Below are 55948 nucleotides of genomic sequence, written 5' to 3'. Positions count from 1 at the left end.
TCTATGGCGCGAACACCGCGCTGATGATGGTGATGAAAGGCCTGCCGCTGGCCTATTCCAAGGACATGCAGGAAGACAAAGAGCAGGTCTTTGACGCCGCCGACAACTGGATGCTGGCTCTGGCGGCGATGGAGGGCATGGTCAAGGACATGACTGCCAACCGCGACAGCCTTGCCGCAGCGGCTGGGTCGGGTTTCTCAACCGCGACCGATTTGGCCGATTGGCTTGTACGGGTTCTGGGTCTGCCGTTCCGCGATGCCCATCATGTCACCGGTTCGCTGGTGGCGATGGCTGAAAACAAGGGCTGCGACCTGCCTGATCTGACCTTGGAAGACATGCAGTCGCTCCATGCGGATATCACCGATGACGTCTATTCTGTTCTTACTGTCCAAAACTCGGTAAACTCGCGCCAATCCTATGGTGGCACCGCCCCCGATCAGGTGCGGGCGCAGGTTGAGCGATGGAAGGCGCTGGTGTGATGACAGTTCTACGCATAGCGGTGATTGTAGCGGCTGGGTTCGCGCTGGCCGGATGTGGCGCGGATGGTGAGCCGGTTCAGCCAACGGCAAGCGTGGGTGTTGGCGTCGGCTCGAGCGGAACGCATGTGGGCGGAGGTATCGGCTTCCGCCGCGGGGGCTTTGGCCTCTATCTGGGCGTTTAATCGCTGATCTCGTTGTAATTCCGGGCAAAACACCCAAGTAGGGTCTGGCACGCCAAGGCGCGGCCCTTCTTTCTAGTACTCAGAGACTGATCTCATGCGAATTTTCGGATTTCTTCTGGCGCTCGTCGCGCTTGCGGCTTGCGAGCCGACCTCCAGCCAACGGCCGGCGCCGCAAAAAGAGCCCAATTCAACCGGAGTCTCAGTGTCCGGCTACGCGCGTGTCGGCGTGTCGAACGATTTTTGAACGCCCTGCAGCGTATCGTTTCAGTGCGAATCCATTGATCCATAGGGCGGTTTTGGTCTAATCGCGCTTCTATGGATCACTTTCTCTACCGCGACGGCGCGCTTTTCGCCGAGGATGTCCCAATCTCCGAAATCGCAGCCGCGGTCGGAACCCCGTTCTATGTCTATTCGACTGCGACCCTATTGCGGCATTTCAAGCTGTTCGATGACGCGCTTGAAGGCACTGATCACCTTGTCTGCTATGCGATGAAGGCCGCCAGCAATCAGGCGATCCTGAAGACGCTGGCGCAAGCGGGCGCCGGGATGGATGTGGTCTCGGGCGGGGAATACCTTCGGGCCAAGGCCGCCGGTGTACCGGGCGACAAGATCGTTTTTTCGGGTGTTGGCAAGACGGCGGATGAGATTCGCACAGCGCTGACCGGTGGTCTCCGCCAGTTCAACGTCGAATCCGAGCCCGAGATGGAAGTGATCAACGCGGTAGCGACGGAGCTGGGCGTGGTTGCGCCGATCACCGTTCGAGTGAACCCGGATGTGGACGCCAAGACCCATGCCAAAATCGCAACCGGCAAGTCCGAGAACAAGTTCGGCATCCCGATCTCGCGCGCGTCGGAGGTCTATGCCCACGCGGCCGCTCTGCCGGGGTTGGAGGTGATCGGCATCGACGTCCATATCGGCTCGCAACTGACCGAGCTTGAGCCGTTTGAGCTGGCCTATACCAAGGTCGCCGAACTGACCGAGCAGTTGCGCGCAGAGGGCCACAACATTCGCCGCCTCGATCTGGGCGGTGGGCTTGGCATTCCTTACACCCGCTCGAACGACGCGCCGCCTTTACCGTTGGAATATGGCGCGCTGATCAAGAAGACTTTGGGCCATCTGGGCTGTGAGATAGAAATCGAACCCGGTCGCCTGATTGCGGGCAATGCCGGTCTGATGGTCAGCAAGGTGATCTATGTGAAATCCGGCGAAGGGCGAGATTTTCTCATCCTTGACGGAGCGATGAACGATCTGATCCGCCCGGCCATGTATGAGGCGCATCACGATATCGTTGCGGTACAGGAACCAACAGCGGGGGTCGAACAACAGCCCTATGACATCGTGGGCCCGGTTTGCGAATCCGGCGATACCTTTGCCAAGCAACGCTACATGCCACCGCTTGCACCGGGTGATCTGATCGCTTTCCGCAGCGCCGGTGCCTATGGCGCGGTGATGGCCAGCGAATACAACACGCGCCCGCTGATCCCCGAGGTTTTGGTGCATGGGGATCAATTTGCCGTAATTCGTGAACGCCCAAGCTTTGACGAAATCATAAACCGCGATACCATACCTGAGTGGCTCTGACGCGGTAGGCGCGCGGGCCAATCCTGGAGGCCCGCTTTGAGCGACAAACCAAACCTGCCCGTACCCCGCCTGTCCGTGTGGATGACACATGCCGGATTGCTGGCCGAGCAGGTGTTGCGCGCGTTTTGGCCGTTTTTCTCGGTTTTAATGGCTGTTTTGGCCGCGTTGATGCTGGGTCTGCACGATCTTGTGCGGGTCGAGATCGTTTGGGGCGCAGCGGTCGTCGTAACTATTGCGCTGCTGGTCAGCGCGATCTGGGGGATTCGGCAAATCCACCTGCCATCACGAGCCGAAGCGCTGGCCCGATTGGATGAAACCCTGCCCGGGCGTCCGATTCAGGCATTGATGGATGATCAGGCGATTGGCGCAGGGGATGCGGATTCGGTTGCCCTCTGGCAGGCGCACAAGGCGCGGATGGCGGACCGCGCGGCGCAGGCGCGCGTTGCCAAACCCGACCTCCGGCTGGCCTCGCGCGATCCTTATGCCTTGCGCTACGCGGCTTTGCTGGCGCTGGTGGTCGCGGCCCTGTTCGGATCGTTCTGGCGGATCGGTTCGGTGGCCGAGATGGCCCCTGGAACTGCGGTGGCAGGACAAGGGCCAACATGGGAAGGCTGGGTTGAGCCTCCGCGTTATACCGGACTGCCGACGCTCTATCTGGCCGATCAGACCGGCCCCACGCTGTCGATCCCGCAAGGCAGTCGCGTTACTCTGCGTTTTTATGGCGAGGTCGGTGCGCATAGCCTGACCGAAACGAGCTCTCCCCTAGGTGCCGAGGCCGCGACCGAAACAGAGCAGGATTTCACCGTCTCCCGCTCAGGCCAGATGCGTATTGACGGCCCTGCCGGGCGGGATTGGATGTTGGATGTCATCCCCGACACCCCGCCCAGCATTGCGGTTGCCGACAAGGCCGAGGCCGAGGCAGGTGGTCAGATGAAGCTGCCCTTTGCGGCCTCGGATGACTACGGGATCGTCTCTGGCTCGGCGGTGATCGAATTGGACATGGCCTCGGTTGATCGTCGCTATGGTCTGACGGCGGACCCGGAACCACGCGAGGTGATCGAGGTTGAATTGCCGATGCCGATCACCGGAGACCGCGCGGATTTCACCGAGGATCTGATCGAGGATTTCTCGCAGCACCCATGGGCGCATCTGCCGGTTCGTATTACGTTGATGGCGCGCGACGCCTCGGATCAGGAAAGCACCTCCGAACCATATTTTACGGATCTGCCAGCGCGCCGGTTCTTTGATCCTCTGGCGGCTGCGGTGATCGAACAGCGCCGAGATCTGCTCTGGTCGCGGACCAATGCGCCGCGTGTGGCGCAGGTGCTGCGGGCAGTGTCGCATCGGCCCGAGGAACTGTTTCGCTCCGATACCGCCTATCTGCGCCTGCGGGTCACTCTGCGGCGGTTGGAGGCCTTCAACGACTACGGTTTGAAAGACAAACAACAGGCCGAGATCGCGCAGGCCCTTTGGGATCTGGCGGTTTTGATCGAAGAGGGCACTCTGGCAGATGCGCTGGAGCGGATGCGCCGGGCGCAGGAGCGCCTCACTGAGGCGATGCAAAATGGTGCCAGCGATGAGGAAATCGCCGAGCTGATGCAAGAACTGCGCGAGGCCACGCAGGACTACCTGAACCAGTTGCAGCGTCTTGCACAGGAAAACGGCGACAGTGATGAGCGCCAGTCCGGTCAGAACGGCGAAAGCATGCAGATGACGCAGGACGATCTGCAGGCCATGATGGATCGCATTCAGGAATTGATGGAACAGGGCCGCATGGCTGAGGCGCAGCAGGCGCTGGAAGAGTTCCAGCAGATGATGGAGAACATGCGCGTCACACAAGGCCAAGGGCAGGGTGGTCAATCCGAAGGGCAACAGGCCATGGAAGGCTTGGCCGAGACCCTGCGCGAACAGCAAGGTTTAAGTGATCAGGCGTTCCGCGATTTGCAGGAACAGTTCAACCCCGGCGCTCAGGCCGGAGAAAATCAGGGTAATGAAGGCCGCAATGGCGGTCAGGGCCGTGGTGAAAGCCACGAGGGTCAGGGCGGCCAGGGTCAGGGTTCGGATCAGGCGGGCGAAGGCCAACCGGGTGAGGGGTCTTTGGCGGATCGGCAGCAGGCCCTGCGGCAGGAACTGAATCGACAGCAACAGGGTTTGCCCGGTGCAGGCACCCCCGAAGGCGACGCGGCGCGCGATGCGTTGGGCCGCGCAGAAGGTGCCATGGAAGAGGCGGAGGAGGCGCTGCGCGGCAATGATCTGGCCGAAGCGATCGACCGTCAGTCCGAAGCTATGGAGGCCCTACGCGAAGGCATGCGGTCCTTGGGTGAGGCCATGGCGCAGAACCAACAGAACCAATCCGGACAAGGCACCGAGGAAGGTGAGGCGCAAGCCAACAGCCGCGACCCGCTGGGCCGAAATCCCGGTGCGGCCGGGTCGATCTCCACCGATGACAACCTGTTGCAGGGTGAAGACGTTTACCGCCGCGCGCGTGAGTTGCTGGACGAAATCCGCCGTCGGACCGGAGAAACCGACCGGCCCGAGATCGAGCTGGAATACCTCAAGCGTCTGTTGGAACGGTTCTGAGCCGCTATATCGTTTCGGCTTAAACCTGAGACACAAATACCCTGCCACGCTTTCAGCGTTATCGGGACATTCGTGTCACTTTATGACTAAGGTAAAACCCGAACGCATTATTCCTGCGGCGCGCCTGCCCCGGCCTGCGTCTCAAGCCAGATACGGGCCTGATCAATCAAAGAGACGTAGGAGTCCAGCACCGGATCTGCTTGCGGCACGGCCTCGCTGATTTGTTGCGCATTGCCGTAGATCAAATAGAGGATCACGCCGATGATCAGCATCACGGCAAAACCGCGCACGAAGCCACGGGATTGTTTGGCCGGGGGCGTGTCGTTGCCCTCATCGCTCATCATGCCTGAATTGATGGTCTCAACGTCAGGAAGCTCATCCTTTTGACCCGCATCCTCGGCGGTCTCGGTCGCAGTTGGGTGCTTGATCTGAAACTCGGGTTCGACAGAATCCTCCAGCGCCAGATCTGGTTGCGTCTCAAGGCTGCTGCCTTCTTGAGAGCGCAGCTCCGCCTCACGCGCGGCCTCTTCCTTCAGAATGCTCGCAACGGCCGGGTCGACATTGCCGGTTTTGCCAGTATCGGACGGCGGTTCATCAACAACCTCAACTTTTGTGTCGGGTTCAGGGGTCGGCTCTGGCTTAGCGTCCGGCTCGGCGGTGGCTTCAGGCGCGTCGGTAGTGGGTGCTGCGTCTTCGGGGTGCTTGGGCTGAAACCACGTCTGGTCACAGGCGGAGCACTGCACATCGCGCCCCTCTTCGGGGATAACCTCGTCCGGCACTTCGTACTGAGCGCCGCAATTCGGACATGTAAGTCTCATACTGCCTCCCCGGCCTGACGTTCGGCCCGATAGTAGTTTTTTCAGGGATGATATTCCGTTAAGACCCAACAGCAAAGGGCGTTTTCGGTTTCACGGGGCAAGTGTCGCCAATTGGACTCGGTGCAGGCATTGAAACCGCAGGCAAGCTCGGGCAAGAAGATCGGCAAAAGAACTGGGGACACCTGTGATCGAGCTGGAAAATGTCAGCTATACCTATGGCGACGGCGCATTGCTGAGCGATGTCTCGGTTAAATTGCAGCCCGGCTCGTTCCATTTCCTAACCGGACCTTCCGGCGCGGGTAAAACCACGTTGCTGAAGCTGTGCTATGGCGCGTTGTTGCCGACCTCGGGTCGGTTGAGCGTGTTTGACGAAGATATCGCGCGTCTGGATCGGGATCAGATGGCCCTACTGCGGCGTCGGGTCGGGGTTGTGCATCAGGATTGCCAGTTTCTGGATCACATGACGCTGGCTGAAAACGTTGCCCTGCCATTGATGGTGTCGGGCCGCGCCGAGTCGGAAGAGCAGGACAACCTGACCGAGCTTTTGTCCTGGGTTGGGCTAGGGGCCCGGCTTGACGCCCATCCGCCTGAACTGTCGGGCGGCGAACGTCAACGCGCGGCTCTGGCGCGGGCCGTGATCCTGTCGCCCGACGTGGTGCTGGCGGATGAGCCGACCGGCAATGTCGATTGGGAGATGTCGCAACGGCTGCTGCGCCTGCTGATCGAGCTGAACCGCATGGGCAAGACCGTCCTGATTGCCACCCACGACCTGAGTTTGATCCGCGCGGCCAAAAGCCAAGTTCAGGCTCGTGTGTTGCGCATCTCGCAGCGCAAACTGCATCTGGCCGGAGCGGACCTATGAGCAATAGCGACATCCGCAACCTGCTGCGCCGGGATACGCGCGCGGATCGCGTTGTCCCTCCGACCGGGTATACCGCGCATCTGACCCTGTTTGTTTCGGGTGCAATGGCGTTTCTGGCGGTGTTTGCCCTGGCGCTGTCACTGGCCTCGGGCCGGATTGCAGACCGTTGGGCCTCGGAGCTGGCGGGGGCTGCCACCTTGCGTATCAACGCCCCGGCCGAGCAGATGGCGGCGCAGACGGAAACTGCGCTGACCGTTCTTGGCCAGACACCCGGCGTCGCCTCGGCCCGCGCGCTGACGGCCGAGGAACAGGCCGCGCTGCTTTCACCATGGTTTGGGCCGGACCTGCCGATTGAGACACTACCCATCCCGCAACTGATTGAAATCGTTGAAGGTGAGCCGGGTCTGGACACGGCGGGTCTCCGTCTGCGATTGGGCGCCGAAGTGCCCGGAGCGGTTCTGGATGACCACACCCGTTGGCGTGAACCCTTGGTGGATGCGGCGATGTCCCTGCGACGGCTGGGCTGGGTCTCGATCCTGCTGATCGGAGGCGCGACAGCAGCCATGATTACGCTGGCGGCCAACGCCTCGCTTGCTGCGAATGCCAGCATCATCGCAGTGCTGCGGCAGGTGGGCGCGCGGGATCGGTTCATCGCAGGCGCATTTGTCCGCCGCTTTACCTACCGCGCCTTCTTTGGCGCATTTGTCGGAACGATGTTGGGGATGACGGGCGTTCTGCTCTTGCCCGACCCCACGGACGAGGGCGGATTTCTGACCGGAGTAGGGTTTCAGGGGCTTGGCTGGGTGCTGCCTTTGCTGATCCCCGTTCTGGGCGCTGTGGTTGCCTTCTTCGCCACCTGGACCGCCGCCCGCCGCAAGTTGAAGGAGCTTTCCTGATGTCACAGAGCTTTCAATGGATCCGTTCCCTGATCTTCATGATTGTGATCTACGTTTGGATGCTGATCCTTGGAATCGTCTATCTGCCATATGCGATCTTCACGAAACAGGGCGCATTGCGGGCTTGCAAAACTTACGCGCGCAGCACGATGTGGTTGGCGCGATGGATGGTTGGCATAAGGTGCGAGGTGCGTGGCACGGTGCCCACTGGCGAGGTTGTCATCGGGGCCAAGCACCAGTCTTTCCTTGATATCATCATGATCTTCGACGCCATCCCGCATGGTAAATTTATCATGAAACGAGAGCTTCTCTGGACCCCGGTCATCGGAATGTATGCGCGTCGTTTGGGCTGCATCCCGGTCAATCGCGGCAAGAAGGGTGCGGCAGTGGCCAAAATGGTCAAAGACGTCGCCAAAGAGTTCGCCGAACCCGGCCAGCTGGTGATTTACCCTCAGGGCACCCGTGTCGCGCCCGGTGTTTCCAAGCCCTACAAGGTCGGTACGGCGATCCTGTACAGCGGGCTGGGCTTTCCGTGTGTGCCGGTTGCGACCAATGCCGGCGTATTCTGGCCGCGCACTGGTATCTTGCGCAAACCGGGGCTGGCGATTGTCGATTTCCTCGACCCGATTGAACCGGGCGTCGAACGGGACGCGTTTCTGAGCCGTTTGGAAGATGTGATCGAGACACGCTCAGACGCTTTGATGAAAGAAGTGGGGTTTGATCCGGATGGAGTTCATTGAAGACATCCCGAGCCTAGAGGCACTCTATCGCACGCCCGCTGCGCCGTCATTGCGTAAGGTCGCGCACAGCCTGACGCCGCTCTACAGGCAATGGATCATGGCCTCGCGCCTATGTATTCTAAGTACCGTTGGCCCCGAAGGCGTCGATGGCAGCCCGCGTGGAGATGATGGGCCCGTTGTTTTGGAGCTTGATCCCAATACGCTGGCCATGCCGGATTGGCGGGGGAACAACCGTCTGGATTCGTTGCGCAATATCGTGCGCGATCCGAGGGTTTCGGTGTTGTTTATCGTGCCCGGCTCCAACACTGTGGTTCGCCTGAACGGGACGGCACGGGTATCTGCGGATCAAGGGTTGAGGGCGCAGTTCGACAAGCAAGGCAAGCAACCGGCCACCGTGATTGTTATCCAGATTGCCGAGATCTACACCCAATGCGCCCGGGCCTTGATGCGGGCTGGTACATGGACCAGCGGCGATCAAAGCGAAGGATTGCCCACGGTTGGCGAGATCCTTGCAGAAGCCTCATCCGGTGAGGAAGGCGGCGCGCAATACGACTCCCAATGGCGCGCGCGCGCCGCAAAGACGATGTGGTAGGCACGGCTCCTAGATAGCCTCTGCGCCAATTCTGGCGACCTTTGATATCCAGCGATCGACGCTTCCCGGCTTTGGCTCACTGGCCCCTGCGAAATATGTAAACCGCGTTGGCTTGAAGCCGACAAAGCCGAGTATCTGATCGCGGACTTGCCGGATCAGTGCTTGACGGTAGATCAGGCGCATGAACCAGCCAGGTGTGTCCGAAGTCAGAATGACGCGCGCGGTGCGACCGGTCAGCATCGGGGCGGGAAAGCCCAGCTTGGTGGTGTTTCGCGTATCAAACGTTCGCCCTGGGATGAACATGCGATCGATCAGGCCCTTCAGCTTTGCGGGCAGGCCACCCCACCACATGGGCGCTGTCATGACCAGATGATCGCTCCATTCGAAATCCTGCAACAGCTGCTCTAGCTCGGGTTCGAGGGGTTTGAACTCGTGATAGTTGCCCTGTCCAAAATCGAGATCGAACTGAAGGTCGCTCAGATGGATCAGGCGGACGTCATGACCGTTCTGGCTCGCAGCGTCGCCGTAGGTTTTCGCAAAAGTACGGGACAGGCTGCTTTCGGCAGGGTGTCCGTCGAGAATCAGGATTTTCTTGGCGTGCATGGGATATCTCCTAAAAAATGACCGTGGTCAGTTTATAGGAGATAAAAATGACCACGGTCAATATAAAATTTGACCACGGTCAAAAAACATGCAATCTGACCTCATGCAAAAGACAGTTCAGAAACGCACGTTGAAAACCCGCGCCCGCCTGATGGCGGTATCGGAAGAGTTGATTCAGAAAAGCGGGTATGAGGGCCTTCGGGTGGAAGAGGTGGTGCAAACGGCCGGTGTCGCTAAGGGCACCTTCTTTGCGCATTTCCGCGACAAGGACGCGTTAATGGAGATCCTGATCGCGGACAGATTGAATGCGTGTCTGGATCAGGCCGAGGCAGAGCCACAACCCAAAACCGTAAAGCAGCTTATCGCTGCCTTGGAACCCGTCCACAGCTTCATGATGTCCGAACGGTATGTATTTGATCTGCTGATCCGGTATTCCGGCGCAACCGCCATCGCGGATGTTGGGCCGATCGCCTATTGCTTTGAGCGGTATTTCAGGGTGGTGATGATGTGGTTGGACGCCGTCGAGATGCGCAAGGATGTGCCGTCCGAGCTTTTGGCCGAAGGCGTGCAGGCCTTTGCGATTCAGGCCATGTCTCTCAGGTTCTGCGCGTTGCATTCGGCAACAACCTTCACCGACAGGCTGGAAACCTATCTGGATGCCTGGTTGACCCCGACAGGCTGATCGCCGCCGGGGTCAGAGACCTTTAGCTGTGAATTGGGCCGTCACCACAGGCCAGAGCGGCCTCACGCACGGCTTCCGAATAGGTCGGGTGGGCGTGACAGGTCAGCGCCAGATCTTCGGCTGAGGCACCGAATTCCATCGCAACGCAAACCTCGTGGATCAGATCGCCTGCAGCGGGGCCGATGATATGCGCACCCAGAATCCGGTCGGTTTCCTTGTCGGCCAGAATCTTGACGAATCCGTCAGAGGCAAAGTTGGCCTTGGCCCGGCCATTGCCCATGAACATGAATTTGCCGACTTTGTAGGCGCGGCCCTGTTCTTTCAGTGTCGCCTCGGTTTCACCCACATTGGCAACTTCGGGCCAGGTGTAGATCACGCCGGGGATGACGCCGTAGTTTACGTGGCCGTGCTTGCCTGCGACCTGCTCGGCGGCGGCCATGCCTTCGTCTTCGGCCTTATGGGCCAGCATCGGGCCTTCGGTGACGTCGCCGATCGCGTAGATGCCCGGCACGTTGGTCTGCCAGTCCGAGCCGACCTTGATCTGACCGCGCGGCGTCATCTCGACACCCAGCGCATCCAGCCCCAATCCGTCCGAGTATGGCTTGCGACCGGTGGCGACCAGGACGGTATCGGCTTCAATCACATGTTCACTGTCATCCTTGAGTAGCTTGTAGGTGACTTTCGCTTTGGTTTTCGACGCTTCGGTCTTTTGTACCGCCGCACCCATAACAAAGTTCAGGCCCTGTTTCTTGAGGATCCGCTGGAAGGTCTTCTGCACCTCGGGGTCCATGCCCGGGGTGATCTCCTTGAGGAATTCGATCACCGTCACTTCAGCACCCAGACGGCTGTAGACCGAGCCCAGTTCCAGACCGATCACACCGGCACCAATCACCACCATCTTTTTCGGTATCTTGCCCAGCGACAGCGCCCCGGTTGAGGTCACAACGACCTTCTCGTCAACCTCGACACCTGGCAGGGCCGACGGCTCGGAGCCTGATGCGATGATGATGTTCTTGGTGTCATGAACCTCATCACCCACTTTGACCTTGCCGGCAGCGGGGATCGACCCCCAGCCTTTCAGCCAGTCGATCTTGTTCTTCTTGAAGAGGAACTCGATGCCCTTTGTGTTGCCCTCGATCACCTCATCCTTATAGGCCTGCATCTGTTTCCAGTCGACGGACGGAGATTTTCCCTTCAGGCCCATCTTGGCAAAGTTATGCTCTGCCTCGTGCAGTTGGTGAGAGGCATGTAACAGCGCCTTGGACGGGATGCAGCCAACGTTCAGGCAAGTACCGCCCAGCGTCTCACGCCCTTCGACAACGGCGGTTTTCAGACCCAGCTGGGCGCAGCGGATGGCACAGACATAGCCGCCGGGACCGGCTCCGATTACGATGACGTCATAGCTGGACATTGAGGGCACTCCTTGGTGTGTCTTGGCCGCATCCTGGTGCGGCGTACTAAGCTATAGGGCTAGCAGGTAAAGATAGATCGTCGCAAGAAACCCAGCCATCCACACGATCGTGCGCAGGAAGGGAACCGGGATTGCGAAGGCGTAGATCGGAACGAAAACCACACGCGCGATCAGAAAAATCTGCGCGGCCAGCAGCGATCCGGAGGTGAAGGCGTCCTTGGCGGACAGGATCAGAACGGCGGGGGCAAACAGGGCCATGGCGACGACCGAATTGGTCAGAGCCCGTTCGACCCGGCCCGCAACACCGGTCAGGGCGGGCATGTCGTCCCGCGCGCCACCCAATGTCATCAATCCGACCTGCGACATGGCTGTCAGCACATTCAGCAAAACCACTACGACGATCAGAAGGCCGTACAGAGCAAGAATGGAAAGTTCGGAAGACATGACGAGTATCCTTTTTCAACCAGAGTCCGTTTGTCGGTTAGCATTCTCTGACATCAATAGCAGGCGCGCTTCACGTGTATTTGCGGGGCTGTGTGCAGGGCGGTCCCGCACACAGCAGAGTTTTTAAGGCAAGACCGGGTCCAGAAGTTTCACCTGAATATGGGCGACCCCACCGCGTTCGAGATGCATGGCCAGCTCTTCCGAGTCGAAGAAAGCGCGGGCTTTTTGTATGTCATCCACTTCGAACATGGCGATGGCGTGATCCTTTTGATCGGGGTCACGCCAGACATGTAGGTCGTGGATACCAGCGGCCTGGCGCATCGCGATGTCTTCTCGAAACACCTTCAGCCAGGCATCAAAGTCGGCAACATCGGCTTGCCACAGAACATGCGTTGCCATGATTACAGATCCATCAGCAGGCGGCGCGGGTCTTCCAGCGCCTCTTTCACGCGGACAAGGAAGGTCACCGCGCCTTTACCGTCAACGATCCGGTGGTCATAAGACAGCGCCAGATACATCATCGGACGGATCACAACCTGACCGTTGATCGCCATCGGGCGGTCCTGGATCTTGTGCATGCCCAGAATACCCGATTGCGGGGGGTTCAGGATCGGCGAGGACATCAGCGAGCCGTATACACCACCGTTCGAGATGGTGAAGGTGCCGCCTTGCATTTCGGCCATGCTCAGTTTGCCGTCACGGGCGCGTTTGCCTTTCTCGGCGATGGCCTTTTCGATCGCTGCAAAAGACATCGAGTCCGCATCACGGATGACCGGCACCACCAGACCTGTGGGTGTACCAGCGGCGACACCCATATGGACGAAGTTCTTGTAGACGATGTCGGTGCCGTCGATCTCGGCGTTCACCTCGGGCACTTCTTTCAGCGCGTGGCAGCAGGCCTTGGTGAAGAAAGACATAAAGCCCAGACGGACGCCGTGTTTCTTCTCAAACTGATCCTTATACTGGCTGCGCAGGGCCATCACCTCGGTCATGTCCACCTCGTTATAGGTGGTCAGCATGGCCGCGGTGTTCTGGCTGTCTTTCAGGCGCTTGGCGATGGTCTGGCGCAGGCGGGTCATCTTGACCCGTTCCTCGCGCGCGGCGTCATCGGCGGCCACAGGCGCGCGTGGCGCAGGGGCCGGAGCCGGAGCGGCAGCAGGCGCGGGTGCAGCAGCCGTTGCCACGGCGCGGGCCACGTCTTCCTTCATGATGCGTCCATCGCGACCGGTGCCAGAGACCTGAGCGGCGGACAGACCGGCCTCGGCCATGGCTTTCTCAGCCGACGGAGCGTTGGCGACATCCTTACCGGTTGCTGCTGCAGGGGCTGCCGCGGCGGCAGGGGCGGGTGCAGGGGCAGCGCCTGCACCTGAGCCCGAGATCACGGCCAGTTTGGCCGAGGCATCCACGGTTGTGCCTTCGGGCGCAACGATTTCCGCCAGAACACCAGCAGCAGGGGCGGGAACTTCGACCGAGACCTTGTCGGTCTCTAGCTCACACAGCATCTCGTCCTGCGCGACCGCGTCACCAACCTGTTTGAACCAGGTCGAGACGGTGGCTTCGGTGACCGATTCACCCAGCGTGGGCACCATCACATCAACACTGCCACCCGACGCTGCCGGAGCGGCCGCAGGGGCGGGCGCTGCTGCGGCCGGAGCAGGGGCTGCGCCTTCGCCTGCGGCGATGGTCGCCAGCAGGGCGTCAACGCCCACGGTCTCACCTTCGGCGGCAACAATCTCGCCCATGACGCCAGCGGCGGGGGCGGGGACTTCGACCGTCACCTTGTCGGTTTCAAGCTCACAGAGCATCTCATCCACGGCGACGGCATCACCAGGTTTCTTGAACCAGGTCGCAACCGTGGCTTCGGTAACAGACTCGCCTAGCGTGGGAACACGAACTTCAATGGTCATCGTTTACTTTCCTTCGAGGCTCAGCGCTTCGTTCACGAGCGCTTCTTGTTGAGCTTTGTGTTGGCTGGCCAGACCCGTCGCAGGCGAGGCCGAGGTTGCGCGGCCGACATAGAGCGGCCGTGTATGTTTGGCGCCGATACGGGTCAGCACCCATTCGATATTTGGCTCAATGAAGGTCCAGGCACCTTGGTTTTTAGGTTCTTCCTGGCACCAGACGATTTCGGCCCCTTTGAAACGCTCAAGCTCGTTGATCAGCGAATGCGCTGGGAACGGGTAATATTGCTCGATCCGCATCAGGTAGACGTCGTCGATACCACGGGCGTCGCGTTCCTCCAGCAGGTCGTAGTAGACCTTGCCGGAACACAGAACCACGCGTTTGATCTTGTCGTCCGCGGCCAGCTTGGTGTCCGAGTTGCCCTGTTGCGCATCGTCCCACAGCACCCGGTGGAAGCTGGAGCCAGTGGTGAAATCCTCGGCCGTGCTGACCGCCAGCTTGTGGCGCAGCAACGATTTCGGGGTCACCAGGATCAGCGGTTTACGGAAGGTGCGGTGCAGCTGGCGGCGCAGGATGTGGAAATAGTTCGCCGGTGTCGTGCAGTTCGCCACGATCCAGTTGTCCTGACCACACATCTGCAGGAACCGCTCCAACCGCGCCGAGCTGTGTTCGGGGCCTTGCCCCTCGAACCCGTGCGGCAGCAGCGTCACCAGGCCCGACATCCGCAACCATTTGCTTTCGCCCGAGCTGATGAACTGGTCGAACATGATCTGCGCCCCGTTGGCAAAGTCACCAAACTGCGCCTCCCACAGGACTAGAGCGTTCGGCTCAGCCAACGAGTAGCCGTATTCAAAACCCAGAACCGCATATTCAGACAGCATCGAGTCGATCACTTCGTAATGCGACTGACCCTCGCGGATGTTGTTCAGCGGATAAAACCGCTCTTCCGTTTCCTGATGGACAAAGCCCGAGTGACGTTGACTGAATGTCCCGCGCGTCGCGTCCTGACCGGACAGTCGAACCGGAAAGCCCTCGGTCAGCAACGAGCCAAAGGCCAGCGCTTCACCTGTGGCCCAGTCAAAGCCCTTGCCACTGTCGAACATCTGTTTCTTGTGGTCCAGCAGACGCGCAACGGTTTTGTGTACCGCAATATCCGCAGGGGCGTGGGTCAGCGCGTTGCCGATCTCGGCCAGAGTCGCCGGGGCGATGGCGGTTTCACCGCGCACATAGTCCTCTTTGTTTTTGTCCAGATGCGACCAGCGCCCGTCCAGCCAGTCGGCCTTGTTGGGTTTATAGTCTTTGCCGGCCTCGAACTCATCATTCAGATGGGCCTGGAAGGCGGCCTTCATATCCTCGATCTCACCTTCGGGGATCAGGCCGTCTTTGACCAGACGTTCGGTGTAGAGCGACAGAGTGGTCTTATGCGTCTTGATCTTCTTGTACATGATCGGGTTGGTGAACATGGGCTCGTCGCCCTCGTTGTGACCAAAGCGACGATAGCAGAAGATATCGATGACCACGTCCTTGTGGAACTTCTGCCGAAACTCGGTCGCGACCTTGGCGGCGTGAACAACCGCCTCGGGGTCGTCGCCGTTGACGTGGAAGATCGGCGCTTCGACCATCAGCGCGATATCCGTGGGATACGGGCTGGAGCGCGAGAAGTGTGGCGCGGTGGTAAAGCCGATCTGGTTGTTCACGACGATATGCATAGTGCCGCCGGTTTTGTGGCCCTTGAGGCCGGACAGGCCAAACCCTTCGGCGACCACACCCTGACCGGCAAAGGCCGCATCCCCGTGCAGCAGGATGCCCATCACCTTTGTGCGGTCGGTGTCGTTCAACTGATCCTGCTTGGCGCGGACCTTGCCCAGAACCACCGGGTTCACCGCCTCAAGGTGTGAGGGGTTGGCAGTAAGCGACAGGTGGACGCTGTTGCCGTCAAACTCACGGTCGCTGGAGGCACCGAGATGATATTTCACGTCGCCAGAGCCATCCACATCTTCAGGCTTAAAGCTGCCGCCCTGGAACTCATTGAAAATCGCGCGGTAGGGCTTGCCCATAACGTTGGCTAGAATATTCAGGCGGCCTCTGTGCGGCATGCCGATGACAATGTCGCTGACGCCCAGAGCACCACCGCGTTTGATAATCTGCTCCATCGCCGGGATCAGGCTTTCACCACCATCCAGACCGAACCGTTTGGTCCCCATGTATTTGACATGCAGGAATTTCTCGAAACCCTCGGCCTCGACCATCTTGTTCAGGATCGCCTTACGGCCTTCCTTGGTAAAGGCGATTTCCTTGCCGTAACCTTCGATCCGCTCCTTCAGCCAGGCGGCTTGTTCCGGGTCTGAGATATGCATGTATTGCAGCGCGAAGGTGCCGCAGTAGGTCCGCTTCACGATCTCGACGATCTGCCGCATCGACGCCATCTGCAGGCCCAGAACATTGTCGATAAAGATCGGCCGGTCCATGTCGGCCTCGGTAAAGCCATAGGTCTTCGGATCGAGTTCCGGGTGTGTGCTGGCCGCGCGCATGCCCAGCGGATCCAGATCTGCGGCCAGGTGGCCCCGGATTCGGTAGGCCCGGATCAGCATCAGCGCCCGCAAGCTGTCCAGCACGGCGCGCTTGATCTGGTCATCGCTGACCTCTACGCCCTTGTCTGCCGCTTTTTCCTTGATCTTCTTGCCCGCAGCCTTGGCATCGATCTCGGCCCACTCACCGGTCAGCGCCCCAGTCAGATCATCCGCAGGCATCGGCGGCCAGTCGGTTCGCGCCCAAGATGGCCCCTCGGCCTCACGCTGAACGTCCGGAGAAGCGTCGCCCATCGCCTTGAAGAACTCGGCCCAGGCGGCATCCACCGCCCCGGGGTTCTTCGTGTATTGGGCATAGAGCTGCTCCAGATATTCGGCATTGTGGCCTTGCATAAAGCTTGAGGCATGGAACGCGGAATTGGGCGTGTGTTCGGTCATTGGGCTACCTCATATGGGTTGGGACCGTATTGGTTGGTGCCTGGTTGAGACGGGCGGGTCAGCCACCACAGAACCAGGAGGGGCGACACAAACAAAACAAGCAGTGTCGGAATGACGATCAGCAGAGTGGCACGTGTGAACAGAATGTCCAGATTGCCGCCATGCTGGAAACTTGAGGCGAGGCCGATGCCGAAAATCAGAACCGCGAAGGCCCCGAGGATCAGCAGGATCGGCAACAGAGCGTAAAGCCCACTGCGCCCGGAATCGTGCATCCGCCGCCACGCGACGGCCAGATGCGGGAAGAACACAATCAGGCTGACGATGCTTTGCACCGGTTGACGGGATGTGGCGGTGACGGATTTTACGCCGTCCCCCTCAGTCACCGAGACCTGAGTGAAGAACTGCGCATCAATGATCCCGGCAAGAATGCTCCAGATCACGATGAACAGGAAAAAGAACCAGTATTCGGTCCGCGAGGCACGACCCGAGAAAGTGAAGAACTTCGTGAAACAAGTGCGGATGGCGTCGGAGAAGGTCATTGCGGTCAATTCACCCCCTTGCGTCGTCACATGAAAAAGAAACGATCAGAGCACGCTCCCTTCCGCGATTGGCTGAGAAAACGGCCCTTTCGCTGCCTATCAAATCGCAAACATAACCAACGCGTTGCACTATTTCATCCTTGGTGGATTCTTTGTTTGCGCGAAAGCGGAACTGGTATTTTTTGCTCCCCGATAGCTCGAGGTCAAAAAAACCTTTTGCCTTGGCAACGTTGTGTATGCCGCAAGCCTCGTCCTGAATAAACTGACCCTCGCTGGACCAGCCAATTCGAACTTCACATTCCATTGCTTTGGCTTGCCCAGCGGTAGAAAATGCGAACACCGCAGTCGCGAACAAAGACCACAGCCAAGCTAAAGATGAGAAGGATGGACGCAACGCGCCCACCCTTTTTTCGGGCGCCGCCCTTAGAGCGTATGCCCGGCAGTTGATCATTTACCCAATCGCTTCCAGCACAGCCTCACCCAGCGTTGCCGGGCTTTCTGCCACAACGATACCGGCCGAGCGCATGGCTTCGATCTTGTCTTCGGCGCCGCCTTTGCCGCCGGCGACAATCGCGCCCGCGTGGCCCATGCGGCGGCCCGGAGGGGCCGTGCGGCCTGCGATGAAACCGGCAACCGGCTTTTTGCGGCCCTTCTTGGCCTCATCCGCCAGGAACTGCGCGGCTTCTTCCTCGGCTGAGCCACCGATCTCACCGATCATGATGATCGAGTGGGTTTCGTCATCGGCCAGGAACCATTCCAGCACGTCAATATGCTCAGTCCCTTTGATCGGGTCGCCGCCGATGCCGACGCAGGTGGACTGGCCCAGACCCACATCGGTGGTCTGTTTGACGGCCTCATAAGTCAGGGTGCCCGAGCGCGACACAACGCCGACCGAGCCGCGCTTGTGGATGTGACCGGGCATGATGCCGATCTTGCAGGCGTCGGGCGTGATGACACCGGGGCAGTTCGGGCCGATCAGGCGCGATTTGCTACCTTCCAGCGCGCGCTTCACCTTCATCATGTCCAGAACCGGGATGCCTTCGGTGATGCAGACGATCACTTCCATCTCGGCGTCAATTGCTTCGAGGATCGAGTCAGCCGCGAAGGGCGGTGGAACATAGATCACCGAGGCATTGGCTTCGGTCACGTGCTTGGCTTCGTGGACCGAGTTGAATACGGGAAGGCCCAGATGCTCCATGCCGCCTTTGCCGGGGGTTACGCCGCCGACCATCTTGGTGCCATAAGCAATGGCCTGTTCAGAGTGGAATGTGCCCTGCGAGCCGGTAAAGCCCTGACAGATCACTTTGGTATTTTCGTCGATGAGGACTGCCATTTGGCGTTCTCCTATTTTAGGCGGGCCAAGGCCTGCCAGAATTCTTCGGAAAAGTGGGGCGAAACCCACTCCACGGAATTGGGCTTAGCCTTTCACGGCTTTCACGATCTTCTCGGCGCCGTCTTTCAGGTTGTCCGCCGCGATCACGTCCAGGCCAGAGGAATTGATGATCTCTTTGCCCTTTTCGACATTCGTGCCTTCCAGACGTACGACCAGCGGAACCTGCAGGCCGACCTCTTTCACCGCGGCGACAACGCCCTCGGCGATGACGTCACAGCGCATGATGCCGCCGAAGATGTTGACCAGAATGCCTTTGACGTTCGGGTCCGAGGTGATGATCTTGAACGCCTCTGTTACTTTCTCTTTGGTCGCACCGCCGCCCACGTCGAGGAAGTTGGCAGGCTCGGCACCGTAGAGCTTGATGATGTCCATCGTCGCCATCGCCAGACCGGCACCGTTGACCATGCAGCCGATCTCACCATCCAGGGCGATGTAGTTCAGGTCGTACTTGGAGGCTTCGAGTTCCTTGGGATCTTCCTCGGTCTCGTCGCGCAACTCGGCGATGTCGGGGTGGCGGTAAACCGCGTTGCCGTCAAAGCCCAGCTTGGCGTCCAGCACCTTGAGCTCGCCGCTGTCCGAGACGATCAGCGGGTTGATCTCCAGCATCTCCATGTCCTTCTCGACGAAGGCTTTGTAGAGGATGCCCATCAGGCGCACACATTGTTTGACCTGCGCGCCTTCCAGACCCAGCGAGAACGCGATGCGGCGGCCATGATAGGCCTGATAGCCGGTCACAGGGTCCACCGAGAAGGACAGGATTTTTTCGGGCGTGGACGCGGCCACTTCTTCGATATCCATGCCACCTTCGGTCGAGCAGACAAAAGAGATGCGGCTGGTCTGGCGATCCACCAAAAGCGCCAGGTACAATTCACGCTCGATGCCGGAACCGGCTTCGATATAGATGCGGTTGACCTGCTTGCCTGCAGGGCCGGTCTGGTGGGTGACCAGAGTGCGACCCAGCATCTTCTTTGCTTCCTCGGCCGCTTCTTCCACCGACTTGGTCAGACGGACACCGCCCTTTTCACCTGCGTCGGCCTCTTTGAAGCTGCCTTTGCCGCGTCCACCTGCGTGGATCTGCGCCTTCACAACCCACAAAGGGCCGTCCAGTTCACCGGCTGCGGTTTTGGCTTCCTCGGCGCGCAGAACCGCGCGACCGTCGGAGACCGGAGCGCCATAGCTGCGAAGAAGCGCCTTGGCTTGGTATTCGTGAATGTTCATCGAAATTGTCCCGTCTGACTACGATTAAACCGATATAGAGGTGTCTAGGGCGCAATTATAAAGGCTTTTTTGAACTCGGAGTGGTTTTTAGCGAAGATTTTCCATATTTGTGATCACAGTATTTTAAGGTGTGATCACAAATATTCAGACTGATTCTTTCAATATTTTGTTCCTTCGCAGCTTTGGCGCAAAATCACTTTCTTGGCCAGTTGGCATTGCCTATAGAGGATATGCTAATAGTGTACCTGATTTTGGAGTGATCAATGCTTGAGGCGGAACGGCTTTGGAGTCTTAAGCGACGTTACCTGCCCGAGGTATTCAGGTTCCAATATGTTCTGGACAAAACCGGACTTAGTGTCGGCTTTTTGAAGAGCTTGAAATTTGGTGCGTCACAACTGCATGTCGGGCAGGATCTTCCAGTTTGCGAACTAGAGGATTCGGATGGGCTCGTGGTTGGCTATTTGCTGGGGGTCGCTGTTGGTCCGGAAGGTTTGATCGATGGAGATGAAATGCTGCCGTTTTCGACCCGAGACGGCGATGCATGGAGAAAATTCGAGCGATACTTGAACGAGTGTGCAGGCCGGTTCGCCTTTTTCCTGCAGATCGGCGGTGAAGAGCGCCTGTATACCGATCCAGTTGGAATGATTGGCGCGGTTTACGAACGCGACGCGCAGCGCGTCGCAAGTTCACCGCTGCTCGCGATTGACCGAGAGGTTGTTCCAAACATTCGATATCAAGCGGACTGTTTAGCCGAACTTCCCACACGGTATTCGCTATTTCACACTTGTGATGAAAAGGTGAAGCGGTTGAACCCAAATTTCTACCTGAACCTAAACACATTTGACGTTGAAAGGTTCTGGCCTAGAGATGAGGTGTTCTCGCTTGAAAATTCGAACCATGCCGAAACCTATGACGAAATCACCAAGCGACTGGCTTTCAACATTGATAAGATCACCGAACGCCACAAGTGCGCAATGCCGATTACGGGAGGAAGAGATAGTCGAATTTTGGCGGCAGTTGGCCGCGAAAGTTTGCACAAAATTCCTTTTTTCTACACGCATGTGAAAAACTACAATTCCAAAGTAGACGCCCATGTCGGTGCTGCGGTTGCCAAAAGCCTAAACACTCCGCATGTCGTTTTGGGAACGCGTTTTGGGAAGGAAACTAAGCGCTGGGAGCAGAGATTTCTGGCGCAAGCTTATCAGATTTCGCACGGGTCCGATACCGCCCCTCCAAAAGAGTATGTGACCGGAGCAACCAACGCTATTCCGTCCGATCACCTTATCTTGAGGGGGCATCAAACCGACCTTTTGCGTGCTGTCTATGTGTTTAAGCCCAAGGCCATGTGGAGTGACGCGGAATGGCAGATTGAACGGATGCTCATTGTGCCTCGGCGATCGTACAATTCAGATATCTGTAAGCATTTCGAAGGAGATTTTTTTGCATGGCAAGCTACCCTTCCAGCCAATGCGATGGAAAAAGCAGCCGACTTTATGTTTTTAGAAGTCTACTATAATTCGACAGTCGGAGCATCTTTTCCCGCCTTGTGGCAGCACTTCTATCTTTCACCTTTCAACAGTCGACGGCTTGTAGAATTGTCTTTGCGGTTTGACGAGGCCGAACGCAGAGGTTGCCTGCCTGTTTTTGACATTGTCCAAAAGGCATCGGCTGATTGCGCAAGGGTGCCATTTTTAGGGGAAGGCGGCACACATTTTTTCGAAATGAACCGACCATCAGACTATGAGCCGCTTTCACAGCAGCGTGTCATAAGCACCGAGCAAAGACTTGCCGCGCACTATGGTGGGTTGCCCCTAGTCGAAGCAAACGCGAGTGAGAGCAGGTAGCATCGAACAAATTCGGGTGGACCAAAAAGTCCGCCCGAATTTGTCTCAATTCCTGTTTTTAAGTCAGCGAGCCGTCGATGCCTTTGCAAGCCTCAATCAGGCCCTTCACGGCGTTGACCGAGTTTTCAAAGCCGGCTTGTTCGTCTTCGTTCAGCTTGATGTCGACGATACGTTCGATACCGCCTGCGCCAATGACGGTCGGAACGCCGACATACATGCCGTCAACGCCGAACTCGCCGTTGCAATAGGCCGCGCAGGGCAGAACGCGCTTTTGATCTTTCAGGTAGGCTTCAGCCATTTCGATCGCCGAGGTCGCAGGCGCATAGAAGGCCGAGCCAGTTTTCAGCAGGCCAACGATCTCGGCGCCGCCGTCACGGGTACGCTGAACGATGGCGTCCAATTTCTCTTGCGTAGTCCAGCCCATCTCGACCAGATCGGGCAGCGGGATGCCGGCGACGGTCGAATAGCGAACCGAAGGCACCATTGTGTCGCCGTGGCCGCCCAGAACAAAGGCGGTGACGTCGCGCATCGAGACGTTGAACTCTTCCGACAGGAAATGTGCGAAACGGGCCGAATCCAGAACGCCCGCCATGCCGCAGACTTTGTTGTGCGGCAGGCCCGAGAATTCACGCAGAGCCCAGACCATCGCGTCCAGAGGGTTGGTGATGCAGATCACGAACGCGTCGGGCGCGTGGGCTGCGATGCCTTCGCCGACCGATTTCATGACTTTCAGGTTGATGCCCAGCAGGTCATCGCGGCTCATTCCCGGTTTGCGGGCGACGCCTGCGGTGACGATGCACACGTCTGCGCCTGCGATGTCCGCATAGTCGCTGCTGCCCGACATTGCGGCGTCAAAGCCTTCGGACGGGCCGGACTCGGCGATGTCGAGCGCCTTGCCCTGAGGCAGTCCGTCAGCGATGTCAAACAGGACGACGTCACCGAGTTCTTTGACAGCTGCAAGATGCGCAAGCGTGCCGCCGATGTTCCCAGCGCCGATCAGCGCAATCTTGGGTCTGGCCATTTGGAATATCTCCGGTCGGTATTGAAATCGCGGGTTTGCTAGTCGTTAAATGGCTTTTGCGCAAGGGTCCTGCGGCGCGGCATGCCACCGCATACCGTTTGCCATCCTCAATCCGGTTGCGCTAAACCGCCTGTGAATCAAGCCAATTCCCGGGACGCTGCATGTTTGAATTGAACCTGATGTTTTTTGCAGTCGCGATCCCGGCGGTGATCTTTGCGGGCATCTCGAAGGGTGGGTTCGGCTCGGGCGTTGCCTTTGCATCGTCGTCGATTCTGGCTCTGATACTGACTCCGGGGCAGGCGTTGGCGCTGATGCTGCCGATCCTGATGGTGATCGACGTGGCCACGCTAGGACCCTATTGGAAACGCTGGAGCTGGCCGGATTCGCGTCTGCTGATCCTGGGCGCGGTTCCGGGTGTTCTGCTGGGCACCTGGCTATACCGCGTGACAGATGACGACCTTCTGCGCCTGCTAATCGGAGGGATCTCGATCGGGTTCGTGATCTGGCACGTCGCCCAAAGCAAAGGCTGGATACGCGGCTTCACCCGCCGCTTGCCTGCCTCTGCAGGTCTGTTCGCGGGGCTTGTGGCCGGGTTTACCAGCTTCGTCAGTCATGCCGGAGGTCCCCCGGCTGCTGTCTATCTGTTGTCCCAACGCCTGTCGAAGACAGAGTTTCAGGCCTCGACCGTTTTGGTGTTCTGGGTGATCAACGCAGCGAAATTCGTGCCCTACGCCTATCTCGGCTTGTTCACCTGGCACACGGCGCTGGCGGATCTTCTACTGACCCCGTTCGCCATAATGGGAGCCTGGTTGGGTGTCCGGGCGCATTTCATGCTGTCCGAACGCCTGTTCTTTGGCATCGCATATGTGTTGCTGACCCTGACCGGAGGCAAGCTGATCTGGGACGCATTGACTTAGGTGTTTGGCGGCAGGGCATCGGCCATCTGCTCATAGGCTTGCCCGGAGGCCACAAGGCAGGTCATTCCGTCCGGCAGGGTCACCGTGATTGTCCAGCTGCCGGATTGGTCCGAGGCAAACAGCTCCATCACCGCACCCTGACGGGCAATGCCGATCCCCCGGCGCGTTTCGCCATAGGCTTCCGTAAGGCGCTGCAACACATCGGCCCGAGGGGCGCAGTTGCGGGCCTGCGCCTGAACCTGTTGCGCCGCGAGGACCATGATTCCCAGCCCGATTGTCATCTTCAAAACTGTCTTTTTCATCTCTGACCCCATCTGTCACCAGTCGTCCCAAGCCTGCGGGCAAGAGGGCGATATTGCGTTAAAGCAAAGAGCGTTGCGTCACTAATGCTGCGTTGCGGCGATTTTTACCTTGAACTTTCCTGAGAAAAATGCCCCTTTCTGCGCAACATTATTTCAACGGGAGAGGCCAATGCACCCGCGTCAGCGCCCTTATCGCTCGGTTCTTTACATCCCCGGTTCGCGTGACCGGGCCTTGGACAAGGCCCGCACCTTGCCGGTTGATGCCATCATCTTCGATCTCGAAGACGCGGTGGCCGCCGACGAAAAGGCCAATGCACGCGAGACCCTCAAGGCGGCGCTGGCCGCTGGCGGATACGGCCCTAGGGTCAAGATCGTGCGCATCAACGGGCTGGATACTCCGTGGGGTGCAGACGACGCGAAAGCCGTGCGCGAGATGGATGCGGATGCGGTTCTGTTGCCCAAGGTGAACTCCGCCGCAGATGTGGATGCGCTGGCCGCGATCACCGGGGACCTGCCAATCTGGGCCATGATGGAGACCCCGCGCGGTATGCTGAACGCAGCCGAGATTGCAGCGCATCCGCTGATGGCGGGCTTTGTGATGGGGACAAACGATCTGGCCAAGGACCTGCAAACGCGTTTCCGTCCGGACCGTCTGCCGCTGATGACCTCGCTTGGCCTATGTCTTCTGGCCGCCAAGGCCGAAGGGCTGATCATCGTCGACGGCGTCTACAACGCCTTCAAAGACACCGATGGGCTGGCCGCCGAATGCGAACAGGGCCGCGATATGGGCTTCGACGGCAAGACGCTGATCCACCCGGCGCAGATCGAGGTCACCAATGCAGCCTTCGCCCCGTCGGACGACGAGATCGACCTCGCCCGTCGTCAGATTAGCGCATTTGAGGAAACCGAGGCGCAAGGGCAGGGTGTTGCCGTGGTTGACGGCAAGATCGTTGAAAACCTGCATGTTGTAACTGCTCGCGAAATTCTGGCAAAAGCGGAGGCGATTTCAGCTTTGCAAGCGGGGTAAGCCAGCATGGGCTTTGTTCTTCTGATCATTGGTGTGGCACTATGGTGGGCCGCACATCTGTTCAAACGCATCCTGCCCGCGCAGCGCGCGGCCATGGGCGATGGCGGCAAGGGGGCTGTGGCGCTGGCGCTGGTGGCCGCGATCTTGTTGATGATCTTTGGCTACCGTATGACCGAGTTCATCTATGTCTGGGCACCGCCAAGCTTCATGACCCACATCAACAACCTGTTGGTGCTGATCGCGATCTACATGATGAGCCCGGCCCCCAAAAAAGGCCGTCTGCTGCATAAGCTGCGCCATCCGATGCTGGGCGGGTTCAAGCTATGGGCCTTTGCGCATCTGCTGGTGAACGGCGATCTGGCCTCGATCATCTTGTTCGGCGGGCTTTTGGCCTGGGCCGTGGTCGAAGTGATCGTGATCAACAAATCCGAACCCGACTGGACCCCTGGCGAACCCGGCACCTATGGCATGGATGCGATGTTCTTTGTCGCCTCGATCGTGCTGCTGGGTGTGATCGGATATATCCATGGGCTGGTCGGCCCGTCTCCGTTCGGATGATAAGGACCTGAAAGAATGGCAAAACTCTATCGCCTGCTGACTGAGGAAGATACCTCGGCCTTCTGTCACAAAGTGTCGGACGCCTTGGCAAAAGGGTGGGAACTTTATGGCGATCCCTCCTACGCCTTCGATCAGGCCAAAAACGTCATGCGGTGCGCGCAGGCTGTGACCAAAGAGGCCGACGCGGACTATTCACCTGATATGAAATTGGGACAGCAATAATGGCAAAAACCAATCCGGGCCGATTTTTCGAGGATTATTCCGTCGGGCAGGTGCTGCCGCACGCTGTTCCACGCACCGTGACAGAGGGAGAGCGCGGCCTCTACCATGCGCTCTATCCTGCGCGTCATGCGCTGTATTCCTCGGATGAGTTCGCGCGGTCCTGTGGTTTGCAGGAAAGCCCGATTGATGATCTGGCGGCCTTCCACGTGGTGTTCGGCAAGACTGTGCCCGATATCTCGCTGAATGCAGTGGCCAATCTGGGCTATGCCGAGGGGCGTTGGTTGTTGCCGGTTCATGCGGGCGACACGCTGCGGTCGGTGTCCGAGGTGATCGGGGTCAAGCAGAACTCGAACGGCAAGACCGGAGTGGTCTGGGTGCGGACGCGCGGTCTGAACCAGTTGGACGAAGTGGTTATGGAATATGTCCGCTGGGTGATGGTGCGCAAGGCAAACCCGGATGCGCCGGCACCGGAAACGGTTGTGCCCGATCTGAAGACAGTGCTGGAGCCAAGTGATTTGGTCATCCCCGAGGGGCTGGATTTCTCGAACTACGATTTCACCCTGGCGGGTGAGCCGCATCGTTGGGGCGACTATGAGATCGGCGAGACCATTGACCACGTGGACGGCGTGACGGTGGAAGAGGCTGAGCATATGTTGGCCACACGCCTATGGCAGAACACGGCCAAGGTGCATTTCGACCTGACCTTCCGCCCTGAAGGCCGCCTGATCTATGGGGGCCACGTGATCTCGATGGCGCGGGCCTTGTCGTTCAACGGCCTCGCCAATGCGCAGATGATCGTGGGTCTGAATGGCGGCGCACATGCCAACCCTTGTTTCGCAGGAGACACGATCAAGGCGTGGTCCGAGGTTCTGGACAAGGCCGAAACCGACGTGCCCGGGGTAGGGGCGATCCGTTTGCGTCTGGTGGCGACCAAAGGCGGCGCGCCGTTCGAGCTGCGCGGCGAAGACGGAAAATACAGGTCGGACGTGCTGCTGGACCTCGACTATTGGGCCTTGATGCCGATCTAAAGCGTTTCGGGTTTACCTGAATCATCAAGTGACACGAATGTCCCGAGAACGCTGCAAGCGTGGCAGGGTATTCGTGTCACGGGTATAACCCGAAACGCTAAAATCGGGTTACAGTGATGTGAACACAGGACCCGCAATCCGTGCTAGGGTGGCGTCATGTTTCTGCGTTTTCTCACCCTTTTCCTGTGCCTTACACGCCCCGCTTGGGCGTGTGATCTGGCGCTGGCCTTGGCGGTGGATGTCTCTGGCTCTGTCGACAGCAGCGAATACCGCATTCAGATGGATGGCCTCGCCGCTGGGTTGCGTGACCCGATCGTGTCCGAGGCCTTGGTGCGCGGGCAGGCGCGGGTGATGCTGGTGCAGTGGACGGGCGAATCCCGCCAGCGGGTGACGATCCCGTGGACGACAATCGACAGCTTTATCGCTCTGGAGAAGTTTGCTGATCAAGTTGCGCAGGATCCAAGGGTCTGGCGAAACTTCTCAACCGCGATCGGAGAAGCTTTAGAGGCCACCCTGCTGCGGTTTGACGAAGTGGCAGAGTGCAGGCGACTGCTGATTGATATCTCGGGAGACGGGGTTTCCAACGAAGGGATTGAGCCGACGCAGATTCATGGCCTTCTGAAAGATCGAGGCGTGACAGTAAACGCCATAGCTATTGAAGAAAGTGAACCGGATCTGACGGCCTACTTCTTTGAGAACGTCATCTTCGGAGAGGGGGCTTTTGTCGTGTCGGCCTCAGGGTTTGCAGACTACCCAGAGCGCATACGTAAAAAGCTGCTACGCGAGGTGACGCAGCAATCTGCCGGTTTTCGCTGATCTACAGGGATTCGTGATCACAATGCTTCGACGTTGAAAACGCTAACATAGAATGATCGCATTGTATTTTGTGATCACACTTTTAAAGTGCGTGATCACAATTAGTCAAAATCACCGTTTTTGAGGCAATTTTACCTGTTTTTGCAGGTGCAGCACGTGACAGAAGCGCAAAAACAAGTAAAAAGTCTGGTAGCCAAAGTAAGAGGAGCCGCCATGGCCGATGTCAATCGGGGCAACCGCCCGCTCTCGCCACATATTATGATCTATCGCCCGCAGATGACCTCCATGTCGTCCATCATGGTCCGGTTTTCCGGCCTCGGGGTGTTTGCCGTTGCCATTCTGGTTGTCTGGTGGCTGCTGGCCGCGTCAACTTCGGAAAGTGCATTTGCGCTGATCGACGGGTTCCTGACCAGCTGGTTCGGTGAGCTGATCCTCATCGTCGCGACCTGGGCGCTTTGGTATCACACGCTGGGCCGCCTGCGTCACGTGTTCTGGGACTTCGGCTACTGCCTCGACGTGAATACCTCGGAAAAATTGGGGATGGGCATGTTCATCGGTGCCACAGTCCTGACCATTCTCACCGTGCTTGTGGTTTAAGGAGACGGAGATGCGATATCTGACCGACCGCAAACGCGCGCAGGGCTTGGGCGCAGGGAAATCGGGAACACAAACCCATTGGCGTACCATGGTGCGCGCGATGATCCTGACCGTGCTGGTTCCCATATTTATCATCACCTTCGGAATAGGCCTCGGCGGCACGTATGAAGAGGTTCTGGCCTATTTCAGCCGCCCCTTCCCTGCGATTGTCACCGCTCTGACGCTGGTCGTGGGCCTGCAGCAGCTTATGTATGAGGCGCAGGAAACCATCGAAGACTATATCCATGGCATTCTTGAGAAAATCTCTCTCGTTGCGATGTGGGCGCTTGGCTACACGCTTATGGCTGCGGGGCTGTTTGCCCTGGTCAAGCTGGCCCTGTGACGCGCGATAAGGAACAAGAACAATGACAGCAGCATATGAATATGAAACCCACGAATACGACGTTGTCGTCGTAGGTGCAGGTGGGGCCGGTCTGCGGGCAACATTGGGCATGGCCGAGCAGGGTCTACGTACAGCCTGTGTCACCAAAGTGTTTCCGACACGCTCACATACGGTTGCCGCGCAAGGTGGTATTGCAGCGTCCCTGTCCAACATGGGGCCTGACCATTGGCAATGGCACATGTACGATACCGTAAAGGGTTCGGACTGGCTGGGTGATACCGATGCGATGGAGTACCTTGCGCGCGAAGCTCCCAAGGCAGTTTATGAGCTGGAACACTACGGTGTGCCCTTCAGCCGTACGGAAGAGGGTAAAATCTATCAGCGCCCCTTCGGCGGTCATACCACCGAGTTTGGCGAAGGTCCCGCCGTGCAGCGTACCTGTGCAGCCGCAGACCGGACCGGTCACGCGATCCTGCATACGCTTTATGGACAGTCGCTGAAAAACAACGCTGAATTCTACATCGAATATTTCGCCATCGACCTGATCATGTCCGAGGATGGGCAGTGTCAGGGCGTCGTCTGCTGGAAGCTGGACGACGGCACGATGCATGTCTTCAACGCCAAGATGGTTGTACTGGCGACCGGCGGTTACGGTCGTGCATATTTCAGCGCGACCTCGGCCCATACCTGCACCGGCGACGGTGGCGGCATGGTGGCGCGCGCCGGTCTGGCGCTTCAGGATATGGAGTTCGTTCAGTTCCACCCAACCGGCATCTACGGCTCGGGTTGCTTAATCACCGAGGGTGCTCGGGGTGAAGGCGGTTATTTGACCAACTCTGAAGGTGAGCGGTTCATGGAGCGTTATGCGCCCCAGTACAAGGACTTGGCGCCGCGCGACTATGTCTCGCGTTCGATGACGATGGAGATCCGCGAAGGTCGTGGTCACGGCGATGATGGGGACCATATTCATTTGAACCTGAGCCACCTGCCAGCCGAGGCGCTGGCGGAACGGCTGCCCGGAATCTCGGAATCGGCACGTGTCTTTGCTGGTGTGGACGTTACCAAGGAACCCATCCCTGTTCTGCCGACTGTGCATTACAATATGGGCGGTATTCCGACGAATTATTGGGGTGAGGTTCTCAACCCAACCGCAGACAACCCAACCGCAGTTGTTCCCGGCCTGATGGCAGTGGGCGAAGCGGGTTGTGCTTCGGTCCACGGTGCCAACCGTCTGGGCTCTAACTCTCTGATCGATTTGGTCGTCTTTGGTCGCGCGGCGGCCATCCGGGCCGGTAAAGTAGTGGACGCAGATGCGCCGAACCCTGTGCTGAACCAGGCATCGGTTGACAAGGCATTTGATCGGTTTGACGCCGTACGGAACGCCTCGGGCGCAGTCCCGACCGCTGACCTGCGGCTTGAAATGCAAAAGACCATGCAGCAGGACGCGGCTGTGTTCCGGACCGCAAAGACCATGGCGGAAGGCGTCGAAAAGATGACGGCGATCGCGGCTAAGATGGACGATCTGAAGGTTTCGGACCGGTCTCTGGTCTGGAACAGTGACCTGATGGAGTCGCTGGAACTGACCAACCTGATGCCAAGCGCTCTGGCGACCATCGTGGGGGCCGAAGCGCGCAAAGAGTCCCGTGGCGCACATGCGCATGAGGATTTCGCGGAGCGCGACGATGAGAACTGGCGTGTCCACACCGTCAGCCGGGTCGAGGGTAACAAGGTTGAACTCAGTTACCGTCCGGTGATCGTTGATCCTCTGACCAACGAGGATCAGGGCGGCATCAGCCTCAAGAAAATCGCGCCGAAAGCGCGGACGTTCTAAGTAGGAGCAACCATCAGGCAATGCGGTGCAAGCGCCACATACCCACCGACACGACAAACGCCCCATGCGGGCGCGGTGAGGGGTGCTTGCCATGACGGTTGAACAGCTGCCCTCGGGTCCGCGAGACCCCAAGATCATCCTGATCGGCCTGAACCGCTGTGCTACCACGTCGCTGCACAAGCTGTTTCAGAACAGCGGCATCGCGTCGGTGCATTGGGTGGACGATCAGGGGGATAATCTGGCCCAGAAAATGGTGACGAATATCGCCATGGGCCGGAAACCGCTGGATGGGTTCGGCTCGGTCCGGGCCTTTACCGACATTGCCTTTGTGAATGCCCGGATCATGCTGGATGGCACGCGGTTCTTCCGCGAGTTGCACGCGGCTTATCCGGATGCCTATTTTCTGCTGAACACGCGCGATTGCGAGGATTGGATTTCCTCACGCGCGCTGCACAGCAATGGCGGCTATCTCGAACGCTGCTGCAAGGCCAACGGGATGGGCGCAGACGAGGTGAAACAGGGCTGGCGTCGGATGTATGACGTACACCACGCCGAGGTGCAGGCCCATTTCGCCGGGAACCCAAGGTTCCTGCGCTTTGATATCGACCGCGATGACCCTCAGGCGATTGCTGATTGGTTGTCTGCGGATTTTGACGTGAACACTGCCCATTGGGGGCACCATAATCGAGGCGCGTCTGACCGCGCCCGGACAGGCTGAATGGAGAATTGACATGGTTCAACTGACCCTGCCCAAGAATTCCCGGATCACCACCGGTAAGACATGGCCCAAACCGGACGGCGCGAAGAACCTGCGCAAGTTCCAGATCTATCGCTGGAACCCCGATGACGGCCAGAACCCGCGTGTCGACACGTATTTCGTCGATATGGACACCTGCGGTCCGATGATTCTGGACGCGCTGATCAAGATCAAGAACGAGATCGATCCGACCCTGACCTTCCGCCGTTCGTGCCGGGAAGGGATCTGTGGCTCCTGCGCGATGAATATCGATGGGATCAACACGCTGGCTTGTATCTACGGCATGGATGAGATCAAGGGCGACGTAAAGATCTATCCGCTGCCACATATGCCGGTGGTCAAGGACCTGATCCCCGATCTGACGCATTTCTACGCGCAGCATGCCTCGATCATGCCGTGGCTGGAAACCAAGACCAACCGTCCCGCGAAAGAGTGGAAGCAGTCTATCGAAGACCGCAAGAAGCTGGACGGCCTGTATGAATGCGTGATGTGCGCCAGCTGCTCGACCTCCTGCCCGAGCTACTGGTGGAACGGCGACCGCTACCTTGGCCCCGCAGCTTTGCTGCACGCCTACCGCTGGATCATCGACAGCCGTGATGAAGCCACGGGCGAGCGTCTGGATGAGCTGGAAGATCCCTTCAAGCTGTATCGCTGCCACACGATCATGAACTGTGCCAAGACCTGCCCGAAGGGTCTTAACCCGGCTGCGGCGATTGCGCAGATCAAGAAGATGATGGTCGAACGCTCTGTCTGATCGACCGATGCGCTTGCCGTGCTGCGGCAAGCGCAAGCCCCCTTTGCAAAAACGTCTGATGTCGTCGGACCACCGACGCGGTATATTTGCAGAAGGGAGGAGTGATGAAATCAGGATCACTCCGATGAGTACACAAGCAAACACACCGAAACCTGACGCCAAGGAAGCTCTGACCCTGTTGGAGCAAGCTTGGGCGTATTACACGCCAGAACCTGTTGGTACTGAGGATCAGCGAGCGCCTGATCTGTTCGAATACGCAAACGCAGCCTAACACCAGCCTTGCCATTTGCGGCTGGAGCGGGCCAAACAGAACTATGCCTGTTATTCTGCTTCTTCTGGCCGCTGGGGTTTTCGCCTATTTCTTCTGGCGGTCCCGCACGTCTTCGCTGACACGCGATTGTCGCTGGCGACAGCATCGAGACCAGGATCTGTGGGTCTGCGCCTTTTGCGGCGCGAGATCCGACGGATCAGATCGTCCTTCGAAATGTCTGCGACAATCAATCGGCAAATAGAAATCGGGCCGAGACATGCTCGGCCCGTTTCACTCTATGCTGCGTCCGGGAAGGCCGCTTGCAGTGCGATCTCGACCATGTCGCCAAAACTACGCTCCCGTTCAGATGAGGGCAGGGCTTTACCCGTCAGCAGGTGGTCCGAGACGGTTAGAACCGCAAGAGCACGGCATTTGTGTCTGGCGGCGAGGATATACAGCTCGGCCGCTTCCATCTCGACCCCCAGAATGCCGTGACGCACCATCTGTTCGTTCAGATCAGGGCGCTCATCATAGAACACATCGGACGAATAGATCCCGCCCACATGGGTTGGTGTTCCCTTGGCTGCCGCCGCATTGGCCGCGGCCTGCAACAGCCCCCAATCGGCGCAGGGGGCGAAGTTCAGTTCCTTCATGATGCCCCGCGACGGTGTGCTGAGCGTGGTGGATGTCATAGCCAGGATAACATCGCGGACATTGACGCTGTCCTGCATACCACCGCAGGAGCCAATGCGGATCAGTGTCTTTGCGCCGAAATCCTGGATCAATTCGTTCACGTAAATGGAAAGTGAGGGCATCCCCATGCCGCTGCCCTGAATGGTGACAGGGTTTCCTTTCCACGTACCGGTGAACCCGAGCATGCCGCGCACGTCATTGACCAACCTAACGTCATCCAAAAACGTTTCCGCCGCCCATTTCGCCCGATAGGGATCTCCGGGCAATAGAACGGTTTCTGCGATGTCGCCTTTTTCTGCGCCAATGTGGATTGTCATTTCTGAAACAACCTCAGATTCAGATTTCCAACGCGGCTATATCGGTGCCGGAATTCAGCGCGTCATGGACCCATTGAGGCTTGCGCCCACGGCCTGACCAGGTTTGCTCCGGGGCGTTCGGATTGCGGTATTTCGCTTTTGATTTCTGGGTCTTGGTACCTTTCGAAGCGCCGTCCAAAAGATCTGACAGGGGAAACCCGAATTCGGCTGCGGCTTTTTCGGCGGCTTCCAGAGCGGCTTTGCGCTCGCGCTTTTCGGCATTTACCAGGGCTTTATCAATATCGTTGCGCAATTGCAGAAGTTCATTGCGCGACATTTTTTCAAGCTCAAGTCCCATTATTTTTTCCTCTTTCAGACGTGAGTTATTGCAATTCCAAGAATTGCAGCAATTTCACACGCCGATATAGGCTATTCCCGTCATTTCGGGAATAGCCATCGAGAGTTTTTCAAAACGAGCCGTTATTCGGCGGCGATTTCCTGTGGGTCCACCAGCGCGACGATGTCGCCCATGATTGCGTTTAACTCGAAATTCTTGGGCGTGTAGATTCTGGCAACGCCCATTTTCTTCAAAGCGTCTGCGTCATCGTCCGGAATAATCCCACCGACAATGACAGGCACGTGCGACAGGCCTGCCTGTTTCAGGCGGGTCATTACGTCTTCGACCAGGGGCAGATGACTGCCAGACAGGATCGACAAACCGATCACATGGGCATCGTCTTCGGACGCGGCTGAGACGATTTCTTCTGGTGTCAGGCGAATGCCCTCATAGCTGATATCCATGCCGCAATCGCGGGCGCGGAAGGCGATCTGCTCGGCTCCGTTGGAATGGCCATCCAAGCCCGGCTTGCCGACCAGAAATTTCAAACGACGCCCCAAACGGTCACTGACCGCATCGACCGACGCGCGCAGATCCTCCAACCCTTCGGTCTTGTTCGAGACCGAGCCGGACACGCCGGTCGGGCCACGGTAAGTGCCGTAGACCTTGCGCATTTCCTCGGCCCATTCACCCGTGGTAGCACCGGCCTTGGCCGCAGCGATCGAGGGCTCCATGACATTTGTACCGCTCTGCGCAGCCTCACGCAGTGCCGACAAGGCCGCTTTGACCGCAGCGTCGTCGCGTTCCGCGCGCCATTCGTTCAGACGATTGATCTGCTCCTGCTCGACCGCAGGGTCCACGACCATGATGCCGCCATCCTCGGTCTGCAGGGGCGAGGGCTCACCATCGACCCATTTGTTCACACCGACCACAATGGTCTCGTTCCGTTCAATGCGGTTCAGGCGTTCTGCATTGGAGTCCACCAATCGGGACTTCATGTATTCGATTGAGGCCACGGCGCCGCCCATAGAGTCGAGATTGGCCAACTCGGCCCGCGCGCCTTCTTTGAGGTCTTCGACTTTGGCATCAACCGCCGGGTTCCCGTCGAACAGATCGCCATATTCCAACAGGTCGGTCTCGTAGGCTAGAATCTGCTGCATCCGCATCGACCACTGCTGGTCCCACGGACGGGGAAGGCCCAAAGCCTCATTCCAAGCGGGCAACTGAACGGCACGGGCGCGCGCCTTTTTCGACAGGGTCACGGCCAGCATCTCGATCAGGATGCGGTAGACGTTGTTTTCTGGTTGCTGCTCAGTCAGCCCAAGCGAATTCACCTGAACGCCATAGCGGAATCTGCGGAACTTTGGGTTCTCAACACCGTAGCGTTGTTGAAGGATCTCGTCCCAAAGATCCACAAAAGCCCGCATTTTGCACATTTCGGTGACAAAGCGGATACCCGCATTCACGAAGAAGGAAATGCGTCCACATAGGGCAGGGAAGTCCTCGGCAGGCACACGAGGGCGTAGCTCATCTAGCACCGCAATGGCGGTGGCGAGCGCGTAGGCCAGCTCCTGTTCCGGGGTCGCGCCGGCCTCTTGCAGGTGGTAGGAACACACGTTCATCGGGTTCCATTTTGGCACGTTGGTGTAGCAATACTCGGCCACATCCGCGATCATCTTCAGTGACGGCTTTGGCGGGCAGACATAGGTGCCGCGGCTGAGATATTCCTTGATCAAGTCATTCTGAACAGTGCCTTGCAGCTTTGAGACATCCGCGCCCTGTTCCTCAGCCACGGCGATGTAGAGCGCCAGCAGCCATGGGGCCGTCGCGTTGATCGTCATCGAGGTGTTCATCTGCTCTAGCGGGATCTGATCGAACAGGACCCGCATGTCGCCCAGATGGCAGATCGGCACACCCACTTTGCCAACCTCACCCCGCGCTAGCGTGTGGTCGCTGTCATAGCCTGTTTGAGTCGGCAGATCGAACGCCACCGACAGGCCAGTCTGACCTTTGGCGAGGTTGCCGCGATACAGCGCGTTCGAGGCTTTGGCGGTGGAATGACCAGCATAGGTTCGGATCAGCCAGGGGCGGTCTTTCTGCATCTGCGTCATGGGCGGGCCTCGTGTTTCGGTGAGTAACAAAATTACGTATACGGGTTCTAAATCGCAATTTTCAGGCATTGTCAATTCGCTGCGTTGCGGCATATGCGAATTGTCTAGATTGTGAGCCGTCTCGTTTGGTGGCAGTGTGGCCCGATGTTGAGAACCGTGGAACTTCCGCTGTGGCTATTCCTGTTGATCGTGGTCTTTGCCATGGTCACTTTTGCCTCGCATTTTCTGTTCCCCTCCGTCCGCTGGTTCTTTCGTCGCAGGCTTGAGAGGGCGGTCTCTCGGTTGAACCAGCGCCTGCAACGGCCGATCCAGCCGTTCAAGCTGGCGCGGCGGCACGACATGATCCAGCGGCTCATTTATGATCCTCAGGTCGGGCAAGCGGTGCAACAGCACGCCCATGAAGAAGGCATCCCCGAAGCCGTTGCGTTCGAAAAAGCCCGCCGATACGCGCGTGAGATTGTGCCGTCCTTTTCGGCCTTTGCCTATTTCAGCTTCGCCATTCGCCTGTCCCGATTGCTAAGCAACGCGTTCTACAACGTGAATCTCAGCTACAAGGATGAAAGCGCGATCAAGGATATCGACCCCGAGGCGACGGTCGTCTTTGTGATGAACCATCGCAGCAATATGGACTATGTTCTGGTCACTTATCTGGCGGCGCAGCAATCCGCCCTATCCTATGCCGTGGGCGAATGGGCGCGGGTTTGGCCGCTCAGCCGGTTGATCCGGGCGATGGGCGCGTATTTTATCCGGCGCAAATCGGGCAGTGAGCTATATCGACAGGTTCTGGCCAGCTATGTAAGACACGCGACCGAAGCAGGTGTGACGCAGGCCATGTTCCCCGAAGGCGGGCTTAGCCTGACCGGTGCTTTGGGGCGACCTAAACTAGGACTACTGAAATACATTATCGACGGCACCTCGCCCGACGGGCGCGATGTGGTGTTTGTGCCGGTGGCCCTGAACTATGACCGCGTGCTTGAGGACACGATCCTGACGCGCGCCGCCCTCGGAACCGATCGACGTTTTCGCGCGCGGATCGGGGTGATCACAAGCTGGGTGCTCAAGCAAATCTGGCGTCGGTTGATCGGTCGCTACAAGCGGTTCGGACTGGCCGCGGTTCGGTATGGTGAGCCGATTTCGCTGAAAGACTTCGGGGCACGGGCTGGGGATGACGTGATGACTGACCTCGCGCGCACGTTGATGAAACGGATTGGCGCGGCGATTCCCTTGGTGCCCGGACCGGCGGCATGCTGGCTGCTGCGCGAGAATGGCCCAATGCCCGAACAGGAGGTGCGGAGTCGTATCCTTGCCCTCATGGAAGCCGATCGTCTGGCGCTGGCGGAATCAGAGGACGCCATCACCAGCGCTGTGGATCAAATGGTCGAACGGCGCATTTTGACCCTTGAAGACGGGGTTTTGAACCTGTCCGGGCAGCGCGAGGATCTTTTGGAATATTACGCAAACTCGGTACCCGAACAGGTGAAACCCACCAATGCTGCGAACGCGAAAGATGTTTCTGCATCCGCTGGGTCATAAAATTACAAAAATAGACCAAAGATGGTTGCAATGTTGCGCAACCCCTCCTATCCCTCTGTAGGAGAGGCGGCGATTCTGCGCCGCGGCAAAGATATAGAAAAGGAGGCCAGCATGGCTTTGGACACCGAAAGCGGTATCGCGTCGTACGAGGCACCCGAAAAGGACCTCTACGAAATGGGGGAAATCCCTCCGATGGGGTTTGTGCCCAAGCAGATGTATGCCTGGGCGATCCGCAAAGAGCGTCACGGAGAACCAAATACTGCAATGCAGCAGGAAGTGGTCGATGTGCCCGAACTGGACAGCAACGAGGTTCTGGTCCTCGTGATGGCGGCGGGCGTCAACTACAACGGCGTCTGGGCTGCTCTGGGCCAGCCGATCAGCCCGTTTGATGGCCACAAGGCCCCGTATCATATCGCTGGCTCGGATGCTTCGGGCATCGTTTGGGCCGTGGGTGACAAGGTCAAGCGCTGGAAGGTCGGCGATGAGGTGGTAATCCACTGCAACCAGGACGATGGCGACGACGAGGAATGCAACGGCGGCGACCCGATGTACTCACCCAGTCAGCGCATCTGGGGATATGAAACTCCGGACGGGTCATTCAGCCAATTCACCCGCGTGCAGGCGCAACAGCTGATGCCGCGTCCCAAGCACCTGACTTGGGAGCAGGCGGCGTGCTATACCCTGACGCTCGCTACGGCCTACCGGATGCTGTTTGGGCACGAGCCTCATGACCTGAAGCCTGGCCAGAACGTTCTGGTCTGGGGTGCCTCGGGTGGTTTGGGCTCTTACGCGATCCAATTGATCAACACGGCCGGTGCAAATGCGATCGGCGTGATCTCGGACGAAAGCAAACGGGATTTCGTGATGGGGTTGGGCGCCAAAGGCGTTCTGAACCGCAAGGACTTCAACTGCTGGGGTCAGCTGCCCACGGTCAACACGCCCGAATACGCCGAGTGGTTCAAAGAGGCTCGCAAGTTCGGCAAGGCGATCTGGGATATCACCGGTAAAGGCAACAACGTTGATATGGTGTTCGAGCACCCCGGTGAAAGCACCTTCCCAGTGTCGACCTTCGTGGTGAAAAAGGGCGGCATGGTCGTGATTTGTGCTGGGACCACCGGGTTTAATTGTACCTTCGACGTGCGCTACATGTGGATGCACCAGAAGCGCCTGCAGGGTTCGCACTTTGCACATCTGAAGCAAGCGGCAGCCGCCAACAAGCTGATGGTCGAGCGTCGTCTGGACCCCTGTATGTCGGAAGTGTTCGCCTGGAACGATCTGCCTGAGGCGCATATGAAAATGCTGCGCAATGAGCACAAGCCAGGCAATATGTCGGTTCTGGTTCAAGCCCCGCGCACTGGCATGCGCACTTTGGAAGAGGTTCTGGACGCGCGTCCATAAGCCCATCCTGAAATAGACAAAAAAACACCCGCGAATCGGAACTCCGATACGCGGGTGTTTTGCCGTCTTGGAGGGTCCTTTTTTGTTTCAACAGGTTGGAATTTTGCCCCTCACTATTTTTGGGGAGTAGAAACCGGTGAATAGGTCAAAAAGATCGCGCATGTTATGGTTGTGTTAACACTTCGTTAACTGTTTCAGAGAGACCCTAATGGCGCAAAATGAGTGGATACTGGACGTATTGTCGGACCTCAACGCGTTCGCTGTTGCGAATGGGTTGACTGCCTTGGCCGAACAGCTGGACGACACCAAGCTGATTGCCGCAGCCGAGATCGCGTCCATGACAGATAAGGCACGGGCGCCCGCGGATGGGAACAGAACTCGATTTGGGTCAGATCCTGAAGGATTTGGAAAACACCAGCACGCTTGATGAGCTTGGCTCGGTCGCCGTTCGCCTGCGCGACTGTCTGAAAGTCGAACATCTGACATATCATTGGGTGGATGCCGCCGGGGATCAGTACGGCTATACAACCTATTCCGATGCCTGGGATGAACGGTATCGCGAAAAAAACTATCACCGCATCGACCCTGTGATAATGGGGTGTTTCCAACGATTTCACCCGGTTGATTGGAAATCGCTGGACTGGTCTGGCAGGGTGTCCAAAGCGTTTCTTAAGGATGCATTGGAACATGGGGTGGGTAATCAGGGTTATTCGATCCCGATCCGAGGGCCGAGTGGACAGTTTGCGCTGTTCACCGTCAATCACAGTTGTGACGACGACACTTGGCAGGATTTCATCTCGACCTTCGGCCGAGAATTGATCCTCGTGGCGCATTACATCAATCGCAAAGCTCTGGAATTTGAAAAGGACAGGCAGCCTGAAGCGACCCGAGGTCTGTCCCCGCGTGAAATTGATGCGATGACGTTGCTTGCGCAGGGCTTCAGCCGCGCTCAGGTTGCGCATTCGCTGTCGATCTCGGAACACACGCTTAGGGTCTATATTGAAAGCGCGCGCTCGAAACTGGGTGCGCAAAATACGACGCACGCCATCGCGACCGCGCTCAGCCGTGGGTTAATAGTCGTTTAAGCAACGTACGGCCTTAGAACAGTAAATTAACCACGACTTCGTACCCCTTTCGTTCCTGCACAGGACGACAAGGGGAATTAGTCATGTTGCGTTACTTGTATGCTGATGAGCTGCATGAATTTCCAGCTTTGGCCGACGGCATGTTTCGCGATCGCGCGGATCAGTTCAAAACCCGGCTGGGATGGGACGTTTACGTCAATGAAAAAGGGGAAGAGCGGGATCAATACGATGATCTCAACCCGCTTTACGTGATTTGGGAGGAACCGGATGGCAGCCATGGCGGCTCAATGCGGGTTCTGCCTACCACTGGCCCGGTCATGGTGAACGAGGTGTTCGGTCATCTCAACGAGGGCGAGCCGATCTGCAGCCCTCTGATCTGGGAGGTCACGCGCTTTTGCCTATCGCGTACAGCCAGCCCCCATACGGCCGGGGCTATCATGCTGAGCGGCGGTGAAATGATGGAGGGGTTCGGTCTGACTCATATCGCCGGCGTTTTTGATGCGCGGATGATCCGGATCTACCGCCTGATTGGGTCGTCGCCAATTGTGTTAGGGTCCGAAGGGAAAGGGCGCGATCAGATCTCGGTTGGTTTGTGGCCGTATTCCGCGGATGATTGCAACCGCGTGGCGGATCGGGCGGGCATCCCGCGCGAGCTTTCGCGCCTGTGGTTCAGAACCGCGTTCGGCCCAGCCAAACAGCACCGGTTTGCGCTGTCGGCCTAGGGTCTTGAAAACCCAAATCCATATCTGGTGAAGGGTGGCGCGGCCCTGTAGGGTCGCGCCATGTCTTTGCCCAATGTGACCTTCTCAGAAGATCAGGCCGCCGCCTATGACAGCATCGCCGAGATGCTGCGCTCTGCCGGGGTGGACCTTGAAGATGATGCGCTGCTGAAACTGCCTGGAAATGGTGAATCGGGTGTTATGGCCGTGATCGGCAAGGCCGGTTCGGGCAAGACCCTTTTGCTGGCGGAACTGTATAAGGCGCTGGCCGAGACTGGCGTTCACGTCGTCTCGGGCGACTATGAAAGCCGCAAATCCCGCGACAAGCGCAGTCTTGCGATTCTGGCCCCCACCAACAAGGCTGCGAGCGTTTTGCGCCTGCGCGGGGTGCCCGCGACGACCATCCATCGCATTCTCTATACCCCCGTCTACGACCCTGAATATGAACGCATCGCCGAATGGCTTGAGGGTAATGACGAACGGCCCGAGATCGAAGGCCTGACGGATGAGGCGCTGGACCGGGCCGCTGCTTTCTATCAGAACAACAAGTCGATCCCCGGTGCTCTGGCCGCCGCCGGTTTGCGCGGGTCGGATTTCATAACCGGCTGGAAACGCCGGGAAGAGCCGCTGGATATCGGTTTTGTCGACGAAGCCTCGATGCTGGATGACCGCCAGTTTGATGATCTGAAAGAAATCTTCCCGACGTTGCTGCTGTTTGGCGATCCAGCACAGCTGGCACCGGTCAACCAATCCGGCAGCATGGTATTCGAAACCCTGCCCGAGCCGCGCAAGCTGACCCTGCATCGCATACACCGTCAGGATGCCGACAATCCCATCCTCGATCTGGCCCATGCGCTTGCTGACCCTGCCATGGGGTTTGAGGATTTCGAGCGTCTGGTCGAAGACACCGCGCGTCGCGATGACCGTGTGGTCTGGGGGCAGCGGGTCGAGGTCGACCTGATGGCCCGCAGTCCGGTTCTGGTCTGGCGCAACGCAACGCGCATCCGTCTGATCCAGGCCTTCCGGCAGGTCCATGGCGCCCCCGAGACGGAATTGCTGGAAGGAGAGCCGCTGATCTGCGACGGGATCGAGCTGCCTCTGAAACACCGCAAGAAACGGCTGGACCTTGAGGCGCGCGGACTGATCAAGGGTGCTCAGGTGGTTTATCTGGGGCCGGGGCGAAAACCCGGTTTCTCTCGCCTGCATGTCATGGGGGCCGAGGACCCTCAAGTCAGTGCCGCGTCGATTGTGCAGATCGAAAAGCCGGATGAAGAAGAACCGTTCATCCCCTATGCAGCGCGTATGGGCGCGACCTTTCTGCATGGGGCGGCGGTGACTATCCACAAGGCGCAGGGTTCGCAATGGGATACGGTGCAAGTCTTTGCGCCGGACATCTACGCCGCGGCCCGCATGGGCCGGACCGAGGCCGGACAGCCCTTGTGGAAACGACTGGCCTATGTTGCCATCACCCGCGCGCAGGAACGGTTGATCTGGGTGGTGCGCAATCGGTTGTCCAAACCCACCCATCCTCTGCGCGTCGATGATCTGCGCGCCATACCGGCGGCGACCCTGACACTGGAGGCTGAAGAGACATGAAATCCATCCTCATAACTGGCGCAAGTTCCGGGATCGGAAAGGCTACAGCCGAGCTGTTTCTGGCCGAGGGCTGGACCGTCGGCCTGCTAGCTCGCAGCGAAGACAAACTGGTGGAAATGGCCGAAGGGCATCGCAACTCCATCCCTCTGGTTGCGGATGTGACCGATCCGGTGGCGGTTGCGCGCGCCTTTCGGTCGTTCTCGAACAGGGCCGAGCGGCTGGATGTTCTGTTCAACAATGCAGGCATCTTTGCACCCGGCGGCACGATTGATGAAATCGCGTTGGAGGACTGGTACCAAAGCGTCAACGTCAACCTCAACGGCATGTTTCTGAGCGCGCGTGAGGCGTTTCGGATCATGCGTCACCAAACACCGCAAGGTGGGCGTATCATCAACAACGGCTCAATCGCGGCGTATGTGCCGCGCCCGAATTCGGTGCACTATTCTGCAACGAAACACGCCATCACCGGGCTGACGCGCAGCCTGTCGCTGGATGGGCGCGATTTTGGCATTGCCTGTGGTCAGATCGATATAGGGAACGCCCGTACCCAGATGGTGCAGGGGCTGGTTGATGCTGCGATTGCCGATGGTACGACGCCCGATCCGACTATGGATGTGGAAGACGCTGCCAAATCGGTGCTGCACATGGCCAATCTGCCGCCCGAGGCCAATGTGCAGTTCATGACCGTGATGGCCACGACCATGCCCTATATAGGCCGGGGCTGAGCGCTACTTTTCGCGGAGCAGACGGAAAGCTGTCGAGGCCCCCCAACCAGCGGCAATTGCGATGACAAGTGACATCAGCCCGTACCAAACGGGCTGCTCGCGGGACATGTTGTAGAGAAACCGCTCCAGCCCCACTTTGCGCACGTCGATTGTGGTTTCGTATTGCGACACCACATTGCCGCCCCGCGTCAGGAAAATGCGCGCGGCATAGTCGCCTTCGGTCAGGTCGGCGGGCATGTCGATGGAAGTACGGAACAGGGTTTGTTCATCCACGGCAACCGTGTTTTCGCGGATCGAATACAGGCTCTCGCTTTCGCGAATGCGTATCACGGCATCGGCAAAGTCCTGAGCGGCCTCGATATGCATGGCCGCCCCAACCGAGCGGATGGCCCGTTCGATGGAAACCCGATAGCGCAGATCCTCGGTATTGGTGAGGATTTCTTTGAATGGCCCGCTGGTGGCAACAGCATAGAAGCTGGGGGCCAGATCGACCTCGACGCTGTCGGTGTTCACCCAGATTCCTAGTTTACGTTCTTTACGCCGCACGGTCAGAGGCTCGGACGGGCCGGCAACGGTGACGATCACCTCTAGCGGAGGGCCTTCGGGGATCGGAGCTTCGCGCTTGATGGCCCCGAAGATCAGAATTTCGGACCCGTCGAACGTGGCAGTAATGGCAACGCGGTCCTGGCTGAGGCCCAGGACCACCTGCTCTTCCGCGGCAGCTGCGGGCAGGCAGAACAGGCACAGGGCAGCGATCAATGAGCGGACCATAATCAGTGTCCCCCGCTGGCGCCAAGCGAATACAGCTCGGACGGTTCCAGAAGCAGATCAAGCGCCAGCTTGCCGCAGACGACCAGCACCAGCGCGGCCAGCAAAACCCGCAATTGCTCGGCTGGCATCCGGGCGCCGATCACAGTTCCGATCTGAGCTCCGATAACGCCACCGACCAGAAGCAGCACGGCCAGAACCACGTCCACGGTGTAGTTCGTGGTGGCGTGCAGCATTGTCGTGAAGGCGGTTACGAAAATGATCTGGAACAGGGACGTCCCGACCACAACCTTGGTGGGCATGCCCAGCAGATAGATCATGGCAGGCACCATGATGAAGCCGCCGCCGACGCCCATGATCGCGGACAGAACCCCCACGCAGAGGCCGACCAGAACCGGAGGGATGACCGAGATATAAAGACCCGAGGTGCGAAAGCGCATCTTGAAGGGCATTGCATGGACCCAGCCGCGCTGACGACGCTTGGCAGGTGCCGCCCCGCCTTTCTTGGCCTTGCGCAAGGCGCGCAGGCTTTCGATGAACATCAGGCTGCCGATCACGCCAAGGAAGACGACGTAGCACAGGGTCACCAGCAGATCGACCTGACCCAAGCTCTTGAGGTAGTTGAACACGACAACGCCAAGCGCGGCCCCGATGAGGCCGCCGATCAAAAGCACCGTGCCCATCCTGAAATCGACCGTCCTTCGCCTGAAATGCGCCAGAACGCCCGAGAAGGACGAGGCCACGATCTGGTTGGCTTCGGTCGCAACGGCAACCGCCGGAGGGATGCCGATAAAGAACAGAAGCGGCGTCATAAGGAACCCACCGCCGACTCCGAACATGCCCGACAGAATGCCGACCATGCCTCCGAGCCCTAGCAATAGAAAGGCGTTTACGGAGACTTCGGCAATCGGAAGGTAAATTTGCATGGCATGCTCTAGTCGTATTGAGTTCGGCTGTGCAAAGCGGTGAACCCGCCGGCATCGGAAATGCGTGCAGCCTGAATATCGGGCGCTGCGGTCACAGGCCTACCACCCGTCTTTGGCAAATACGAGGGGAGGTTTGCACTCTTTTCTATCAGAGGAAACACGCACATACCCTCTTAGAACGGTTGCGGCATGCAAAATCAACTCTGCATGCCGCTCTGCAGCGAACAGGACCCAGAATTGGCCCTGAACTGGACTTATCAGCGCTCTTTCACGTAGGGCTCGCCGCCGGCGCGGGGCGGAACCGCCTTGCCGACGAAGCCCGCAAGAATCACCACGGTCAGGATATAGGGCAGGGCGTCCATGACCTGCACAGGGATCACAATGCCGCCCAGGTCGATATTCTGGAACCGCAGCGCGATAGCCTGTAGCAGGCCAAACAGCAAACAGGCCAACATCGCGTGCCAAGGCCGCCATTTTGCAAAGATCAACGCCGCCAGCGCGATGAACCCGCGACCGGCGGTCATTTCCTTGACGAACCCGGCCTGCAGCGCAGTTGCAAGATAGGCTCCGGCGATACCGCAGAGTACGCCGCAGATGGCGACAGCTGCAAAGCGCAGGCCGACGACCGAGACACCGGCTGTATCCACGGCGGCTGGGTTTTCGCCCACCGCGCGCAACCGCAACCCGAACCGGGTGCGATAAAGGATCCACCACGTCGCAGGCACCATCAGGAAGGCGATGTAGACAAGGATCGAATGGCCCGACAGCAGTTCAGAATAGATCGGGCCGATGAAGGGCACGTCGCTCAGCGCTTCGGCGAAGGGAAAGTTGATCGGCTCAAACCGGCCTTCCCCGAACAGCGACGGGGTGCGCCCGCCTTGTTGGAACCAGCTTTGCGCGATCAGAACCGTCAGGCCAGAGGCTAGGAAGTTGATCGCCACGCCAGAGATCAGCTGATTGCCCCGGAACGTGATAGAAGCCACGCCGTGTAGCGCCGACAAAACCAGAGACGACGCGATCCCCGCGAGCAAACCCAACCAGACCGAGCCGGTCACGGCCGCCACAGCCGCCGAGAAGAAGGCCGAGATCAGCATCTTGCCCTCAAGCCCGATGTCGAAAATCCCTGCGCGTTCGGAATAGAGGCCTGCCAGACAGGCCAGCAGCAAAGGCGTCGCCAGGCGGACGGTGGAATCGAGAACCTGGATCAGTGTTACGAACGAGTCCATCACTGAGGCTCCTTCCGCAGGGCAAGGAACAGCTTTTCAAGCGGCATCCGCACCATATTGTCCAACGCTCCGGTAAACAGAATCACCAGCGCCTGAATGACGACGATCAGCTCACGCGGGATGGATGTCCACAAGGCCAGTTCGGCACCTCCTTGATAGAGGAAGCCGAACAGAAGCGCCGCGAGGAACACGCCGAACGGGTGCGAACGACCCATCAGGGCCACGGCGATCCCGATGAAACCCGCGCCTTCGGTTGAGTTCAGAACCAGACGCTCGGCCTCACCCATCACGTTGTTGATCGCCATCAGACCTGCCAGCCCGCCCGAGATCAGCATGGCGATGATGGTGATGCGAACCGGCGAGATCCCGGCATAGACGGCACCGGTTTCCGAATGACCATAGGCCCGAATTTCATATCCCAACCGGGTGCGCCAGATCAGCGCCCAGACCACGAAACAGGCGATGATCGCCACGAAGAACGAAATATTGGCCGGTGCACCGCGGAACATCACGTTTTCAGCGGTCGAGAACATGGATTGGAAGGTCGGCAGGTGTACTGCCTCGGGGAAGCGCGCGGTCGCCGGGTCCTGCGAACCTTGCGGGCGCATGACATTGACCAGCATGTAGTTCAGGAAGGCGGCTGCGATAAAGTTGAACATGATCGTGGTGATCACGATGTGGCTGCCGCGTTTGGCCTGCAGGTAAGCCGGTATCGCGGCCCATGCCGCGCCGAATATAGCGGCCCCCAGACCTGCGGCGATCAGAGCGATGCTCCAATGCGGCCAAGGGATGTAGAGGCACACCATGGCAACGCCAAGGCCGCCCAGCATCGCCTGACCTTCGCCCCCGATGTTGAACAGCCGTGCGTGAAAAGCCACGGCCACCGCGAGCCCGGTGAACATAAAGTTGGTCGCGTAGTAGAGCGTATAGCCCCAGCCATAGGTCGACCCCAGCGCGCCTGTTACCATCAAGTTCACGGCCTCAACCGGGTTCTCTCCGATGGCGAGGATCACCAGCGCCGACAGGATCGTGGCCAACACCAGGCTGATGATGGGGATCAGCACGACGTCGGCCCATTTGGGCATTTTTTCCATCTTACGCGGCCTCTCCCGCAACACCGGCCATCAGCAGGCCCAGTTCTTTTTCATCTGTCTCATGGGGCAGACGCTCACCCATGATATGTCCGTCAAACATCACGGCGATCCGGTCAGAGAGCGAGAAAATCTCCTCCAGCTCGACCGAGACCAGAAGGATCGCTTTGCCTTGGTCGCGCAGGGCTACGATCTGTTTGTGAATGAATTCGATTGCGCCAATGTCTACGCCGCGGGTCGGTTGGCCGACCAGCAACAGGTCTGGGTTCCGCTCAATCTCGCGCGCGACGACGATTTTCTGCTGGTTGCCTCCGGAAAAGCTTTTGGCGGTCAGCCAGCCATTCGGCGGGCGCACATCGAATTTCTCGATTTTGGCTTCGGTGTCCGCGCGCAGGGCGGCGTTGTCCATGAACAGGCCGCGCTTGTAGGCCGGGTCACGGTGATAGCCGAAGGCAACGTTTTCCCAGGCATGGAAGTCCATGATCAGACCTTCGCGCTGACGGTCTTCTGGGACGTGGGCGATGTGCTGCGCGCGACGCGCCTGACCATCAGACCCGGCCCCGCTGAGGGGAAGCGGCGTACCGTTCAGCTTGATCGACCCCTGACCGGGGCGCATCCCGCCCAGAACTTCCAACAGTTCCGACTGGCCGTTGCCCGCGACGCCTGCGATGCCGACGATCTCACCGGCGCGGACGGTCAGGTCGATGCCTTTGACACGCTCAACACCTGCGGCATCGAACACGCGCAGGTCTTGGACCTCAAGAATGGGTTTCCCGGGCTGCGCGGGCACCTTGTCGACCTGTAGCAGGACCTTGCGGCCCACCATCAGCTCGGCCAGATGCTCAGGGCTGGTCTCGGACGTTTTGACCGTGGCCGTCATCTCTCCGCGCCGCATGACCGAAACGGTATCGGTGTTCTCCATAATCTCGCGCAGCTTATGCGTGATCACGATGATCGTCTTCCCTTCGGCCCGAAGGCGATCGAGGATGCGGAACAGCTGGTCGGCCTCGGCCGGTGTCAGAACCCCGGTGGGCTCATCAAGGATCAGAATCTCGGCCTTGCGATACAGCGCCTTGAGGATCTCGACCCGTTGCTGCATGCCCACGCCGATTTCATCGATGCGCTTGTCAGGGTCGACAAACAGCTCGTACTCTTCTTCCAGCGCTTTCAGCTCTTTCCGGGCTTTGGCCAGAGACGGGGCCAGCAGCCCGCCATCCTCGGCGCCCAGAACAATGTTTTCCAGAACGGTGAAGTTTTCGACCAGCTTGAAGTGCTGGAACACCATCCCGATACCCGAGGCGATGGCCGCCTGACTGTCTGGAATGTCGGTCTTGGTGCCGTTGATCCAAATCTCACCTTTATCGGCTTTGTAGAAGCCGTAGAGAATGCTCATCAGCGTGGATTTGCCCGCACCGTTTTCACCGATGATCCCATGGATCGTGCCGGGGGCGACGCTGATGGAAATGTCTTTATTGGCCTGAACCGGCCCAAAGGCTTTGGAAATCCCTTTGAGCTCAATGGCGGGGACTGTCATGTCTTGTCCTTGGGTTGCCGAAGGGCCGCGCGGTTCGCGGCAGAGTGGGACCGAGGCGGAGGTCACCCCCCGCCCCGTGCGATATCAGAACTGCAGCGCCGGGCAGCTGTCGTTCTCGTAGTAGCTGACAACGGAGATGTCGCCGTTGATGATCGCTTTGCGTGCTTCGTCCACGGCGTCGTTCATACGAACCGAGACCAGCTCTTTGTTGTTCTCGTCCATGGCAACGCCAACGCCATCCTCGGCCAGGCCCATGGCGAACACGCCGGTTTCCAGATCTTCACCCGCTTTCATCGCGTCATAGACGGCAACGTCCACGCGCTTGAGCATCGAGGTCAGAACTTTGCCCGGGTGCAGGTGGTTCTGGTTGCTGTCCACGCCGATCGACAGGATGCCTTCGTCCGCTGCGGTCTGCAGAACACCAACACCGGTACCGCCTGCAGCGGCGTAGATTACATCAGCGCCTTGGCTGATCTGCGCTTTGGTCAGCTCGGACCCTTTAACCGGGTCGTTCCATGCGGCCGGAGTTGTGCCGGTCATGTTGGCAACAACGTTGATGTCGGGATTCACAGCCTTGGCGCCTTGCGCATAGCCGCAACCAAAGTGGCGGATCAGCGGGATATCCATTCCGCCGATGAAGCCGACAGTGCCCGATTCCGACGCCATCGCGGCCATCATACCAACGAGGTACGAGCCTTCGTGCTCGGCAAAGCCGATCTGACGGATGTTCGGAGCGTCCAGCCAGGTGACGTCAACCGCGACGAACTTGGTGTCAGGATAGTCGCCGGCAACCGCGGACAGCGGATCGGCCATGGCAAAGCCCATGGTGATGACCGGGTTCGCGCCAGCCTCGGCGAAACGGCGCAGGGCCTGTTCACGCTGCGCTTCAGACTGAAGCTCGATCTCGCGATAGGTGCCGCCGGTTTCGTTGGCCCAACGCTGTGCGCCGTTATGTGCGGCTTCGTTGAACGACTTGTCGAACTTGCCACCCAGGTCAAAGATCAGGGCCGGTTCGGCCAGTGCGGCACCCGCGGTCAGAGCGACGGCGGCGGCAGCGCCCATCAAAGATTTCATCAGGGTCATTTGGTACTCCCGTTGTTTTTGTCGGTTCGAGGTTAAACTAGCCTCGTTTACCCACCTATAGCGAGCATAACCGTTGTGATGACGGGAATTAAGGCCGTATGCAACAGGCAGGGTCAACTGATTTTTGACCACTTGGTCTAAAAAGTGGGATGTGGGGCTACGGTAGGGGGCGTTCCATCACGATTGCGTCGCAATTTGAGGCGGAATCGCGTGTATAGTAGCCTTTTCGCCTCCCGCAGGGGCTGTATCCGAAGCCTTCATAGAGTGCGATAGCTGCCCCATTGTCGGCCGCCACGTCAAGAATCGCGCGTGCCGCGCCGAGGTCAGCGGCAATGGCGTGCCAGTTTTTCATGCAGGCTGCAGCCAAGCCCTGACGCTGATGCAGTGGGTGAGTCGCGATGGTCAGCAACTCGGCTTCGCCCGTGACTACCTGAAACAGAGCAAAGGAGTTGGTGTCTCCGACAACATGGGTGAAGCGGTTTTGCAGCAGGTCTTCGAACTCGGCAGCCGTCCACGGGCGCGCCTGTGTGAAGGCCGCAGCGTGGGTCAGGGCCATGTCTTCCGGGGTCATTCGTCCAGCAGCACAGGTGGGAGGTCGCGAGAAGGCGCCGCATCCGCGGGGCGAATATAAAGCGGTGCGGGTGGGTCTGTTTCCGTGCCGTATCGGCGCGCCGCGACATGGGCGATGGCCTGAACATGCGCGTTTGGGTCCGTGGCAGTGAAGAGGGGGCCAAGCCCCTCGGCCTCGGCTCGAGGCATCAGGCGTGGGCCTTCGGAGGTTTGCACATAGACCTGATCGCGTGGGGCTGAGATCGCCGGCAGGTGACCGTCGGGCATGATCTCGGCCAAAGCGTCAAAACCTGACACGCCGACGGCCGGGATGTTCAAACCCAATGCAAGCCCACGCGCCGCTGAGACTGAGATTCGAATGCCGGTGAAGTTTCCCGGTCCTACGCCAACACCAGTGGCGTCCAGGTCTTTCCAGCCAAGACCTGCCTCAGACAGAACCTCCTCCAGCAAGGGCATCAGGCGTTCGGCTTGCCCGCGTGACATGGCCTCGGCCCGCGTGACGACAATTTCAGAGCCACGCAACAAAGCGGCCGCGCAATGCGCGGCCGATGTGTCAAATGCCAGAAGCGTCGGTTCAGACGGCAACGGGGCGAACCTCGGTCACTTCGGGGATGTAGTGGCGCAGCAGGTTCTCGATCCCCATTTTCAGGGTCAGGGTCGAGGACGGGCAGCCCGCGCAAGCCCCTTGCATATGCAGGTAGACCACGCCGCGGTCAAAGCCGTGGAAGGTGATGTCGCCACCGTCCTGAGCCACAGCAGGGCGCACGCGACTGTCCAGCAGATCTTTGATCTGGTCGACGATTTCCGAATCCTCGCCGGTATGTTCGGCATGGCCGGATGCGAGTGCCGCCTCGGCTCCCATGACGGGCTGGCCGGATTGGTAATGCTCCATCACCGCGCCGAGGATGCTTGGCTTGATGTGGTCCCAATCGACGTCATCCGCTTTGGTGACGGTGACAAAGTCATTGCCAAAGAACACGCCGGTCACGCCGCTGACCGCAAAGATGCGCTGGGCAAGCGGCGATTTTTCGGCGGCTTCTGCGGATGGGAAGTCGGCTGTGCCTGCCTCAAGCACCGTCTGGCCGGGCAGGAACTTCAAGGTTGCCGGGTTCGGGGTGGATTCGGTCTGAATGAACATGAGGCAGCTCCGTTTTCGTTGCTTCTGATATGCGGGCAGCCGCCGTGGAAGTCAAGATTTGGAACCGTTCTAAATTGCGAGAGCGTGGTTTATCGCGTCAACCAACCGGTCATCACCCCAGAAAACCTCATCCCCGACAACAAAACTGGGTGCTCCGAACAATTCGAGTTCTTTGGCGCGGCTGGATTGCGCGAAGAGCGCCGCTTTTACCTTTGGGTCTTGCGCGCTCTCCATATAATCGGCGGGCAGACCTGCGGCTGCAAGGCAATCGGTCAATGTTGATGCGGCCGAGATATCGCGGCCCTCGCCGAACTCGGCCGTGTAAACGGCACGGGTAAACGCGGCCCGCTGGTCCTGGGACCCGATGGCGACGGCCAAGCGCGCAGCGGTCAGGGAATTCTGCGGAAACGGATCAGGGCGCTGAAACGGCAGCGCGCGCGCGGCGCATAAACGTTCCATATCCCGCCACATGTAGCGCCCCTTAGCGGGGTAGATCGTGAATGGAGATGTGTTCCAGCCCTGTTCGGCAAAGATGGGTCCCAAAAGGAAAGGCTGCCAATCAGTGGACACCCCCTTTTCAGCCGCTAGCTGCTCGATCCGCATCGCGCTGAGATAAGAATAAGTTGAGGCGAATTCGAACCAGAACTGAACGGGTGCTGCCATGGTGCCTCAGGTAATCTCTTCCAGTTTTTCCTTGCTCAGATCACCTGGCACGATGGTGATCGGGATCGGCATGCTGCCCGAGTTCTTGGTCAGCTGAGTCACCAGCGGACCCGGCCCTTTCTTGTCGGTGCCGGCGCCCAGAACCAGGACCCCAATCTCCGGGTCGGACTGTACGTGTTCGATGATCTGTGCCACCGGATCGCCTTCGCGAATGGCCAATTCAGGCTCAACGCTTTGCTTGTCACGCATCCATTTGGCGAAGACTTCGAAATGGGCGTGGATGCGTTCGCGGGCCTCTTCGCGCATGGTTTCGGCCACACCGATCCAGTGATTGAATTCATCCGGCGGGATCACCGACAGGATTGTCACGCCGCCGCCGGTATGCGCGGCCCGCATCGCGGCAAAACGCATGGCGTTCAGGCATTCGCGGCTGTCATCCAGAATGACGAGAAACTTGCGCATTTGGGTCCTCTTGATTTTCTGGGATCATGCCCGACCGATAGCGTGCTGGCAACTCGGGTAAATCCCTAGCGCTCGCTTGCTGCCCAATCCCAGTAGAGCGCGCGGGCGCGACGGGCGATAGGGCCAACCTGATATTGCGTATCGTCCAGAGCAGTCACAGGAGTCACCTTGTTCATGTTGCCGGACATGAACACCTCATCGGCGGCATGGAAATCATCAAAGCTGAGGACTGATTCATGTACGGTGAAACCATCGGCGCGCAGGTTCTTGATGTGTCGCGCGCGGGTAATCCCGGCCAGAAAGGTGCCGTTTGGCATGGGGGTAAAGACCTCTCCATCCTTGGCCATGAAGATATTGGCGGTAGCGGTCTCGGCCACATTTCCCATCGCGTCGGCGACCAGCGCGTTCGAGAACCCTTTGGAGCGCGCCTCAGTCAGCATCCGGGCGTTGTTCGGGTATAGGCACCCGGCCTTGGCATTCACCACGGCGGATTCCAGTACAGGACGGCGGAACCGGGTGGTGGTCAACGTGACTGAGGCCGTCTCGGGCGCCATTGGGATCTCTTCGAGACAAATGGCGAAACCGGTACTGTCTTTCTGGGGCACGATGGCCGTGACGTCTCCGTGGATGCCCCAATACATCGGGCGAATATAGACAGCCTGATCCGGGCCATAGGATTGCAGCCCCTCGCGCACCAGATCGACCATCTGTTCAGGCGTCACGGTCGGGTTCAGCATCAAAGCCTCGGCGGAACGGTTCACGCGGGCGCAATGGGCCAGCAGGTCAGGGGCCAAGCCGTCAAAGTAGCGCGCGCCATCAAAAACCGAGGACCCCAGCCACGATCCATGATCCGCCGCCCGCATGATCGGAGCGTCCCCTTCATGCCATTGGCCTTCGAAATAGGTGCGGATATTTTTGCCGACTGCCATAGCGCCCTCCCTCAGCTTTCGGCAAACCTAGGAGGGCGTCAGGCGAAGGTCCAGTGCAATCAGCGCGATGCAGCGCCGACCATGCCCACAATCTCGTAGGTTTGTTTCAGGATCGGGGCAGCAATCGCGCGCGCCTTTTCCGCACCACGGGCAAGGATCTGGTCAATCTCGGATTGTTCACCCATCAGGCGGGCCATCTCGGACGAGATCGGAGACAGCTTTTCGACCGCCAATTCCGCGAGCATCGGTTTGAACTCACCGAACTGCTTGCCGCCAACATCGGCCAGCACCTGCGCGGCCGAGCTGTCGCTGAGCGCGGCGTAGATATTGACCAGATTGCGCGCCTCAGGGCGATCTTCCAAACCGTCGACTTCTGAGGGCAAGGCATCCGGGTCGGTTTTGGCCTTGCGGATTTTCTTGGCGATCGTGTCGGCATCGTCGGTCATGTTTATGCGGCTCATGTCTGACGGATCAGACTTGGACATCTTCTTGGAGCCGTCACGAAGGCTCATGACCCGTGTGGCCGCCCCTTCGATCACGGGTTCGGTGACCGGGAAGAAGTCGACGCCGAAATCGTTGTTGAATTTGATCGCGATGTCGCGCGTCAGCTCAAGATGCTGTTTCTGGTCCTCACCCACAGGAACATGGGTCGCGTGATAGATCAGAATGTCCGCGGCCATCAGCGCCGGATAGGCAAACAGGCCCAGCGAGGCGTTTTGCGTATTCTTGCCCGCCTTGTCCTTCCATTGGGTCATGCGCTGCATCCAGCCCATCCGGGCAACGCAGTTGAAGATCCACGCCAATTGCGCGTGTTCGGGCACCTGGCTTTGGTTGAACAGTATGGATTGCTCCGGGTCGATGCCCGCCGCGATATAGCCCGCGCACAGTTCACGTGTGTTGTGTGACAAGGCAGCGGGGTCCTGCCAGACGGTGATCGCATGCAGGTCGACCATGCAATAAATGGTTTCGAACTCTGGCCCCTGCATATCCACAAAGCGCTTCATCGCGCCCAGATAGTTGCCCAAGGTCAGCCCGCCCGAAGGCTGGATGCCGGAAAACACGCGCGGCGTGAATTGGGTCTGGGTCATAGAAGGGAACTCCCGTCTGGAAAAATCAGCCCTCGTCGCTTACCCATGAGGCCAAGGGACGTCAACAGCCGCGAAAGGCCAGCCCAATGAGCAGTGAGCATTATACACCCGCTGTGAACCCTCTGCCGCCCGTCGTGGTGGCCTTGGTTCTGTTCATCATGGGGATCGAGCTGGCATTTACGCTGGGCGCCCGAGGTCTGGTCGGAGGGCCGGGCGCGGTCGGATGGCGGCTGGATGCGCTGCAGAGCTACGCGTTTTCGGCCGATATCTTCGATTGGATGGTGCAAAACGGGCGCTGGCCGTTCGAGCATGTCATCCGCTTTGTGACCTATCCGTTCGTTTCGGGCAGTTTTACGCAGGCGGTTTTTGTCTGCGTGTTCGTGCTGGCCATGGGCAAGATGGTGGGTGAGGTCTTTGGTGGCTTTCCGATGCTGCTGATCTTCGTTCTGTCGGGTGTTGGTGGCGCGCTCGCCTATGCGCTTTTTCTGGACCCGTCTTATCCGCTGGTCGGAGGGTTCCCACCGGTCTACGGGTTGATCGGGGCATTTACCTGGTTGCTGTGGCGCAAACTTTCTTTGGTTGGGGCCAATCAGGCGCGGGCATTTCAGTTGATTGCGGTGCTGATGGGCATTCAGCTGCTGTTTGGCCTGATCTTTGGCGGCACAGGTGATTGGGTGGCCGATCTGGGCGGTTTTGCCACCGGGTTCGGCCTGTCCTTCTTTTTGGCGCCGGGTGGTTGGGAGCGGATCAAGGGCCGCATCCGGCGTGAGTGATCAAGACCGGCGCAGGGCCGTTTTGAACTCGGACAGTCTAAATGCCCCCAACAGGTGGCCGAATGCGAAGTAGCTGACCGCTGCAACCATGATCAGCGCAAGCAGAGCCAAATAGCGCCACCCGGGCACATCAAGCGTCCAGCCGAACAGTTGAATAGCGGCAAACAACACCACGCCCATCCCGACCGATGCCAAGATGATCCGCCCCGCGCGCCGCCGGAAACGGTCGTCGAACCGCGTCTCATCGCCCATATTCCGCGCGCCAAAGGCCAGTAGGCCAACCATGGCCCAGCCAGCGGCGGAGGCCGCAATGGCAGGGGCAATCCATCCGAAAATCGGGTAAAGGCCAAAGGCAAGCGCCGCGTTGATGATCATTGCCACCAAAGCATAGTGGAACGGAGACCGCGTATTCTCGCGCGCGAAATACAGCGGTTGCAGCAGCTTCTGCAGCATGAATGCGGGTAGGCCGATGCCATAGATCGCAACGGCCAGGGCTGTGGCGGCTGTGTCCTCAGCGGTGAACTGGCCCCGCTGAAACAGGACTGACACCAGCGGGTTTGGGATGATCAGGAAGGCTACGGTCGAGGGCAGGGTGAGCAGCAACATGAACTCTCCGGCCCGCGAAAACGCATTGCGCGCGCCTGCTTTGTCATCCGCGCGCAAGCGGCGAGACAGGTCGGGCAGCAGCACGATTCCGATGGCAATCCCGACAACACCCAGAGGCAGCTGATACAGACGATCTGCCGCAAACAGCCAGCTGACAGCTTTCTCGGTTTTTGAGGCTACAAGTTGCCCTACGACCAGATTGACCTGCGTCACCCCCATGGCCAAGGCGGCCGGTACGGCGATGCGGACCATATTCCGCATCTCGGGCGTCAGGCGCGGCAGGCCGAAGCGTATGCGGATACCGGCGCGTTCAGTGGCAAACCAGACCAACGCCGACTGCGCCACACCTGCCAAAGGGATCACGGCGATGAGCCAGCGAATGACCTCGCCCCCGGATATCGCGC

General features: G+C 58.9%; 59 protein-coding genes (2 of these 59 cut by a window edge). 29 read left to right on the top strand and 30 right to left on the bottom strand.

Annotation, left to right across the window (positions count from 1 at the left end; all coding sequences use genetic code 11):
* The 4 genes from argH to ACR0NO_RS10830 form a co-directional block, all read left to right on the top strand.
* Window positions 1-479, top strand: the end of a protein-coding gene (argH, locus tag ACR0NO_RS10845; protein WP_480723942.1) for an argininosuccinate lyase. Its footprint begins 910 nt before the window's first position; the window shows 479 of its 1389 coding nt (coding positions 911-1389); the start codon falls outside the window, past its left edge; its stop codon occupies window positions 477-479.
* Entirely contained in the window at window positions 479-661 is a 183-nt protein-coding gene (locus ACR0NO_RS10840; protein ID WP_170469036.1) for an argininosuccinate lyase, read from the top strand. The genes argH and ACR0NO_RS10840 overlap by 1 nt, the downstream gene beginning before the upstream one ends.
* A gap of 315 nt (window positions 662-976) precedes the next feature.
* Window positions 977-2242, top strand: coding sequence for a diaminopimelate decarboxylase (gene lysA, locus ACR0NO_RS10835; RefSeq protein ID WP_480723941.1), 1266 nt, complete (start codon window positions 977-979; stop codon window positions 2240-2242).
* A 36-nt stretch (window positions 2243-2278) separates the two neighbouring features.
* Window positions 2279-4822, top strand: a complete 2544-nt coding sequence (locus ACR0NO_RS10830) for a TIGR02302 family protein (RefSeq protein ID WP_480723940.1) — start codon at window positions 2279-2281, stop codon at window positions 4820-4822.
* Window positions 4823-4929: 107 nt separating this feature from the next.
* On the opposite strand, the gene ACR0NO_RS10825 is transcribed toward ACR0NO_RS10830, so the two are convergent.
* A complete protein-coding gene (locus tag ACR0NO_RS10825; RefSeq protein ID WP_480723939.1) occupies window positions 4930-5640 on the bottom strand; it encodes a zinc-ribbon domain-containing protein in 711 nt (236 codons plus the stop codon).
* 184 nt (window positions 5641-5824) lie between these two features.
* Here ACR0NO_RS10825 and ACR0NO_RS10820 point away from each other — a divergent pair, with 184 nt between their 5' ends.
* Genes ACR0NO_RS10820 through ACR0NO_RS10805 form a run of 4 tightly spaced genes read left to right on the top strand, consistent with a single transcriptional unit; the run spans window position 5825 to window position 8730 of the window.
* Complete coding sequence (locus tag ACR0NO_RS10820) at window positions 5825-6502, top strand: ATP-binding cassette domain-containing protein (RefSeq protein WP_170490977.1); 678 nt, start codon at window positions 5825-5827, stop codon at window positions 6500-6502.
* Window positions 6499-7398 (top strand): cell division protein FtsX, encoded by a 900-nt coding sequence (locus tag ACR0NO_RS10815; protein WP_480723938.1) that lies wholly within the window; start codon window positions 6499-6501, stop codon window positions 7396-7398. The genes ACR0NO_RS10820 and ACR0NO_RS10815 overlap by 4 nt, the downstream gene beginning before the upstream one ends.
* Complete coding sequence (locus tag ACR0NO_RS10810; protein WP_480527379.1) at window positions 7398-8138, top strand: lysophospholipid acyltransferase family protein; 741 nt, start codon at window positions 7398-7400, stop codon at window positions 8136-8138. The genes ACR0NO_RS10815 and ACR0NO_RS10810 overlap by 1 nt, the downstream gene beginning before the upstream one ends.
* Window positions 8125-8730: a pyridoxamine 5'-phosphate oxidase family protein gene (locus ACR0NO_RS10805; protein WP_480723937.1), complete on the top strand. Its 606-nt coding sequence runs from the start codon at window positions 8125-8127 to the stop codon at window positions 8728-8730. Before ACR0NO_RS10810 ends, ACR0NO_RS10805 begins: the two co-directional genes overlap by 14 nt.
* Window positions 8731-8739: 9 nt before the next feature.
* On the opposite strand, the gene ACR0NO_RS10800 is transcribed toward ACR0NO_RS10805, so the two are convergent.
* Window positions 8740-9333: an NAD(P)H-dependent oxidoreductase gene (locus ACR0NO_RS10800; protein WP_480723936.1), complete on the bottom strand. Its 594-nt coding sequence runs from the start codon at window positions 9331-9333 to the stop codon at window positions 8740-8742.
* A 103-nt stretch (window positions 9334-9436) separates the two neighbouring features.
* Here ACR0NO_RS10800 and ACR0NO_RS10795 point away from each other — a divergent pair, with 103 nt between their 5' ends.
* Window positions 9437-10015: a TetR/AcrR family transcriptional regulator gene (locus tag ACR0NO_RS10795; protein ID WP_480723935.1), complete on the top strand. Its 579-nt coding sequence runs from the start codon at window positions 9437-9439 to the stop codon at window positions 10013-10015.
* 22 nt (window positions 10016-10037) lie between these two features.
* On the opposite strand, the gene lpdA is transcribed toward ACR0NO_RS10795, so the two are convergent.
* The 9 genes from lpdA to sucC form a co-directional block, all read right to left on the bottom strand.
* Window positions 10038-11426, bottom strand: a complete 1389-nt coding sequence (gene lpdA, locus ACR0NO_RS10790) for a dihydrolipoyl dehydrogenase (RefSeq protein WP_170469018.1) — start codon at window positions 11424-11426, stop codon at window positions 10038-10040.
* A gap of 51 nt (window positions 11427-11477) precedes the next feature.
* A complete protein-coding gene (locus ACR0NO_RS10785; protein WP_170666823.1) occupies window positions 11478-11870 on the bottom strand; it encodes an MAPEG family protein in 393 nt (130 codons plus the stop codon).
* A 123-nt stretch (window positions 11871-11993) separates the two neighbouring features.
* Entirely contained in the window at window positions 11994-12269 is a 276-nt protein-coding gene (locus tag ACR0NO_RS10780) for a hypothetical protein (protein WP_170469015.1), read from the bottom strand.
* Between the two features lie 2 nt (window positions 12270-12271).
* Window positions 12272-13777 carry a 2-oxoglutarate dehydrogenase complex dihydrolipoyllysine-residue succinyltransferase gene (odhB, locus tag ACR0NO_RS10775; protein ID WP_480723934.1) on the bottom strand — a complete coding sequence of 502 codons (1506 nt, stop codon included), beginning with the start codon at window positions 13775-13777 and terminating at the stop codon, window positions 12272-12274.
* Window positions 13778-13780: 3 nt separating this feature from the next.
* Window positions 13781-16738 (bottom strand): 2-oxoglutarate dehydrogenase E1 component, encoded by a 2958-nt coding sequence (locus ACR0NO_RS10770; RefSeq protein ID WP_170639909.1) that lies wholly within the window; start codon window positions 16736-16738, stop codon window positions 13781-13783.
* The gene (locus tag ACR0NO_RS10765) at window positions 16735-17277 is read right to left on the bottom strand and encodes a DUF805 domain-containing protein (protein ID WP_480723933.1); all 543 of its coding nucleotides are present in this window, start codon (window positions 17275-17277) and stop codon (window positions 16735-16737) included. Before ACR0NO_RS10765 ends, ACR0NO_RS10770 begins: the two co-directional genes overlap by 4 nt.
* Window positions 17278-17287: 10 nt before the next feature.
* Window positions 17288-17728 carry a hypothetical protein gene (locus tag ACR0NO_RS10760; RefSeq protein WP_480723932.1) on the bottom strand — a complete coding sequence of 147 codons (441 nt, stop codon included), beginning with the start codon at window positions 17726-17728 and terminating at the stop codon, window positions 17288-17290.
* Window positions 17729-18610, bottom strand: coding sequence for a succinate--CoA ligase subunit alpha (gene sucD / locus ACR0NO_RS10755; protein ID WP_170378979.1), 882 nt, complete (start codon window positions 18608-18610; stop codon window positions 17729-17731).
* Window positions 18611-18694: 84 nt separating this feature from the next.
* On the bottom strand, window positions 18695-19888 hold the full coding sequence (gene sucC, locus ACR0NO_RS10750) for an ADP-forming succinate--CoA ligase subunit beta (protein ID WP_170469002.1): 1194 nt from the start codon (window positions 19886-19888) through the stop codon (window positions 18695-18697).
* Window positions 19889-20151: 263 nt separating this feature from the next.
* On the opposite strand from sucC, the gene ACR0NO_RS10745 reads away from it, so the two are divergent.
* Window positions 20152-21732, top strand: coding sequence for a hypothetical protein (locus tag ACR0NO_RS10745; protein WP_170553556.1), 1581 nt, complete (start codon window positions 20152-20154; stop codon window positions 21730-21732).
* Window positions 21733-21790: 58 nt separating this feature from the next.
* Here the strand turns inward: ACR0NO_RS10745 and mdh are convergent, their stop codons facing one another.
* Window positions 21791-22753: a malate dehydrogenase gene (mdh, locus tag ACR0NO_RS10740; protein WP_170468993.1), complete on the bottom strand. Its 963-nt coding sequence runs from the start codon at window positions 22751-22753 to the stop codon at window positions 21791-21793.
* 161 nt (window positions 22754-22914) lie between these two features.
* Between mdh and ACR0NO_RS10735 the strand changes: the two genes are divergently transcribed.
* Window positions 22915-23670: a sulfite exporter TauE/SafE family protein gene (locus ACR0NO_RS10735; RefSeq protein WP_480723931.1), complete on the top strand. Its 756-nt coding sequence runs from the start codon at window positions 22915-22917 to the stop codon at window positions 23668-23670.
* Here ACR0NO_RS10735 and ACR0NO_RS10730 read toward each other — a convergent pair.
* Entirely contained in the window at window positions 23667-23972 is a 306-nt protein-coding gene (locus tag ACR0NO_RS10730) for a hypothetical protein (protein ID WP_170468987.1), read from the bottom strand. The genes ACR0NO_RS10735 and ACR0NO_RS10730 overlap by 4 nt on opposite strands.
* A gap of 169 nt (window positions 23973-24141) precedes the next feature.
* Between ACR0NO_RS10730 and ACR0NO_RS10725 the strand changes: the two genes are divergently transcribed.
* From ACR0NO_RS10725 to ACR0NO_RS10675, 11 genes are all read left to right on the top strand, one after another.
* Window positions 24142-24999 (top strand): HpcH/HpaI aldolase/citrate lyase family protein, encoded by an 858-nt coding sequence (locus ACR0NO_RS10725; protein WP_480565936.1) that lies wholly within the window; start codon window positions 24142-24144, stop codon window positions 24997-24999.
* A gap of 6 nt (window positions 25000-25005) precedes the next feature.
* On the top strand, window positions 25006-25557 hold the full coding sequence (locus ACR0NO_RS10720) for an NnrU family protein (RefSeq protein WP_480723930.1): 552 nt from the start codon (window positions 25006-25008) through the stop codon (window positions 25555-25557).
* Between the two features lie 15 nt (window positions 25558-25572).
* Window positions 25573-25779 carry a DUF1737 domain-containing protein gene (locus ACR0NO_RS10715; protein ID WP_480723929.1) on the top strand — a complete coding sequence of 69 codons (207 nt, stop codon included), beginning with the start codon at window positions 25573-25575 and terminating at the stop codon, window positions 25777-25779.
* Window positions 25779-26807, top strand: a complete 1029-nt coding sequence (locus tag ACR0NO_RS10710; RefSeq protein ID WP_480723928.1) for a MaoC family dehydratase — start codon at window positions 25779-25781, stop codon at window positions 26805-26807. The genes ACR0NO_RS10715 and ACR0NO_RS10710 overlap by 1 nt, the downstream gene beginning before the upstream one ends.
* A gap of 156 nt (window positions 26808-26963) precedes the next feature.
* Window positions 26964-27623 (top strand): DUF1194 domain-containing protein, encoded by a 660-nt coding sequence (locus ACR0NO_RS10705; protein WP_480541241.1) that lies wholly within the window; start codon window positions 26964-26966, stop codon window positions 27621-27623.
* 213 nt (window positions 27624-27836) lie between these two features.
* A complete protein-coding gene (sdhC, locus tag ACR0NO_RS10700) occupies window positions 27837-28220 on the top strand; it encodes a succinate dehydrogenase, cytochrome b556 subunit (protein ID WP_480723927.1) in 384 nt (127 codons plus the stop codon).
* Between the two features lie 10 nt (window positions 28221-28230).
* On the top strand, window positions 28231-28602 hold the full coding sequence (locus ACR0NO_RS10695; protein WP_170642777.1) for a succinate dehydrogenase, hydrophobic membrane anchor protein: 372 nt from the start codon (window positions 28231-28233) through the stop codon (window positions 28600-28602).
* Between the two features lie 22 nt (window positions 28603-28624).
* Window positions 28625-30433, top strand: coding sequence for a succinate dehydrogenase flavoprotein subunit (gene sdhA / locus ACR0NO_RS10690; RefSeq protein ID WP_170378956.1), 1809 nt, complete (start codon window positions 28625-28627; stop codon window positions 30431-30433).
* 91 nt (window positions 30434-30524) lie between these two features.
* A complete protein-coding gene (locus ACR0NO_RS10685; RefSeq protein ID WP_480723926.1) occupies window positions 30525-31151 on the top strand; it encodes a sulfotransferase in 627 nt (208 codons plus the stop codon).
* A 13-nt stretch (window positions 31152-31164) separates the two neighbouring features.
* Complete coding sequence (locus ACR0NO_RS10680; RefSeq protein WP_170462678.1) at window positions 31165-31944, top strand: succinate dehydrogenase iron-sulfur subunit; 780 nt, start codon at window positions 31165-31167, stop codon at window positions 31942-31944.
* A gap of 124 nt (window positions 31945-32068) precedes the next feature.
* On the top strand, window positions 32069-32215 hold the full coding sequence (locus tag ACR0NO_RS10675; protein ID WP_480527404.1) for a hypothetical protein: 147 nt from the start codon (window positions 32069-32071) through the stop codon (window positions 32213-32215).
* Window positions 32216-32490: 275 nt separating this feature from the next.
* Here the strand turns inward: ACR0NO_RS10675 and deoD are convergent, their stop codons facing one another.
* The 3 genes from deoD to ACR0NO_RS10660 form a co-directional block, all read right to left on the bottom strand.
* Complete coding sequence (gene deoD / locus ACR0NO_RS10670) at window positions 32491-33204, bottom strand: purine-nucleoside phosphorylase (RefSeq protein WP_480723925.1); 714 nt, start codon at window positions 33202-33204, stop codon at window positions 32491-32493.
* 19 nt (window positions 33205-33223) lie between these two features.
* Entirely contained in the window at window positions 33224-33541 is a 318-nt protein-coding gene (locus ACR0NO_RS10665) for an H-NS histone family protein (protein ID WP_170642780.1), read from the bottom strand.
* Window positions 33542-33663: 122 nt separating this feature from the next.
* The gene (locus ACR0NO_RS10660; protein WP_480723924.1) at window positions 33664-35631 is read right to left on the bottom strand and encodes a methylmalonyl-CoA mutase family protein; all 1968 of its coding nucleotides are present in this window, start codon (window positions 35629-35631) and stop codon (window positions 33664-33666) included.
* Window positions 35632-35775: 144 nt separating this feature from the next.
* On the opposite strand from ACR0NO_RS10660, the gene ACR0NO_RS10655 reads away from it, so the two are divergent.
* The 6 genes from ACR0NO_RS10655 to ACR0NO_RS10630 all read left to right on the top strand — a co-directional run bounded on the left by ACR0NO_RS10655 (window position 35776) and on the right by ACR0NO_RS10630 (window position 42687).
* The gene (locus ACR0NO_RS10655) at window positions 35776-37164 is read left to right on the top strand and encodes a 1-acyl-sn-glycerol-3-phosphate acyltransferase (RefSeq protein ID WP_480723923.1); all 1389 of its coding nucleotides are present in this window, start codon (window positions 35776-35778) and stop codon (window positions 37162-37164) included.
* Window positions 37165-37275: 111 nt separating this feature from the next.
* Window positions 37276-38562, top strand: a complete 1287-nt coding sequence (ccrA, locus tag ACR0NO_RS10650) for a crotonyl-CoA carboxylase/reductase (protein WP_170468948.1) — start codon at window positions 37276-37278, stop codon at window positions 38560-38562.
* 365 nt (window positions 38563-38927) lie between these two features.
* Complete coding sequence (locus ACR0NO_RS10645) at window positions 38928-39647, top strand: helix-turn-helix transcriptional regulator (RefSeq protein WP_480723922.1); 720 nt, start codon at window positions 38928-38930, stop codon at window positions 39645-39647.
* Window positions 39648-39730: 83 nt separating this feature from the next.
* Complete coding sequence (locus tag ACR0NO_RS10640) at window positions 39731-40369, top strand: acyl-homoserine-lactone synthase (RefSeq protein WP_480723921.1); 639 nt, start codon at window positions 39731-39733, stop codon at window positions 40367-40369.
* A gap of 60 nt (window positions 40370-40429) precedes the next feature.
* Window positions 40430-41962, top strand: coding sequence for an ATP-dependent DNA helicase (locus ACR0NO_RS10635; protein WP_480723920.1), 1533 nt, complete (start codon window positions 40430-40432; stop codon window positions 41960-41962).
* Window positions 41959-42687: an SDR family oxidoreductase gene (locus ACR0NO_RS10630; protein WP_480723919.1), complete on the top strand. Its 729-nt coding sequence runs from the start codon at window positions 41959-41961 to the stop codon at window positions 42685-42687. The genes ACR0NO_RS10635 and ACR0NO_RS10630 overlap by 4 nt, the downstream gene beginning before the upstream one ends.
* A 3-nt stretch (window positions 42688-42690) precedes the next feature.
* Here the strand turns inward: ACR0NO_RS10630 and ACR0NO_RS10625 are convergent, their stop codons facing one another.
* From ACR0NO_RS10625 to trpS, 13 genes are all read right to left on the bottom strand, one after another.
* Window positions 42691-43458, bottom strand: coding sequence for a TIGR02186 family protein (locus tag ACR0NO_RS10625; protein ID WP_170691471.1), 768 nt, complete (start codon window positions 43456-43458; stop codon window positions 42691-42693).
* 2 nt (window positions 43459-43460) lie between these two features.
* On the bottom strand, window positions 43461-44381 hold the full coding sequence (locus ACR0NO_RS10620; protein WP_170378929.1) for a sulfite exporter TauE/SafE family protein: 921 nt from the start codon (window positions 44379-44381) through the stop codon (window positions 43461-43463).
* A 257-nt stretch (window positions 44382-44638) separates the two neighbouring features.
* On the bottom strand, window positions 44639-45607 hold the full coding sequence (locus ACR0NO_RS10615; protein ID WP_480723918.1) for an ABC transporter permease: 969 nt from the start codon (window positions 45605-45607) through the stop codon (window positions 44639-44641).
* On the bottom strand, window positions 45607-46701 hold the full coding sequence (locus ACR0NO_RS10610) for an ABC transporter permease (protein ID WP_170462690.1): 1095 nt from the start codon (window positions 46699-46701) through the stop codon (window positions 45607-45609). Before ACR0NO_RS10610 ends, ACR0NO_RS10615 begins: the two co-directional genes overlap by 1 nt.
* Window position 46702: 1 nt before the next feature.
* Entirely contained in the window at window positions 46703-48232 is a 1530-nt protein-coding gene (locus tag ACR0NO_RS10605) for an ABC transporter ATP-binding protein (protein ID WP_170462691.1), read from the bottom strand.
* An 84-nt stretch (window positions 48233-48316) separates the two neighbouring features.
* Entirely contained in the window at window positions 48317-49315 is a 999-nt protein-coding gene (locus ACR0NO_RS10600; protein WP_170553494.1) for a BMP family lipoprotein, read from the bottom strand.
* A gap of 157 nt (window positions 49316-49472) precedes the next feature.
* On the bottom strand, window positions 49473-49886 hold the full coding sequence (locus ACR0NO_RS10595) for a GNAT family N-acetyltransferase (protein ID WP_480723917.1): 414 nt from the start codon (window positions 49884-49886) through the stop codon (window positions 49473-49475).
* Window positions 49883-50470 (bottom strand): tRNA (adenosine(37)-N6)-threonylcarbamoyltransferase complex dimerization subunit type 1 TsaB, encoded by a 588-nt coding sequence (gene tsaB / locus ACR0NO_RS10590; protein ID WP_480723916.1) that lies wholly within the window; start codon window positions 50468-50470, stop codon window positions 49883-49885. The genes ACR0NO_RS10595 and tsaB overlap by 4 nt, the downstream gene beginning before the upstream one ends.
* Window positions 50460-51023, bottom strand: coding sequence for a NifU family protein (locus tag ACR0NO_RS10585; RefSeq protein WP_480723915.1), 564 nt, complete (start codon window positions 51021-51023; stop codon window positions 50460-50462). The genes tsaB and ACR0NO_RS10585 overlap by 11 nt, the downstream gene beginning before the upstream one ends.
* A gap of 69 nt (window positions 51024-51092) precedes the next feature.
* Window positions 51093-51686 (bottom strand): DsbA family protein, encoded by a 594-nt coding sequence (locus tag ACR0NO_RS10580; protein WP_480723914.1) that lies wholly within the window; start codon window positions 51684-51686, stop codon window positions 51093-51095.
* Between the two features lie 6 nt (window positions 51687-51692).
* A complete protein-coding gene (locus ACR0NO_RS10575) occupies window positions 51693-52148 on the bottom strand; it encodes a universal stress protein (RefSeq protein WP_170378913.1) in 456 nt (151 codons plus the stop codon).
* A gap of 65 nt (window positions 52149-52213) precedes the next feature.
* A complete protein-coding gene (locus ACR0NO_RS10570; RefSeq protein WP_480723913.1) occupies window positions 52214-53077 on the bottom strand; it encodes a branched-chain amino acid aminotransferase in 864 nt (287 codons plus the stop codon).
* 59 nt (window positions 53078-53136) lie between these two features.
* Window positions 53137-54165 (bottom strand): tryptophan--tRNA ligase, encoded by a 1029-nt coding sequence (trpS, locus tag ACR0NO_RS10565; RefSeq protein WP_170639940.1) that lies wholly within the window; start codon window positions 54163-54165, stop codon window positions 53137-53139.
* An 86-nt stretch (window positions 54166-54251) separates the two neighbouring features.
* On the opposite strand from trpS, the gene ACR0NO_RS10560 reads away from it, so the two are divergent.
* Window positions 54252-54938, top strand: a complete 687-nt coding sequence (locus ACR0NO_RS10560) for a rhomboid family intramembrane serine protease (protein WP_480723912.1) — start codon at window positions 54252-54254, stop codon at window positions 54936-54938.
* Here ACR0NO_RS10560 and murJ read toward each other — a convergent pair whose 3' ends face one another.
* Window positions 54939-55948: the 3' portion of a murein biosynthesis integral membrane protein MurJ gene (gene murJ, locus ACR0NO_RS10555; RefSeq protein WP_480723911.1), read on the bottom strand. The gene runs 532 nt beyond the window's last position; only the last 1010 of its 1542 coding nucleotides appear in the window; its start codon lies beyond the right edge, outside the window — the gene reads right to left on this strand; the stop codon is at window positions 54939-54941.

Source organism: Ruegeria sp. CL3 (genome assembly GCF_056536505.1).
Note: the sequence above shows the minus strand (reverse complement) of the source record. Positions and strands in the feature narration are given on the sequence as shown.

Excerpts from the sequence above, each read along its gene's own strand:
- ACR0NO_RS10840 (WP_170469036.1), top strand. The coding sequence starts at position 479 with ATGACAGTTCTACGCATAGCGGTGATTGTAGCGGCTGGGTTCGCGCTG.
- lysA (WP_480723941.1), top strand. The coding sequence starts at position 977 with ATGGATCACTTTCTCTACCGCGACGGCGCGCTTTTCGCCGAGGATGTC.
- ACR0NO_RS10825 (WP_480723939.1), bottom strand. The coding sequence starts at position 5,640 with ATGAGACTTACATGTCCGAATTGCGGCGCTCAGTACGAAGTGCCGGAC.
- ACR0NO_RS10815 (WP_480723938.1), top strand. The coding sequence starts at position 6,499 with ATGAGCAATAGCGACATCCGCAACCTGCTGCGCCGGGATACGCGCGCG.
- ACR0NO_RS10810 (WP_480527379.1), top strand. The coding sequence starts at position 7,398 with ATGTCACAGAGCTTTCAATGGATCCGTTCCCTGATCTTCATGATTGTG.
- ACR0NO_RS10805 (WP_480723937.1), top strand. The coding sequence starts at position 8,125 with ATGGAGTTCATTGAAGACATCCCGAGCCTAGAGGCACTCTATCGCACG.
- ACR0NO_RS10800 (WP_480723936.1), bottom strand. The coding sequence starts at position 9,333 with ATGCACGCCAAGAAAATCCTGATTCTCGACGGACACCCTGCCGAAAGC.
- ACR0NO_RS10795 (WP_480723935.1), top strand. The coding sequence starts at position 9,437 with ATGCAAAAGACAGTTCAGAAACGCACGTTGAAAACCCGCGCCCGCCTG.
- lpdA (WP_170469018.1), bottom strand. The coding sequence starts at position 11,426 with ATGTCCAGCTATGACGTCATCGTAATCGGAGCCGGTCCCGGCGGCTAT.
- ACR0NO_RS10785 (WP_170666823.1), bottom strand. The coding sequence starts at position 11,870 with ATGTCTTCCGAACTTTCCATTCTTGCTCTGTACGGCCTTCTGATCGTC.
- ACR0NO_RS10780 (WP_170469015.1), bottom strand. The coding sequence starts at position 12,269 with ATGGCAACGCATGTTCTGTGGCAAGCCGATGTTGCCGACTTTGATGCC.
- odhB (WP_480723934.1), bottom strand. The coding sequence starts at position 13,777 with ATGACCATTGAAGTTCGTGTTCCCACGCTAGGCGAGTCTGTTACCGAA.
- ACR0NO_RS10770 (WP_170639909.1), bottom strand. The coding sequence starts at position 16,738 with ATGACCGAACACACGCCCAATTCCGCGTTCCATGCCTCAAGCTTTATG.
- ACR0NO_RS10765 (WP_480723933.1), bottom strand. The coding sequence starts at position 17,277 with ATGACCTTCTCCGACGCCATCCGCACTTGTTTCACGAAGTTCTTCACT.
- ACR0NO_RS10760 (WP_480723932.1), bottom strand. The coding sequence starts at position 17,728 with ATGATCAACTGCCGGGCATACGCTCTAAGGGCGGCGCCCGAAAAAAGG.
- sucD (WP_170378979.1), bottom strand. The coding sequence starts at position 18,610 with ATGGCAGTCCTCATCGACGAAAATACCAAAGTGATCTGTCAGGGCTTT.
- sucC (WP_170469002.1), bottom strand. The coding sequence starts at position 19,888 with ATGAACATTCACGAATACCAAGCCAAGGCGCTTCTTCGCAGCTATGGC.
- ACR0NO_RS10745 (WP_170553556.1), top strand. The coding sequence starts at position 20,152 with ATGCTTGAGGCGGAACGGCTTTGGAGTCTTAAGCGACGTTACCTGCCC.
- mdh (WP_170468993.1), bottom strand. The coding sequence starts at position 22,753 with ATGGCCAGACCCAAGATTGCGCTGATCGGCGCTGGGAACATCGGCGGC.
- ACR0NO_RS10735 (WP_480723931.1), top strand. The coding sequence starts at position 22,915 with ATGTTTGAATTGAACCTGATGTTTTTTGCAGTCGCGATCCCGGCGGTG.
- ACR0NO_RS10730 (WP_170468987.1), bottom strand. The coding sequence starts at position 23,972 with ATGAAAAAGACAGTTTTGAAGATGACAATCGGGCTGGGAATCATGGTC.
- ACR0NO_RS10725 (WP_480565936.1), top strand. The coding sequence starts at position 24,142 with ATGCACCCGCGTCAGCGCCCTTATCGCTCGGTTCTTTACATCCCCGGT.
- ACR0NO_RS10720 (WP_480723930.1), top strand. The coding sequence starts at position 25,006 with ATGGGCTTTGTTCTTCTGATCATTGGTGTGGCACTATGGTGGGCCGCA.
- ACR0NO_RS10715 (WP_480723929.1), top strand. The coding sequence starts at position 25,573 with ATGGCAAAACTCTATCGCCTGCTGACTGAGGAAGATACCTCGGCCTTC.
- ACR0NO_RS10710 (WP_480723928.1), top strand. The coding sequence starts at position 25,779 with ATGGCAAAAACCAATCCGGGCCGATTTTTCGAGGATTATTCCGTCGGG.
- ACR0NO_RS10705 (WP_480541241.1), top strand. The coding sequence starts at position 26,964 with ATGTTTCTGCGTTTTCTCACCCTTTTCCTGTGCCTTACACGCCCCGCT.
- sdhC (WP_480723927.1), top strand. The coding sequence starts at position 27,837 with ATGGCCGATGTCAATCGGGGCAACCGCCCGCTCTCGCCACATATTATG.
- ACR0NO_RS10695 (WP_170642777.1), top strand. The coding sequence starts at position 28,231 with ATGCGATATCTGACCGACCGCAAACGCGCGCAGGGCTTGGGCGCAGGG.
- sdhA (WP_170378956.1), top strand. The coding sequence starts at position 28,625 with ATGACAGCAGCATATGAATATGAAACCCACGAATACGACGTTGTCGTC.
- ACR0NO_RS10685 (WP_480723926.1), top strand. The coding sequence starts at position 30,525 with ATGACGGTTGAACAGCTGCCCTCGGGTCCGCGAGACCCCAAGATCATC.
- ACR0NO_RS10680 (WP_170462678.1), top strand. The coding sequence starts at position 31,165 with ATGGTTCAACTGACCCTGCCCAAGAATTCCCGGATCACCACCGGTAAG.
- ACR0NO_RS10675 (WP_480527404.1), top strand. The coding sequence starts at position 32,069 with ATGAGTACACAAGCAAACACACCGAAACCTGACGCCAAGGAAGCTCTG.
- deoD (WP_480723925.1), bottom strand. The coding sequence starts at position 33,204 with ATGACAATCCACATTGGCGCAGAAAAAGGCGACATCGCAGAAACCGTT.
- ACR0NO_RS10665 (WP_170642780.1), bottom strand. The coding sequence starts at position 33,541 with ATGGGACTTGAGCTTGAAAAAATGTCGCGCAATGAACTTCTGCAATTG.
- ACR0NO_RS10660 (WP_480723924.1), bottom strand. The coding sequence starts at position 35,631 with ATGACGCAGATGCAGAAAGACCGCCCCTGGCTGATCCGAACCTATGCT.
- ACR0NO_RS10655 (WP_480723923.1), top strand. The coding sequence starts at position 35,776 with ATGTTGAGAACCGTGGAACTTCCGCTGTGGCTATTCCTGTTGATCGTG.
- ccrA (WP_170468948.1), top strand. The coding sequence starts at position 37,276 with ATGGCTTTGGACACCGAAAGCGGTATCGCGTCGTACGAGGCACCCGAA.
- ACR0NO_RS10645 (WP_480723922.1), top strand. The coding sequence starts at position 38,928 with ATGGGAACAGAACTCGATTTGGGTCAGATCCTGAAGGATTTGGAAAAC.
- ACR0NO_RS10640 (WP_480723921.1), top strand. The coding sequence starts at position 39,731 with ATGTTGCGTTACTTGTATGCTGATGAGCTGCATGAATTTCCAGCTTTG.
- ACR0NO_RS10635 (WP_480723920.1), top strand. The coding sequence starts at position 40,430 with ATGTCTTTGCCCAATGTGACCTTCTCAGAAGATCAGGCCGCCGCCTAT.
- ACR0NO_RS10630 (WP_480723919.1), top strand. The coding sequence starts at position 41,959 with ATGAAATCCATCCTCATAACTGGCGCAAGTTCCGGGATCGGAAAGGCT.
- ACR0NO_RS10625 (WP_170691471.1), bottom strand. The coding sequence starts at position 43,458 with ATGGTCCGCTCATTGATCGCTGCCCTGTGCCTGTTCTGCCTGCCCGCA.
- ACR0NO_RS10620 (WP_170378929.1), bottom strand. The coding sequence starts at position 44,381 with ATGCAAATTTACCTTCCGATTGCCGAAGTCTCCGTAAACGCCTTTCTA.
- ACR0NO_RS10615 (WP_480723918.1), bottom strand. The coding sequence starts at position 45,607 with ATGGACTCGTTCGTAACACTGATCCAGGTTCTCGATTCCACCGTCCGC.
- ACR0NO_RS10610 (WP_170462690.1), bottom strand. The coding sequence starts at position 46,701 with ATGGAAAAAATGCCCAAATGGGCCGACGTCGTGCTGATCCCCATCATC.
- ACR0NO_RS10605 (WP_170462691.1), bottom strand. The coding sequence starts at position 48,232 with ATGACAGTCCCCGCCATTGAGCTCAAAGGGATTTCCAAAGCCTTTGGG.
- ACR0NO_RS10600 (WP_170553494.1), bottom strand. The coding sequence starts at position 49,315 with ATGACCCTGATGAAATCTTTGATGGGCGCTGCCGCCGCCGTCGCTCTG.
- ACR0NO_RS10595 (WP_480723917.1), bottom strand. The coding sequence starts at position 49,886 with ATGACCCCGGAAGACATGGCCCTGACCCACGCTGCGGCCTTCACACAG.
- ACR0NO_RS10585 (WP_480723915.1), bottom strand. The coding sequence starts at position 51,023 with ATGTTCATTCAGACCGAATCCACCCCGAACCCGGCAACCTTGAAGTTC.
- ACR0NO_RS10580 (WP_480723914.1), bottom strand. The coding sequence starts at position 51,686 with ATGGCAGCACCCGTTCAGTTCTGGTTCGAATTCGCCTCAACTTATTCT.
- ACR0NO_RS10575 (WP_170378913.1), bottom strand. The coding sequence starts at position 52,148 with ATGCGCAAGTTTCTCGTCATTCTGGATGACAGCCGCGAATGCCTGAAC.
- ACR0NO_RS10570 (WP_480723913.1), bottom strand. The coding sequence starts at position 53,077 with ATGGCAGTCGGCAAAAATATCCGCACCTATTTCGAAGGCCAATGGCAT.
- trpS (WP_170639940.1), bottom strand. The coding sequence starts at position 54,165 with ATGACCCAGACCCAATTCACGCCGCGCGTGTTTTCCGGCATCCAGCCT.
- ACR0NO_RS10560 (WP_480723912.1), top strand. The coding sequence starts at position 54,252 with ATGAGCAGTGAGCATTATACACCCGCTGTGAACCCTCTGCCGCCCGTC.